This is a genomic window from Streptomyces sp. H39-S7 (assembly GCF_027158205.1).
Lineage (GTDB): Bacteria > Actinomycetota > Actinomycetes > Streptomycetales > Streptomycetaceae > Actinacidiphila.
This window is the reverse complement of sequence record NZ_JAPVLU010000004.1, coordinates 198,399-256,069: the sequence shown is the minus strand read 5'-3', so window position 1 is coordinate 256,069 and position 57,671 is coordinate 198,399. Positions and strand designations below refer to the sequence as shown.

The following is a 57,671-nucleotide window of genomic DNA, read 5'->3' as shown; positions in this document are numbered from 1 at the left end:
AGCTTCGCGGCCAGCTCGCGGTTGCGCGCGACCAGCGAGTCGATGTCGGGCGCGTCCAGCAGCGCGAGGCCCCTGGGCACCGCGTCGTCGATCTCCAGCCGCAGCAGTTCGCCCTCGGCGCCCCCGTCCTCGTCCTCCCGCGTCCCCGGCCGCGTGGACCAGGCCCGCGCCAGGCCCGGCAGGATCCGCGAGTCGGCGAACCAGGCGCGGTCCGCGGGGTGGCACACCAGCACCGGCGTCCGCGTCGTCGGACGCAGCACCCCCGCCTCACTGACCCGCCGTCCCACCAGCGAGTTGACCAGCGTGGACTTCCCGGCCCCCGTCGATCCGCCGACCACCGCCAGCAGCGGCGCTTCAGGGGTCCGCAGCCGGGGCACCAGATAATCGTCGAGCTGCGCGATCAGCTCCTGGCGGGTACGGCGGGCCCGCGCGGCTCCAGGAACGGGGAACGGGAAACGCGCGACGTCGACGCGGTCGCGCAGCGCGGACAGTGCGTCGAGCAGATCAGGCCGTACGTCCAAGATCGCCACACTGGCAGAATGCCCCATTTTGGCGCATTTTTGAAGCGTATACCGCCCAGTTCACACCTTTTCGGCCCGCACACACCCGTTACGGCGCTAAGGGCGCGGCCGAGACCCGGGCATAACGAGTGCACAACAGCCGTCGACTGAGGCGGAAAAAGCGGTGCAGCATTCGTACCCGCCTGCGATTATCGGACCGCTTCACTGAACCTCCACAACGTGTCACGGAGGTGAAGCAACCGGTAGCAGGTCCATCGCGCCCTATCCTTGACCCCGGCCAGGTCACGGAACCACCCAGGGGCGGAGACAGCCGCGGCCACTGTCCGGCCCCCATAGCTCAGTGGATAGAGCAGGTGCCTTCTAAGCACTTGGCCGCAGGTTCGAGTCCTGCTGGGGGCACCACAGCACCACCCGTCCGGCGTACCCGAGAGCGGAAACCTTTCCGCAGGTCAGCGCCCTGTGTGCGGGCCCGAGGCGGCCGAGGGGTGTCGCCAGTCTTGTGGGCGAGCCGCGGGTGGCTCCGGATGCAGGGCGGGGCGGGCTCGCCTAGCGTCAATGCGGGGGCTTACCTGCGATGGACGGAGTTTCCGTGGCGACTGCACGCGACATCATGCACAAGGGTGTGGAGAGCATCTCCGAGCACGAGACGCTGGACGTGGCTGCCAAACGGATGCGGGATGCGGGCATCGGCGCCCTGGCCATCACTGACTCGGACGGCGGACTGCGGGGCGTGCTCACCGACCGGGACATAGTTCTGCGGTGCGTGGCCACGGGGCACGACCCGTCGGCCGTGCGGGCCGCCGAACTGATGAACGGGAAGCCCGTGACGGCCATGGCGGACGACCACACGGACAGCGTCGTGGCCGCGATGGCCGCCAAGCGCGTCCGCCGGATTCCCGTGCTGGACGGCGACGCGCTCGTCGGGATGATCAGCGAGGCCGATATCGCCCGCAAGCTGGGCGCGGCCGAGGCCGGAGCGCTGGCGGCCGCCATCCGCGCGAACTAGCGGGCCGTGACCGTCACGGTCACGTTTCGGCCCGGCGGGGTGGCCGGGAGCAGGATGCCGGCCGTGCCGGGGGTCTGGTGGACGACGGCGCCGCGGGCGCCGGTGACGGTCACCCTGGCGCCGTGCGGGAACTCCGCGGCGGGCAGCTTCAGTTCCGTCCAGGCGCGCCGCGAGACCGCGGTGGTGGTCAGGGCGAGGGTGTAGGAGTGGGTGGCGGCGTCGTAGGACTCCGCGCCGGGCGTCCCGGCTATCGCCGGCGCGTACCCGGCGAAGACGGGTTCCTTGCCGGGCGCGGGCCGGCCGTCGGCGTCATAGGCGCAGTAGCCGCCGCCCTCCGCGGCGTGGCAGTCGTACCACAGGGCCCATCCGGTGGCGAAGCCGCGCATGGACGCGGTCTGGCGGCGTATCAGCTCCGCGTTACCGCTGCCGGTGGCCTTCGCGGGACCCCATTCGCCGACCAGGACCGGCATGCCGTGGGCGGCCGGATAGGCGCGGATGACGGCTTCGTAGGCTTCGATGAAACCGTCGGCTGGGTCCCAGTCGGCTCCGTTCTCCACGGCGGTGTCGTAGTAGTGCGGGGCGTAGCCGATACGGTCGGAGCCGTGTCGTGGGTCGTGGAAACCGGGCAGTTGCGTGGGGACGCCCTGGCCGATGAGGACGGTGGGCTCGACGAACAGCCAGGCGTCCTGGTCGGCCGCGCGGACGGCGGCGATCAGCCGGCGGTAGAGGCCGGCGAGCCGGCCACGCTCCATCGCGGCGGAGTTCTCGACCTGGGTGGCCGGGTCGGTGGGATCGCCGGTGAACGGGCCGAACGGCTCGTTGAACAGGTCGTAGCCCAGGAGCGACCGGTGGCCGCGCAGGGTCGCGGCGACCTTGGTGTACGCCGCGGTCTGGGCGGACCGCAGGTCGGCGTCGTCGTAGAGGTGCCGGAAGGCCGCACCGACCGCCGGCTGGAAGTAGTTGGCGAACCAGTCGTCGCCGGGCAGCGGTTCGTAGGGGATGCCGTCGGTGCGGGTGGCCCAGGCGGGGATGCCGTTGAAGCCGAAGGCGGGCCCGAAGACGTCCTGGTGCCAGTCGACGAGGACCAGGACGCCGTACCGGTCCGCCCAGCCCATGATCCGGTCGAGGTAGCGCAGGTAGGCGGTGTCGTAGTGGCCCCGCTTCGGTTCGACCTTCTGCCACTGGATGTTGAGCCGCACAAGGTTGAAGCCGCTCGCGGTGAGTTCGGCGATACGGGCCTCGGTGACGGTGTCGGTCTTGCCGAGGTTGAGGCCGTGCAACTGCAGGGCGCGGCCCTGCCGGTCGGCGAGATGGGTCCGGCCGTCGGGGGTCGTGACGGTGCCTGTCGCCGCTGTCGGGTGCGCTGCCCGACCGCTGGGGGCGGTCGGAAGATCCGGGTCGGCCTGAGCGGTGGCGGGGAGGCTCCCCGCGCCCAGGAGGGCGGCGCTGACGGCGAGTGCGATGGCGTGATGGCGCAGGCGCATGGCCCACCTCTCGGGCTCGGGCTCCGTACGGATGGCTGCCGATACTGTCCGGCAGCCATCGCAGGAGCAAGTGTTCGAACCGGACTTCCTCGCGGTCAGCCGATGGCTTCGGACGGCCGGACCCGCAGCGCGATCCGGCCCGGCAGGGCGGTGGCGAGCAGGGCGAGTGCTGCCGCCAGGGCAACGATCAGCGCGTATCCGGCGAGGTCGAGGCGCGGAGCCGCCGCTCCCGTCATCCCCAGGCTGAACGCGGTCAGAGTGGCCACGGCTATCGCGGTACCCAGCAGCGCCCCGACGACCACGACGGTCAGCGCCTCCAACCGCAGCATCCGCAGCACCTGTCGGCGGGTGGTGCCCACGAGGCGCAGCAGCGCGAACTCCCGGAACCGGTCGGCGGTGGACATCGCCAGGGTGTTGACGACCGCGATGGCCGTGAAGGCGAGCACGAGGCCCATCGCCAGGTAGTTGACCTCGGCGTTGGACTGCTGGACCGCTGCCTGGACCTGTCCCGCCTGGTCGTGGTCGAGGACCGCGACGCCCGGGAAGTCCCTGACGGCCGCGCCGAGGGCCGCCCGGTCGGTACGACCGTCGGTGGCGACGAGGACCGCCGACGCGAGCGGATTGTCGACATGCCGGGCGACCAGGTCGTGGGACATCGTCAGGTCGCCGAATCCGAGGCCGCGTGCGTAGACGGCCTTCACCCGGAGGGCGGCGGGAGTGCCGTCGCCGAGGGTGAGCCGTACGGTGCTGCCCGGCCGTACTCCCAGCCCGTCGGCGGCGACCTCGCTCAGTGCCATGTCGCCGTCGCCGAAGCCCTGGAGGGTGCCCTGGGTGACGTCGGGGTCCCAGGTGGTCGTCAGTCCGCCGGTGGTGACACCCTGCGCCGAGTACTTCGAGAGGCCGACCCGGACGCTGGTCCGTACGATCTCGGTGACCGCGGTGACGCCCGGGACCCGCCGCACCGCCGCGGCGGCTTCGCCGGGCACGCCGGGTGCGGAAGCACCGAGCACCCACTGGGCGCGGTTGCCCTCGGCGGCCTGCCGCTGGGCGGCGTGGCCCATTGTCGTCTGCACGAAGATCACGGTGCAGGTCATCGCGACGAGCAGCGCGAGGGGGGTGACGGCCGCGGAGACGCGCTGGGAATTGGTGCGGAGGTTGGCGGCGGCCAGATGCCCGCCGATACGGGAGGCGCGGAGCGGAACGGCGGCAGCCGCGGCCGCGACGCGGGCCAGCAGCGGGCCGAGCAGGGACACCGCTACGGCGAGGACCACCACGGTCAGGAAGGTGACCGGCGTGGACGCCGGTTCGGTCCGCAGACCGCTGAGCACGACGAGCAGGACGATGCCGCCCGCGAGGAACAGCCCGCCGGCGAGCAGCCGGCCCCAGGAGAACGTACGGGACTCCATGGCGGCTTCCGACAGCGCTTCGGCCGGCCGGATCCTGGCCGCCCTGCGGGCGGATACCCGGGCCGCGGACCAGCCGCCGAGCAGCGCGGCGCCCAGGGCCGCGAACATCGGGAAGGGGCTCCAGGCGACCTGCAGCGTGTCCGGGACGGCGCCGAGCCGGACGAACTCGGAGTGCAGCCAGCAGGCGACCGGCAGACCGGCCACGGAGCCGAGAACGCCCGCCGCGAGGCCGACCAGCAGCGCCTCCCGGCCGATGAGTTGGCGGATCTGCTTCGGGGTGGCGGCGATGGCGCGCAGCAGGGCCATCTCCCGGTAGCGCTGCTGGATGGTCAGGGCGAAGGTGCCGATGACCACGAGGACCGCGACGAGGAGGGAGGTGCCGCCGATCGCGCCGCCCATGCTGACGAGTTTGATCCGTGCCTTGGCGGCATCGGGGAACTCCACCGGTCCACGGTCGGCCCCGGTGCGCACCTGCGCCTTCGTACCCTGCAGCGCGGAGGTGAGGCTCGTGGTGAGGGCGGCGGTGTCCGCGCCGGGCTCCGGCAGGACGCCGATCGCGGTGATCTGACCGGCGTGGCCGGCCAGCCGTCGGGCCTCGGCCGTGGTGAAGAACAGCGAGGTCTGCTGCCGCAGATCGCCGCCCTGGGGGGCGGCGATGCCGGTGACGCGGTAGCCGCGCGGAGCCCGGGTGGACCGGACGGTGACAGTGCTGCCGGTCTTCAGCCCCATGCGGGCGGCGAGTTCACCGTCGATGACGAGGTCGCCGTCCGCCTGCGGGGCGCGGCCCTCGGTGAGGGTGAAGGGTGTGAGGACGGCGGAGGCCCAGTCGTGTCCGAAGGACGGCTTCCCGCTCGACCCGCCCCCGTTCGTACCCGGGCCGACCGCGTAGGCGGGGAAGGTGACTTCGGGGATGGCGGCCCGCACTCCGGGCACCCGGCCGACGGTCCGCACGGTGGTGTCCGGCAGCCAGACCCGCTCCGCGAGCGGTTTGGCCTTGTGCTTGGCCTTGGTCTTGCCCTTCTTCTCCTTGACGGTGGTCTGGTGCACGTCCTGGTCGGCGGCGACGACGATCGGCGCGGCCGCGTACCGCTCGGTCGCGATCTCACCCCGGAGGCCGGTCTCCAGCAGCACCCCGCACGCGGTGACGAGCGCGGCGGCGCAGAAGAGGGCGAGGAACGCTCCCGCGAAGCCGCCCTTGCGGGCCCGCAGGGTCTGCAGTGCGTACGGCAACATCAGGACCACGCTCCCAGGTGCGTCATGCGCTCGGCCACACGGTCTGCGGTGGGTTCGTCGTCACGGCCCGCGATGCGGCCGTCGGCGAGGTAAAGCACGGTGTCGGCGTACGAGGCGGCGACGGGGTCGTGGGTGACCATGACGACGGTCTGCCCGGTGTCGTCCACGCAGCCGCGCAGGAGTCCGAGGATCTCCTTGGCGGTGACGGTGTCCAGAGCTCCGGTCGGTTCGTCACCGAAGACCACGTCGGGACGGGTGATCAGCGCACGCGCGATGGCCACCCGCTGCTGCTGTCCCCCGGAGAGCTCCGCCGGGCGGTGGTCCGCGCGGCCGGTCAGCCCGACGCGGCGCAGGATCTCCTCCAACCAGGCCGGATCGAGCCGTTGTTTCGCGAGTCTGAGCGGAAGGGCGATGTTCTGCCGGACGGTCAGTGCGGGGACGAGGTTGAACGCCTGGAAGACGAAGCCGACCCGGCTGCGCCGCAGCTGGGTGAGCCGGGTCTCGTTCATCCCGGTCAACTCGGTGCCCCCGAGGTGGGACGTGCCGCTGGTCGGCGTGTCCAGCCCGGCCGCGCAGTGCAGGAAAGTCGACTTGCCCGATCCGGACGGTCCCATCACCGCGGTGAAGGAGCCGCGCGGAATGGTGGCGTCGACCCCGTCCAGGGCGCGTACGGCCCGGGGGCCCCGACCGTAGGTCTTGGTGACGCCCTCCAGCCGTACGGCCGGCGCGACGGCGATGCGGTCGGTGTCCATGGTGGAGGCGTTCATGACGGGTCCCCGTTCACGGTGTCGTCGGTCGTCGTTACGGCCGGGTCGTCGGCCGGCGCCGGGAAGGCGAGGAATCGGGTGAGCACGTTGCGTGCGTCCTCCGGCAGTTCGCCGTCGGCGCGCTTGTACCGGTTGACGAGGGCGATGTACTCCTCGAAGAACGCCCGCAGTTCGGGGAGGGTCACCTGGATGGAGCCACGGGAGTACGGCTGGCCGTCCGCCCACACGCCCTCGATCTCGCGCTGGGACCGCTCGAAGAGCGCGAGGTCGGCGGCGAACGCGAGACGGTTCATCTCGTCGACGACCGGGCGCATCTCGTCGCTCTGCTCGGAGCGTTGCGGGAAGCGCAGGTCCGCGGGCGCCGCCTGCCACCAGCGCTCCCGCCCCCGGCCCGTCCCTTCGGCCGCTTCGACGAATCCGTACCGGCCCAGCTCCCGCAGGTGGTAGCTGGTGGCTCCGGTGTTCAGGTCCAGGGCGCGGGCGAGGGTCGCCGAGGTGGCCGGCCCGTGCAGCGCCAGATGTTCGAGGATCTGCTGGCGGCGGGGGTGGGCGAGCGCCTTGAGCGCCCCGAGATCACCGATCTCCTTGATGTGTCGTTGCTTCGGCATGTGTACACAATGGTTTGTGCACACTCACTTGTGCACTGGCGACGCCCCGCGGATATCTACGGGGGTTAGCCCCACCATGGTCCCGATCGTCACCTGTCTGCGACGTTTGTCACCATTACGCGGGTTCCGTGTCACAGACGATCAACAGGCCCATGCGGCGGTCGGAGCAAGTCGTTCACAGGACAAGGGTTACTGATCAACAGCCACCACCGTAGGGAGGTGCGTGACATGACCGACCGAACCCTGTGGTCGTACGCAGAGATCGCCGCACATATCCGGGTCCAGATCGACACCGTGCGCTCGTACCGCAAGCACGGACACCTGCCCCCTCCGGATGTCGTCGAAAGCGGCAAACCCTTCTGGTATGCCGACACCGTCAGAGCTTGGAGTGCCCGGCGGCCCGGAAACCGGGGCCGCCGAGACCCTGACTGACACCCCCGCAACGGCCGGCCCCCGCCCGGCCATCGGCTACCGGACCGGCTCGGGGTCCCGCTCCCGATCGCGCTGCGGGGCGCGAGCCGACTCCGGCACGACTCCTCCGCCGCCCTCGCTTATGCCGAACCGGTCATGGAACCGGCGCAGCGCGGGCGGCGCCCACCACGTCGCCCTGCCCGTCAGTCGCATGACGGCCGGGACGAGCAGGGTGCGGACCACCATGGCGTCCATCAGCACAGCCAGGGCTATACCGAGACCGAGCATCTTGGTGTTGGCCACCCGCGAGGTGCCGATGGCCACCATGACGACCGCGAGGATCACCGCGGCCGCGGTGATCAGCCCGCCGGTACGCCGCACACCGAACACGATCGCTCCCTCGTGGTCACCGCTGCGGTCGTACTCCTCCTTGACGCGGGACAGCAGGAAGACTCCGTAGTCCATCGACAGTCCGAAGGCCAGGCAGAACATCAGGACCGGGAGGGTGGTCTCGATACTGCCCGTCGCGGTGAACCCCAGCAGTCCCGACAGATGTCCGTCCTGGAACACCCAGACCACCGCTCCGAACATCGCGGTGAGGCTCAGCGCGTTGAGCAGCACCGCCTGGAGCGGTATCACCACGCTTCCGGTCAGCAGGAACACCAGAAGGAGGGTGACGACGACGATCATCCCGACCGCCCAGGGCAAGCGGTCGGCGATGGCCTTCTGCGCATCGACCAGAACAGCGGCCTGGCCGGTGGCCGAGGTCCTGAACGGGGCGTCCACCGCCCGGATCTCGCCCACCAGGTCCTGGGTGGCCGTGTCCACAGCCTCGGTCCGGGGCAGCACGGTGAGGTACGCCGCACCGCCGGAAGGAGCGGTGAAGGGTCCGTCGACCGTGACGACTCCCGGCAGCGCGGCCAGCTTCCCCTTGTATCCGGCGAGCGCGTCCCGGTCGGTGCTGCCCTCGGCGAGCACCGTGATTCCGCCACCCGGCTTGCCGGGGAAATCGTCGCGTATGTGCTGCTGGACGGCGTGCGACTCGGCTCCGGCCGGAAGCTGCCGATCGTCGGCCGTGCCGAACTGGACCTGGAGGAAAGGCAGCCCGAGCAGGAGGAGCCCCGCAGTGGCACCTATGGCGAAGAGCGGGGCGCGCCGCATCACCAGCCGGGCGAGCGCCGCGTATCCAGCTCCGGGCTCGCGCTGCTCCACGGCACGGGCCCGTCGTCTCCACAGCTTGCGCAGGTCCGCTGCGTTGACCCGGTGTCCGAGCAGTGCCAGGGCGGCGGGCAGCACGATCAGCGCGGCGCCGGCCGCCAGCAGCACCACCGCGATACCGGCGTAGGCGAAGGAGCGCAGGAAGTACTGCGGGAAGAGCAGCATCGCCGCGAGCGCGGCGGCGACCGTGAGCGCCGAGAACAGCACCGTTCGACCGGCGGTACGCAGGGTCGCGCCCACCGCCCCCACGGGATCGTCCCGGTCCGCCAGCTCCTCGCGGAAGCGGCGGACGATGAACAGCGCGTAGTCGATCCCCAGACCCAGGCCGAGCACGGTCGTCAGGCTCTGGGCGAAGAGGGACACGTCGGTGAAGGAGGTGATGAGGCGCAGTACCGCGTTCGTTCCCAGGATCGCGATGATGCCCACGCCGAGGGGCAGCAGGGCCGCCACCGCGCTGCCGAAGACCATCACCAGCAGCACGAGCGTGACCGGCAGCGCGATCATCTCGGCGCGCAGCAGGTCCTCCTCGATGGTGCTCTGCAGCTCGTGCCGGACCGCGGCCACCCCGCCGATCCGCACGTCCACCGCGCCCTGAACACCCCGGTAGGCGGGCGCCAGGCGCTCGACGGCGGCCCCCACCGCATCGTCACCGCCCACGATCCGGGCCGCGATCATGGCTTCGCCACGGTCCTTCGCCCGCAACTCGGGCGCTCCCGTCCCCCAGTACGACGTGACACCGGCGATGGCGGGGTCGGCGGCGAGCCTGCGGGCCAGGTCGCGTCCCGCCGCGGCCACCTGGGGGCTGTCGACGCCCGCTCCGCGGCTGTCCACCAGCAGGACGAGGTTGGGCTGCGAGGCGGGGAAGCGCTCCTCGAGGGCCTTGGTCGCGTAGGACGACTCCGAATCCGGAGCCTCCCATCCGCCACCGCTCAGCCGGTCCGCGACACCGCTGCCGGCGACCACGGCGAGGGCGGTGAAGAGCAGCGCGAGCAGCAGCGTCAGCCTGGGCCGGGCGGTGACCGCCCGGGTCCAGCCCCCGACGGCGTGCTCGCGGTTGACATCGGGCATCACTGAGGTGTCCCCTCCCCGTAGAACGAGCTTAGAATGAAAAACACGAGCAGCCACTCGCGTTTTTAACAATGCGAGCGGCCACTCGCGTTTGTCAATCATGATTGGGGCCTACACGTGTCCGAGGTGGAGGAGAAGCCGCGCCGTCGCCAGGCGCGCGGAGAGCGGCGGGTGACGCAGCTGCTGGAAGCGGCCGCGAGCGTGTTCTGCGCGTCCGGCTACCGGGCCGCGAGTACCAACGCCATCGCCCGCGAGGCCGGCGTCTCACCGGGCACGCTCTACCAGTTCTTCCCCAACAAGGAGGCCATCGCGGTCGAGCTGGGCGGCCGGCTCATCCAGCAGATGCAGCAGGCCCACGGTGTGGTCTTCACGCCCGAGAACGCCGCGCTGCCGCTCTCCGAGATGATCGACCGGATCGTCGACCCCTTCATCGACTTCAACTGCGCCAACCCGGCCTTCCTCGCCCTGATCAAGGGCCCCGACACCCCGGGTCAGGTCACCGACGGGCACGATCAGCTGCACGCCTCCCTGCTGGAACGGGTCGACCAGCTGATCGAGTTGCGCGCGCCGCTGCTCACGGCCGCGGACCGCGCCCGCATCGCCGAGATCGCGTTCGCGATGTTCAAGACCGGCCTGGAGCTCGTCCTCGCGCAGGAAGGCGCGGAACAGGAGGCGTACATCAAGGAGTTGAAAGGGCTGCTGTACCGCTACCTGGCCCCGTACGTCGGCACCGAGTCCCGCCCGCCGCTCGGCCACCACTGAGCCGGGTCGGCCACGGCCGCCCTAGGGCTAGTGACCCCGCCCCGCGGATTCGCAGAAATCTTTGTCCACGGCGTCCTGCGGCCGGACGGCCGAGGTCCGGCCCGACGTCCGCACCGGAAGGGACGGCGTCCGGCCGGGGGCCCGAACGAGCGCCGGAGCCGGGAAACCGGCAGGCAGAGCCGCGGGAACGGACCTCGGGACCTGACGGCGCTCCCTGGTCCGGGAGACCCATTGGGCCAGCACGCCCACGCCCGCCACCAGCAGGGAGACACCGAGGCCGAGGCCGACGGCGTACAGGGAGTTCGAGGCCGCGCGGCCGCTGAAGTAGCCGACCCCGACGGAGTAGGTGGCCCACACCGCCTCGGCCACACCCGCTCCGGCCAGGTACCGGCGGGCCGGATAGCGGACGACTCCCGCGGCGAGGCCGCCGATCAGGCGGCCGCTCGGCAGGAAGCGCACGGCGATGACGAAGGGCACCCCCTGCCGCTGTATGCGCAGCGCGGCCCACCGCAGCAGGGCTGCCTGCCGCGGTCTGCGGTGGATGCGGGACACGACACGGCCGCTCACAGCCCGTCCGGTGCGGTGGATCAGCATGTCGCCGACGAGCGCGCTCAGCGCGACGACCAGGAGAACGAGGGTGAGGTCCAACCGGCCCTGGGCCGCCAGAACGCCGCCGGTGACCAGCAGCACGGCGTTGGGCACGAGCGGCGGCAGCGTGGTCGCGGCCAGCAGCACGTACGCCCACACAACGTTTCCACCCCGCAGGTGCTCGACGAGACCGGCGGTGAAGTCGAGTGACGACACAAGCTGTGCAACGTCCATGGGGCTGCCCCTCTTCCCTCCCGTATCCCCAAGCTGGCAGGGGCGACTGGAGCGCTGCAAGAGAGTTTCGTGCTGATAGGGGGATTCCCAGGGGATTGCCAGGATCACGTCATCCCCAGGGACTGCCCCGACTCCACCTCTGGTCGCAGAGCCGGGAATCGGCAGGGCCCAGGGGACTACTGAGGACCGTGACGGCTCTCCCGCCGGACGGGCGCCCTCTACCGGCCGAGCAGCTCGCCGCCGTTGCACTGCAGGATCTCGCCGGTGATGAAGCCCGCCTCGGGAGAGGCCAGGAACACCACGGCGGCCGCCACGTCGGCGGGCTTGCCCACCCGGCCGACGAGGGTACGGCCGGCCCGGCGCGTCAGTTCCGCGTCGTCGAGCCGCGCCCCGAAGAACTCGGTGCCGGCGACCGTTCCCGGGGCGACGATGTTGCACGTGACGCCCTGCGGGCCGAGCTGGGCCGCCAGCGAGTGGTTCCAGGCGTGCAGGGCGGCCTTGGACGCGCCGTACGAGCCGCCGCCGCGCAGCGCCGCGACCGAGGTCACGGTGATCACCCGGCCGCCGTCCGTGGTGAGCCGGTCGCGCAGGGACTCGGTCAGCAGCACCGCGGTCAGCACGTTGCGCTCGAAGTCCCCGCGCCAGCGGGCCCGCACCCCCTGGGGCCCCGACCCGGTCGACAGCTCGCGACTGCCGGCGTTGTTCACGAGCACGTCGACGCGGTCCGGGAGCCGGGGCAGCGCCGCCTCCACCTGGTCGGGATCAGCGAGGTCGCAGTCGACGGGGGTGACATGGAGACCGTGCTCGCCGCGCAGTTCCTCGGTGGTGGCCCGGAGCACCTCCCGGCGGCGGCCGACGATCGTGACCCGGTCCCCCGACCCGGCGAGCCGGGTCGCGATGGACCGGCCGATGCCCGTACCGCCGCCTGTCACGACGATGTTCCGGCCCACTGCCTCGTTCTGTGCCATGCGCTCCGCCCCTCAGGAAGTGACAGCACGCTACGGGATCGGCCGTTTCGGGCCGCGCGTGGGGGCGGGCGTCAAAAAAGAGACGTAGATCACACCGAATGGAACGTAACCATTACCGCCACTCGTGGGTCTATGGAAGGGAACACCACGCTCCCGGGGAGCGTTGGTGAGATGAAAGAGCGGGTCGTCTTGGGGGACGGCCCAATCGCGTCGCCGGGGCGAAAGTGCCCGGAGAGCTTGAGCGGCCCTCTCGGACTTTCTCGTCCCGGCATAGCGCGTCACCCAGCACCCGGTACGGACCCGTGGGGGGATCCGATCCGGGGGACGGGAGCGCCCCGCGCCGGACCCGTGGGGGGATCTAGCGCGGGGCGCTTCTTCATGCCCTGTTCTTCATGCTCCGCGAGCTGTCCGCCGCGGCGTCCGTGCCGGCATACGCCGCCGGAGGACGCGCGGCGGGCCGCTTTCGGTCAGCGGGACTCGACCGGGAGGTAGTCCCGCAGCTCGACGCCCGTGTAGATCTGGCGCGGACGGCCGATACGGGATCCGGGCTCCTTGATCATCTCGTGCCACTGCGCGATCCAGCCGGGGAGCCGGCCGAGCGCGAAGAGCACCGTGAACATGGTGGTCGGGAAGCCCATGGCGCGGTAGATCAGACCCGTGTAGAAGTCCACGTTCGGGTAGAGCTTGCGCGACACGAAGTAGTCGTCGCTGAGCGCGTGCTCCTCGAGCTTGAGCGCGATGTCCAGCAGCTCGTCGGACTTGCCGAGAGCGGAGAGGACGTCGTGCGCCGCCGCCTTGATGATCTTCGCCCGGGGGTCGAAGTTCTTGTAGACGCGGTGCCCGAAGCCCATGAGCTTCACGCCGTCTTCCTTGTTCTTCACCTTGCGGATGAAGGCGTCGACGTCGCCACCGTCGTTCTTGATGCCCTCGAGCATCTCCAGCACCGACTGGTTGGCGCCGCCGTGCAGCGGGCCCCACAGAGCGCTGATGCCGGCCGAGATCGAGGCGAACTGGTTCGCCTGCGAGGAACCGACCAGCCGGACCGTCGAGGTCGAGCAGTTCTGCTCGTGGTCCGCGTGCAGGATCAGGAGCTTGTCGAGCGCACCCACCACGACCGGGTTGAGCTCGTACTCCTCGGCCGGAACCGAGAAGGTCATGCGCAGGAAGTTCTCGACGTAGCCGAGATCGTTGCGCGGGTAGACCACCGGCTGGCCGACGGACTTCTTGAACGCGTAGGCCGCGATGGTCGGCAGCTTGGCGAGCAGCCGGATCGTGGACAGGTGGCGCTGCTGCGGATCGAAGGGGTTGTGGCTGTCCTGGTAGAACGTCGACAGCGCGCTGACCACGGACGACAGCATCGCCATCGGGTGGGCGTCGCGCGGGAAGCCGTCGTAGAACCGTTTGACGTCCTCGTGCAGCAGCGTGTGCTGAGTAATTTCACCCTTGAAGGTGGAAAGTTCATCGACGGTCGGGAGCTCACCGTTGATCAACAGATACGCGGTCTCGATGAAGCTGCCACGTTCGGCGAGCTGCTCGATGGGGTAACCGCGGTAGCGAAGGATGCCCTCTTCACCGTCAAGGAAAGTGATCGCGGACTTGTAGGCCGCGGTGTTGCCGTACCCACTGTCCAGGGTGACCAGACCGGTGTCGGCGCGCAGCTTGCCGATGTCGAAGCCCTTGTCGCCGACAGTGCTGTCGACCACCGGGTAGCTGTGCTCGCTGTCCCCGTACCGCAGTACTACAGAGTTGTCGCTCACGTCATTCCCTCACCGACGGTTTTGCCTCTTCTTCGAGGTGCCCTGACTAGGTCCACTGTCCCCCATTTGGCACTGGCGCGTGCACTCGGGGTCGGCCATAGGGCCGAACCATGGCACGGAGTGCCTATTTCGCGCCCTGGGAGAGCCGGTGATCCAACGCGGTGAAGCGCCGACCGGCCGAGACGGTACGTACCGCCTGGGCTATCGCCTTGCGCGACCCGACCAGAACCACCAGGCGTTTCGCCCTGGTAACAGCCGTATACAGCAGGTTCCGCTGCAACATCATCCATGCCCCGGTCGTGACCGGGATCACCACGGCCGGGTACTCGCTGCCCTGGGAGCGGTGGATCGTCACGGCGTACGCGTGGGACAGCTCGTCCAGCTCGTCGAAGTCGTACGGAATCTCTTCGTCCTCATCGGTGAGCACGGTCAGTTTCTGCTCCACGGTGTCCAGCGCGGTGACGACGCCGACCGTCCCGTTGAAGACGCCGTTCTCCCCCTTCTCGTAGTTGTTGCGGATCTGGGTGACCTTGTCGCCGACGCGGAACGTCCGGCCGCCGAACCTGCGCTCCGGGAGATCCGGGCGGGCCGGAGTGATCGCCTGCTGGAGGAGGCCGTTCAACGCGCCGGCGCCCGCCGGGCCCCGGTGCATGGGCGCGAGCACCTGGATGTCCCGGCGCGGGTCGAGTCCGAACTTCGCGGGGATCCGCCGGGCCGCCACCTCCACCGTCAGCCGCCCCGCCTCCTCGGTGTCCTCCTCCGGGAAGAGGAAGAAGTCGGGCAGCCCCTGGGTGATCGGTGGAACCCCGGAATTGATCCGGTGGGCGTTGGTCACCACCCCCGACTGCTGGGCCTGGCGGAAGATCTGGGTGAGCCGCACGGCCGGGACCGGGCTGCCCGGGGCCAGGAGGTCCCGCAGCACCTCGCCGGCGCCGACGCTCGGCAGCTGGTCCACATCCCCCACGAACAGCAGGTGCGCGCCCGGTGGCACCGCCTTGGCCAGCTTGTTCGCGAGCAGCAGGTCCAGCATCGAGGCCTCGTCCACCACCACCAGGTCCGCGTCCAGCGGCCGGTCCTTGTCGTAGGCCGCGTCGCCGCCGGGTTTGAGCTCCAGCAGCCGGTGCACGGTCGACGCCTCCATGCCGGTCAGCTCGGACAGCCGCTTGGCGGCACGGCCGGTCGGCGCGGCCAGCACCACCTTGGCCTTCTTCGCCTGCGCCAGGGTCACCACCGAACGCACGGTGAACGACTTGCCGCAGCCGGGGCCGCCGGTCAGCACCGCGACCTTCTCCGTCAGCGCCAGCCGCACCGCCTGCTGCTGCTCCGGCGCCAGGTCCGCGCCCGTGCGGCCCGCCAGCCAGGTCAGGGCCTTGTCCCACTGGACGTCCTGGAACAGCGGCAACCGGTCCTCCGGCCCCCGCAGCAGCCTGAGCAGCTGGCCGGCCAGGGAGATCTCCGCCCGGTGGAACGGCACCAGGTACACCGCCCGCACCGGATCGCCGCCCTCCGGATCCGGCACCGATTCCCGCACCACGCCCTCCTCGCCCACCAGCTCCGCGAGGCAGTCGATCACCAGTCCGGCATCCACCTGCAGCAGCTTGACGGAGTCCGAGAGCAACTGTTCCTCGGGCAGGAAGCAGTTCCCGCTGTCGGTGGCCTGCGACAGCGCGTACTGGAGCCCGGCCTTGACCCGCTCCGGGCTGTCGTGGGGTATCCCCACCGCCTGGGCGATCCGGTCGGCGGTCAGGAACCCGATGCCCCACACGTCGGCGGCCAGCCGGTAGGGCTGGTTCTTCACCACGGAGATCGACGCGTCGCCGTAGTTCTTGTAGATGCGCACGGCGATGGACGTGGAGACCCCCACCCCCTGGAGGAAGACCATCACCTCCTTGATCGCCTTCTGCTCCTCCCAGGCGACCGCGATCATTTTGGTCCGCTTGGGACCGAGCCCCGGCACTTCGATCAAGCGCTTCGGCGCACCCTCGATGACCTCCAGGGTGTCGGTGCCGAAGTGCTCCACGATCCGGTCGGCGATCTTGGGCCCGATCCCCTTGATCAGTCCCGAACCGAGGTACCGGCGTATCCCCTGGATCGTCGCGGGCAGGACGGTCGTGTAGTTCTCGACGGTGAACTGCTTGCCGTACTGCGGGTGGGAGCCCCAATGGCCCTCCATCCGCAGTGACTCGCCCGGCTGCGCCCCCAACAGGGCGCCGACCACGGTCAGCAGATCGCCGGCGCCCCGGCCCGTGTCGACCCGTGCGACCGTGTAGCCGTTGTCCTCGTTGGCGTAGGTGATCCGCTCCAGGACGGCTTCGAGCACGGCAAGTCGCGCGTCCCCCATGGCCCGGCCTCCCCTCCCCCAGCAGCGCCCCGCAGCAGTCCAGTGGCCGCTCGCCGGTGATCTGCTCCGAAGGTACCGTCTGCCCCCGACACTCCGGGTCCGCCTGTGGACAACCCGCGGCGCACCGCCGCGGCCCCGCTCTCGGCGGCGGCCGGGCCTCATCGATACCGCCGCCGGATCCGGCGGCCCTGACGCGTTCGGCCGACCATCACGGGCCCGCGGCGGACTTCGCGCGTAGCGTCCGGAGTATGAGCGAGCAACCGCTGCAGAACGAAGTGCTGGCCGAACTCGGCGACGACCAGATCCAGGAGATCGCCGGAGTGCTGGGCACCGACCCGGAATCGGCCCGGAAGCTCGTCGGGACGTCGGTCACCTCCCTGACCGGGGTCCTCACCGACGACGCGGTCACACCGGGCGGCACCGCGGAACTCAGCCAGGCCCTGGAACAGGCGGCCACCGAACCCGAGCCGCCGGCCGGGGCCGTGGGTTTCGCCGGGCTCGGCGGGCCCGCTTCCGCGGCGGGCGGCGGCATGCTGGTCGCCGTACTGCGCAAGGTGACGGCACCGGCCTCCCGGGCCGTGTCGAAGAAGACCGGCCTGCCGGTCGCGGCCGTCGCCGGAGCCCTCGAACTCGTCATCCCCGTGGTGGCGACGGTGCTCGCCAAGCGGGCCCGATCCAAGAGATGAGCCCGGGTGACGGCGACCCGCCACCGAGCAGACGAAAGGGGTCCGGCGTGAGCCGGACCCCTTTGCGTTTCCCCCCTACTACCCCCGAAGCCCCCCTCGGGCGCATATCACTACCTCAGTTCCCCGAACCCCTCCCGGGAACCTTGATGCCTATAAGACCGACCACCCCCCAGAAGGGTTGTACGTCTGACAGAAATATTTTGAAGATTCTTCAGAGCACGTGTTCGCGGTACCTGCGGGCGATCTCCGCGACCACTTCGGCGCCGTCCCGCGCCCATAGAGCGGGGTTGAAGATCTCCACCTCCACGGCGCCCGAATATCCCGCCGCGTCGACCTGCTCCCGGAATCCGCGCAGGTCGACGCAGCCGTCGCCCAGCTGACCCCGGCCCAGCAACACGCCCTCGGGCAACGGGGTGACCCAGTCCGCGAGCTGGAAGGCCGCGATCCTGCCGGCCGCCCCGGCGCGGGCGATCTGTGCCGGGACCCGGTCGTCCCACCACAAGTGGTAGGTGTCCACGACGACCCCGACCTGCTCGGCGGGGAGGCGCTCCGCGATGTCCAGCGCCTGGCCGAGCGTGGAGACGACGCACCGGTCCGACGCGTACATCGGGTGCAGCGGTTCGATCGCCAGCCGGACCGACCGCTCGGCGGCGTACGGAGCCAGCTCGGCCAGCGCGTCGGCGACCCGTTCCCGGGCAGCCGCGATATCGCGCTCTCCTGATGGCAGTCCGCCCGAAACCAGCACCAGGGTGCCGGTTTCCAGAACGGCCGCCTCGTCGATCGCGGCCCGGTTGTCGTCCATCGCCGCCCGCCGGGCGACGGGATCGCTCGCGGTGAAGAAGCCGCCGCGGCACAAGGACGTCACCTGGAGGCCGGTTTCCCGCATCAGCCGAGCCGCCCGCTCGACGCCGTACTCCTGCACCGGCGCCCGCCAGAGGCCCACAGCGGGCACACCGAGTGCGGCGCAACCCGCCGCCAGCTCGGGCAGCGACCACTGTTTGACGGTCTCCTGGTTGATGCTCAGCCGTGCCAGGTCGCCGGCCGGCGCGCCGGAAGCTTTCGTACCGTCGGCGCTCATGCCGGCACCCCGTGGATCACGAGCAGCTGCCGCATCCGGGCCTCGGCCAGCGCCGGGTCCGGGAACAGGCCGAGGCCGTCGGCCAGCTCGTAGGCGCGCGCCAGGTGCGGGAGGGAGCGTGCCGACTGCAGTCCGCCCACCATCGTGAAGTGCGACTGGTGGCCCGCCAGCCAGGCCAGGAACACCACCCCGGTCTTGTAGTAGCGCGTCGGAGCGCCGAACAGGTGCCGCGACAACTCGACGGTCGGGTCGAGAAGCGCGCGGAACCCGGCCGTGTCCCCGGTGTCCAGGGTGCGCACGGCGGCCGCGGCGAGCGGCGCCAGCGGGTCGAAGATGCCGAGCAGCGCGTGGCTGAAGCCCTGCTCGTCGCCCTCGATCAGCTCGGGATAGTTGAAGTCGTCGCCGGTGTAGCAGCGCACGCCCTTGGGCAGCCGGCGCCGCAGTTCCACCTCACGCCGGGCGTCGAGCAGCGACACCTTGATCCCGTCGACCTTGTCGGGGTGGGCGGCGATGACGTCCAGGAACGTCTCCGTGGCCGCGTCGAGGTCCGCGCTGCCCCAGTAGCCGGCCAGGGCGGGATCGAACATCGGGCCGAGCCAGTGCAGAACGACCGGTTCCGCGGACTGGCGCAGCAGATGGCTGTAGACCTCGGCGTAGTCGTCGGGGCCCTTGGCCAGGGCGGCCAGCGCACGGGACGCCATGAGGACGGCCTGCGATCCGGACTCCTCCACGACGGCGAGCTGCTCCTCGTAGGCGGCGGTGACCTCGGAGAGCGTGCTTGCGGGCGGGACGAGCTGGTCCGTGCCGACGCCGCAGGCGATGCGGCCCCCGGCCGCCCGGGCCTCGGCCGAGGAGCGGCGGATCAGTTCGGCCGCGGCGGCCCAGTCCAGACCCATCCCGCGCTGGGCGGTGTCCATCGCCTCGGCGACACCCAGCCCCTGCGACCACAGGTGGCGGCGGAACGCGAGGGTGGCGTCCCAGTCGATGGCCGCCGGCTCGTCGGGGGCGCTGCGCCACGGGTCCGCGACGACGTGCGCGGCCGAGTAGACGACCCGGCTGCGCAGTTCACCGCCCTGGGAGTGGACGACGGGCTCGGTACGCGGCACATAGGTGCGCAGTTCGCCGGTGGCGCCCGGGAGCCCGATGGTCCGGCCGCTCACAGGGAGAGCTCCGGGACGTCGAAGCGCCGGCCCTCGGCGGACGACTTCAGTCCCAGCTCGGCGAGCTGGACACCGCGCGCGCCGGCCAGCAGGTCCCACCGCCAGGGCTCGTCGAGCACCACGTGGCGCAGGAACAGCTCCCACTGGCTCTTGAATCCGTTGGTGAACTCGCCATTGTCCGGGACCGCCTGCCACTGGTCGCGGAAGGGCTCGGTGACCGGGAGGTCCGGGTTCCAGACCGGCTTGGGGGTGGCGGAGCGGTGCTGCACACGGCAGTCCCGCAGACCCGCGACGGCCGAGCCGTGCGTGCCGTCGACCTGGAACTCCACCAGTTCGTCACGGTTGACGCGCACCGTCCAGGAGGAGTTGATCTGGGCGATGGCGCCGCCGTCGAGCTGGAAGATGCCGTACGCGGCGTCGTCGGCGGTCGCGTCGTACGGCTTGCCGTCCTCGTCCCAGCGCCGCGGGATGTGCGTGGCGGTCAGCGCCTGCACGGTTCTGACCTGCCCGAACAGCTCGTGGAGGACGTACTCCCAGTGCGGGAACATGTCGACGACGATGCCGCCGCCGTCCTGGGAACGGTAGTTCCAGGAGGGCCGCTGGGCGCTCTGCCAGTCGCCCTCGAAGACCCAGTAGCCGAACTCGCCGCGGATCGAGAGGATCTGGCCGAAGAAGCCGCCGTCGATGAGCCGCTTGAGCTTGAGCAGGCCGGGGAGGAAGAGCTTGTCCTGGACCACGCCGTGCTTGACGCCGGCGGCGGTGGCGAGCCGGGCCAGCTCCAGCGCACTCTCCAGGGAGGTCGCGGTGGGCTTCTCGCAGTAGATGTGCTTTCCGGCGGCGATGGCCTTGCGCACCGACTCCTCGCGCGCCGAGGTGACCTGGGCGTCGAAGTAGATCTCGATGGTCGGGTCGGCCAGGACGGCGTCGAGGTCGGTGGAGATGTGTTCCAGTCCGTGCCGGTCCGCCATCGCGCGCAGCGCGTGCTCCCGACGGCCGACGAGGACCGGCTCGGGCCACAGCGTCGTCCCGTCCCCGAGGTCGAGTCCGCCCTGCTCGCGCAGGCTCAGGATCGAGCGGACGAGGTGTTGGCGGTAGCCCATGCGGCCCGTGACGCCGTTCATGGCGATCCGCACTGTCCTGCGTGTCACGTTGGGTCCTCCCCTTCGGCCGCTACCGCCCGTCAAGCGATAGCAAGCGCTTTCTTCTCTGGCACGCTAGCCGGAAGCGGGCCGATCCGACAAGGTGAGAACATGTCCGGCAACGGGCGGTGCGGTCCCGGAACGGCCAGCAGGAGGTACGGACGCAGATGGCAGTGACCCTCGCCGATGTCGCGGCGCGCGCCGGGGTGTCGTCCGCGACCGTCTCGCGTGTCCTCAACGGCAACTACCCGGTCGCGGGCAGCACGCGCGAACGCGTGCAGCGAGCCGTCGAAGACCTGGACTATGTGGTGAACGGGCAGGCCAGGGGTCTCGCGGCCGCCACCTCCGACCTGGTCGGCGTACTGGTCAACGATGTCGCGGACCCGTTCTTCGGACTGATCGCCAGCGCGGTCCAGGCCGAGATCAGCGACTCGTCCGCGCCCGGCGGCGGCAAGCTCGCGGTGGTCTGCAACACCGGCGGCTCCCCCGAGGCCGAACTGACCTACCTGACGCTGCTGGAGCGCCAGCGCGCCGCCGGAGTGGTGATCACCGGGGGCGCGGTCGAGGGCGCCGAGCACAGCGCGGCGGTCGCCGCCCGGCTCGCCCGGCTCGCCGGGTCCGGCACGCGGATCGTGCTGTGCGGGCGGCCGCCGCTGGACCATCCGGGCACGGAGATCCCCGTCGCGACCGTCGCGTTCGACAACCACGGTGGCGCGCGGCGGCTCACGGAGCACCTGCTCTCCCTCGGCCACCGCCGGATCGGGTACGTCGCGGGTCCCGCCGACCGCACCACCACCCGGCACCGGCTGGAAGGCCACCGGGCGGCGCTGGCGGACCACGGCCTGCCGTCCGCCGGCCCCGCCGTCGACCGGCTCACGGTGCACGGCTCGTACGACCGCTCCTCCGGCTACGACGCGGCGCTGGAACTCCTCCGCAGGGAGCCTTCGCTGACCGCCGTCCTCGCCGCCAACGACACGGTCGCGCTGGGCGTGTGCGCCGCCGTGCGCGACCAGGGGCTCCGCATTCCGGACGACGTCTCGGTGGCGGGATTCGACGATCTTCCGTTCAGCGTGGACACCGCACCGGCCCTGACAACGGTGCGCATCCCGCTGCAGGAGGCGGGCGCGCGGGCCGGCCGCCTCGTCATGGGACGCCAGGCGCCGCCGCCCGGCGGCCTCGCGACGATCCGCACCGAGCTGATGGTGCGGGCCTCCACGGCGGGACCGCGCGCGGGCTCCGCGTGAGGTCACAGCTCTGGGAGCCGTGAGGCACCCCGGCAGCCGTGGGACATCGCTGGAGCCGTGGGGCGCCCCGGATATGGCGGGGCCGGGGCCATGGGACGCCCTGGACGGGGTGGGACCGGGAGCCGTGGGACGCCGGTGGGACGCCTGCAAGGGCCTGCTGGGACAGAACCGGCATCCGGCGCTTCAGGCCGGATAACGGCGGCGCGCGACGACCGGTGCCGTCGGAGGTTGACCATGCTCCGCGCGGTGCCTAGTGTCCGGCGGATGAAGCTCGCGTTCTCCACACTAGGTGTCCCCGCCCTCCCCATCGAGCAGGTCGTCCGCCTCGCCGCCGAGCATGGTTTCCACGGTGTGGAGATCCGGGCCAACGCCGAGGAACCCGTCCACACCGGCCTGTCGGCGGCGGAACGGGAAGCGGTTGTGGCCGAGTTCGAGAAGTCGGGGGTGGAGATCCTCACGGTGGCGGCCTACGCCAAGGTCGCCGCGCCGGGCGACGACGAACCGGTGCTGGCGGACCTGCGGGCCAACCTGGAACTCGCGGCCGATCTCGGCGCTCCGTTCGTGCGGGTCTTCCCGGGCGGCGGGGATCTTCCCGCGGAGGAGGCGGACCTGTACGCGGCGCGCCGTCTGGCGGCGGTCGCGCCGGACGCCGCCCGCCTCGGGGTGAAGGTGCTGCTCGAGACGCACGACTCGCACGCGACCGGGGCGGCCGCGGCCCGGATCCTGGGGCTGGTCGGGCACGGCAGCGTGGGTGCGATCTGGGACGTGATGCACACCTGGCGCGGTGGTGAACAGCCGTCCGAGACCTACCCCGTACTCGCCCCACACCTGGGATACGTGCAGGTCAAGGACATCGCTTCGGCCGAGGACACCACACCGCTGCCGCTCGGGAAGGGCGTGCTGCCGCTGGCCGAGACCGTGGAGGTGCTGAGCCGGGGGGACTGGGACGGCTGGCTGTGCTGGGAGTACGAGAAGCGCTGGTACCCGCAGGTCGCGGACCTTCCGGAGCTGCTGTCCCCCGCCCGGCAGCACCTGTCCCGGTTGCTCGCCAGCTCGGCGTGACGCGGCGCCGGCAGGGCGGTCCCCACGGGGCGGTTCGGCGGTTCCCCACGGGGGCGGTTCGGGCGGAGTCTCGTGCGCTTTCGGCCAAGCGGCGCGTCGCACACCGCCCGTTGACCTCGGGCGACCCCACGATGGAGCCATGTTCAGCCATCGCACGGAACCGGTCGTGGAATCCGCCCGTCCAAGCCACATGCTGCTGAAGAAGCTCCGTAGAGCCGTGTCGGTCGCGGTGCTGGCCGCGTCACTGACAGTCCTGTCCGCCGCCTGCGGCCAGGACCGTCCCGCCGCCGGCGCGCCGTCCGACAGCGCCGGGGGCGACCACAGCCCCTCCACGTCGGCGACGGGGGTTCCCCCGTCGACCGGTGGTTCGCCAACGGCCGGTCCGTCCTCCGGCCCGTCGACCGGTCCGCCGTCCGGCGGTACCGCGACCGTCCCCGTCCCCTCCGGGACCCATGGGATCGAGTCCCGGGTCGTGTACCTCTCCGCCGGGGTGCACCGACCGCCGGCCGTGCACTCGGTGGTCACCAGTGAACTCGAGCTGTCCCGCTTCCCGAGCTGGTTCGCGGGCTCCGACCCGGCGGCGGCCCGCGAGATCGCCGCGCGGAGCCAGAAGACCGACTTCTCGCGCAATGTGCTCGTGGGCTGGGTGGAGACCACCGGCTGCGGGCAGGCCACCGGGGTCGCGCTGCTCGCCAGCGGCGACCGGCTGACGCTCGGGGTCAGCGGGCCGAAGCCGCCGCCCGAGTGCCTCGTCGCCCACCAGGTCACGGCGGTCTTCGAGGTGCCGCGCGACCGTATGCCGAAGCACCCGGTGTTCGGGGCGGGACGCCAGGCGGCCACCCCGGCCGGCCCCGGCACGACGGTGGCGTTCACGCACCTCGACGCGGTGATCGCGCAGGGCCAGAAGTCCAAGGGTTCGGAAGTGACCCAGGCCGCCCAGCTCAACGCCTACCTGGCGGGTCTGCCCGGCGGCGGCGCCTCCGCCGTACGCGCACAGTTGGCCGCGCACCCGCCCCAGAGCGGCGAGCGGCGCTTCGGATTCCAGCTGTCCGGCTGCCGGCCCACCGGCGCCACGCTCACCATCTCGGCCGAGGGGCGGGTGTCGGCGTCGCCGACCGGGGGCGAGAACATCCGCTGCATCCGGCCCGAGTACTACGCGGCGGTGCTGGCCGTCCCGGTGAATGTGCTGCCGACTCGCGTCACGGCCATTGACTGACGAAAACTTTCCGGCTATCCGTTCTAACTGAAGAAAACTTTCAGCGTGCTCATCTCCTCCAGCCGGAAGGAGTTCGACATGCACCATCAGCCATCCCGCCGAACCGTCCTCGCCACCGCGGCCGCCACCGCCGTCACGGCGGGCGCCTTCGCCGCCGGTGTCCCTGCGGCCCGGGCCGCCGCCCCCGACCGCAGGCTCATCCGCGCGATCATCGCGCGGATGAGCCGCGCGGAGAAGGTCGGCCAGCTCTTCGTCATGCGGGTCTACGGCCACTCCGCCACCGCCCCCGACGCCGCGGACGTCGCGTCCAATCAGAACGAGATGGGCGTCTCCAACGCCGCCGAGCTGATCGCCAAGTACCACCTCGGCGGGATCATCTACTTCGCCTGGGCCCACAACACCCGGGACCCGCACCAGATCGCCGACCTCTCCAACGGCATCCAGCGCGCCGGTCTGGCCCACGGGACCCCGATCCCGCTGCTGATCTCCATCGACCAGGAGCAGGGCGCGGTCGCCAGGATCGGCTCGCCCGCGACGCTCTTCCCCGGCGGGATGGCGCTGGGCGCCGACGGGGATCCGCACGACGCCCGCGCCGCCGCCCGGGTCATCGGTACCGAGCTCGGCGCCATGGGCGTCAACCAGAACTTCTCCCCCGTCGCGGACGTGAACATCAATCCGGCCAACCCCGTGATCGGCGTACGGTCCTTCGGCGGTGATCCGCAGGCCGTCGCCGCTCTGACGGCGGCCCAGGTCAGGGGCTATCAGGGGGCCGGGATCGCCTCCACGGCCAAACACTTCCCCGGCCACGGCGACACCGGCACCGACAGCCACTTCGAGCTGCCGGTCATCACCCACTCGCCCGACGAGTGGCGGCGGATCGACGCACCGCCCTTCCGGGCCGCGATCGCCGCCGGGATCGACTCGATCATGACGGCCCACATCCTGGTCCCCGCACTCGACGACTCGGGGGACCCCGCCACCCTCTCCCACCCCATCCTCACCGGGATCCTCCGCGAAGAACTCGGCTACGACGGAGTCGTGATCACCGATTCGCTCGGCATGGCCGGCGTGCGGCAGAAGTACGGCGACGACCGGGTGCCCGTGCTCGCCCTCAAGGCCGGCGCCGACCAACTGCTGAACCCGCCGCTCCTCGACGTCGCCTGGAACGCGGTACTCGACGCGGTGGCGTCCGGGGAGATCACCGAGGAGCGGATCGACGAGTCTCTCGTCCGGATCCTCGAACTCAAGGCCCGCAACGGCCTGTTCCGCAACCCGTACGTCACCCATCAGGGCGTCGACCGGGCGGTCGGCAGCCGCTCGCACCTCGCGACCGCCGACCGGATCACGGACCGTACCGTCACCCTGCTCTCGAACCCCTCCCGGGCCCTGCCGCTGCCGCGCCGCGCCCACCGGCAACTGCTCGTCGTCGGTGCGGATCCGGCCGCGCCTTCCGGCACCGGCGGACCGCCGACCTCCGTGCTCGCCAGGGCGCTCACCGACCTCGGCCACCCCGCGCAGGCCCTGCCCACCGGCACCTCGCCCGGCCGGGCCGTCATCGACCAGGCCGTCGCCGCCGCCCACGGCAAGGACGGCATCGTCATCGGGACGTACAACGTCACGGGGGCTTCGACCGGTCAGATCGCCCTGGTCGAGGCGCTGGTGGCCACCGGAGTCCCGGTCGTCCAGATCGCCATCCGCAACCCGTACGACATCGCGTGGCTCAGCGGCGTCGCGGCCGGGCTGGCGGTGTACGGCTGGACCGATGTGTCGATGCGCGCGGTGGCGCGGGTCATTGCCGGACGGATGGCTCCGACGGGCCAGCTGCCGGTGGCGGTGCCGCGCGCGGACGATCCGGGACAGGTGCTCTACCCGATCGGACACGGGCTGAAATACCGGTAGACCAGGCACCCGATGAACAGGTCACATCAGGTATCGGTCCCTCCCGAAAGCAAGCGTCCAACTCGAACCCGCCGGGACCTCCCCTCCGCCGGTTCCACCCCCTACCCTGACGTATGGGTGCATCTTGCCCGGCCGATCTCAGGGGGGCCATCATGCGCGCATACGGCCATTTCGAATCGTTTCTGCATACTGCGGTGACATCGGCGGTCGTCCTGCTCGCACTCGCTCTCCTCCCCGCGCTGGGCGCCTGCGCGCCGTTCCAGGGGGCGGCGAGCAGCGGGGCGGAGGGCGGCGGGGCGGAGGTGCCATCCGGCACCCCCTCACCGACGCTGACGTCCGCGGGCACCGCGGGGACGTTCCTCGCGACGGGCGCGTGTGCGCAGAGCGATCCGCTGGGCTCGTACCGGGAGGTGGCGTGCTCGAACCCGAACGCCATCGCCCAGGTCACGATCCGTTTCCACGGTCTGCTGCCGGACGCGTCACCGTCGGCGGACGCGTCATCGCCGGCAGTGGCGTCATCGCCTGCGGCGTTGCCGGACACCCGGGCGACCTCGACGGCAGCGACCGTACGGGCGGGGAACCGCTGTCCGGAGACGACCGACTTCGTCCTGACCGTGTCGTCGGGCCGGGCGCCGGGCTACGCCTGCATGCGCAAGCGCGAGGGCCCGCACCCCGGTGACCCGGGGGCGGGCGGTGGGCCGCGCACCATCGTCGGCGACTGCGTCTACCTGGCGGGTGCCGGTCAGGTGAAGGAGACGGCCTGCGACGGATCCAGCCGGAACGAGCCCGGGTACCGGGTGGACTCGATCGCGCCCGACCGGGCGGGATGCCCGCGGGGGACGGCCCTGTTCGTGGGCGTCGGGCAGGCGGGCATCGGGTGTGCCCGCCGGCTGTGAGCCGCGCCCTCGTCCTCGTGATCGCTCGGCCACGTACCTGATCGTCCGTGATCCCGGGTCCGCTCCGGTCCGCACCGGCCCGCACCGGACCCGTGATCACGTCCGCGTCCGCCCTACAGCGGGTGGCGTTCCAGCACGTCGTCCGGCACGTCGAGCTTCGCGTCGAACGACGGCGTGCGCGTCGTGGCCGGGGTGACGCCCGCCCACTTCAGCACCTCGGCGGTCGCCTTGGCGTTGTCCGCGGGGTTGAGCGCGGCGATGTTCGCGCCGTGGTTGGCGCCGGGCGCCCACATCACGAAGGAGTCCTTCGCGCCCTTCCCGAGGCGGAACGGCTCCGCGCCCCACGGGTCGTTCGTGCCGTAGACGAACAGCATCCGCTGGGCGTGGTGCCGCACCCAGTCGTCCACGTCGGGCATCGCCTGTGGCTTGAACGTCATCGGGATGGAGCGCGGCACGTACGAGCGCGGCTGGTAGATGCCCGGGTAGCGCAGCAGCCCCTTGAGGTGCGGGGTCGCGAAGGTGGGCGCGCCGAGCTGGGTGCCTGCCTGGTAGAAGTACGGCGTGTAGTACTCCAGGCCCTGGTCGGTGTAGAAGTCGAAGCCGGAGATGGTGTCGATGAAGCTGTACAGCTCATCGGTGGTCGCGGCCGGCTTGGGAACGGTCGGGCACTCCGACTCCAGGTGGTACTGCCAGAACGCCCACACCAGGTCCAGCACGACGTTCTCGTACGCCCTGTCGGCGCTGCCCACGGTGGTGAAGGTCAGCGCGTTGTCGTCGGCGTACTTCTGGTAGCGGGCGACGATCTCGTCCCGGCGTACCAGAGCCTCGCGCTGCACGGCGTCGAGCGCGGCGCGGCAGTCGGCGTTGCCGACGGTCCTGAAGAACTCCGTGTAGGCCGAGTCCTCCTTGTTGACAACGTCGTTGGGCGCGACGTAGGCGACCGTTCCGTCCATGTCGTTCGGGTAGAAGCGGCGGAAGTACGTGGCGGTCATGCCGCCCTTGCTGCCGCCGGTGTCGATCCAGTTGCGGTGGTAGATGCGGTCCAGCGCCTGGAAGATCCGGTGCTGGTCGCTGGCCGCCTGCCAGATGTCGAGCTTGGACCAGTCGGCCGGTTCGGCGGGGCGGGACGGCGTGAAGAACCGGTACTCCATGGAGACCTGGTTCCCGTCGATGAGCCGGGTCGGCTCCGACCGGCCCGCGTTCGTGGAGAGCCCGTAGCCGGAGGTGAAGAAGACCGTCGGACGGTCGGTCGCCTTGTGGAGCACCGTCAGCCGCTGCTGGAAGGTGCCCTTCCAGGGGTGGCGGTGGTCGATCGGCTGGGTGTAGTTGAGGACGAAGTACCGGTAGCCAGTGACCGGCTTCTCCTCGATGAGGGTCATCCCGGGTATGGCCAGGATGCGGTCCTTGATATCCGTGCTCGCCGCGGCGGCGTTCGTGCTTGCCGTGGCCGCGCCGTCCGGCCGGCCGGCGGCGGTGGCCGTCCCCGTCGCACCGGCCCCGACCGCACCGGTCGCGCCGACGAGCAGCATCAGTGACAGCAGCCATCTGAGCGCCTTACGCATGCACCCTCCCCTGGGTTCACGGACGTTGCCGCAGAACCTAGGGGAGCGACGGTCTTACCACCAGAGGGCGTTCCGGCAGTGCTTTATCAGGCGGCGGCCCGCACTTCACCGACGAATGTGCGCCACAAGTGGGCGTATCGCCCGTCCGCGGCGAGCAGTTCGTCATGTGTGCCGTCCTCGATGACGCGGCCGTGATCGAGCAGGACGACGCGGTCGGCGCGCGCGGCCGTGGTCAGCCGGTGCGCGACGACGAGCGTGGTGCGCCGGACCGCCAGCCGGTCGGCGGCCTGGTTGACCAGTCCTTCCGTGGCCAGGTCCAGTGCGGCCGTCGCCTCGTCCAGCAGCAGGATGTCGGGATCGACAAGCTCGGCCCTGGCCAGGGCTATCAGTTGCCGCTGGCCCGCCGACAGGTTGCGGCCGCGCTCGGTGACCAGGTGCAGATAGCCGCCGTCGAGCGTCGCGATCATGTCGTGCGCGCCGACGGCACGCGCCGCGGCCTCGACCTCCGCGTCGGTCGCGGCCATCCGCCCGTACGCGATGGAGTCGCGCACCGTTCCGGCGAAGAGGTAGGGCTCCTGCGGCACTACGCCCAGCCGCTGCCGGTAGGCCGTCATGTCCAGTTCGCGGATGTCGGTGCCGTCGACCAGCACGCCGCCGCCGGTCGGGTCGTAGAACCGGGCGACCAGTTTGACCAGCGTGGACTTGCCCGCGCCCGTCTCGCCGACGAAGGCGACCGTCTGCCCGGCCGGGATGCGCAGGTCCACGCCGCTCAGCGCCTCGGCGCCGTCCCCGTAACGGAAGTGCACGTCCTTGAAGGTGATCTCGCCGCGCAGCGACGGGACGGGCAGTGGACGGGCCGCGGCCGGGGTGGTACTCGGCACCCGCAGCAGTTCGCGGATCCGGCCGAGCGACACCGACGCCTGCTGGTATCCGTCGAAGACCTGCGACAACTGCTGCACCGGAGCGAAGAACAGATCGATGTAGAGCAGGTACGCGACGAGCGCGCCCGCGGTCAGCGTGCCCGCGCCGACCCGCTGGGCGCCGACGATCAGTACCAGCGCGGCCGCACCGCTGGACAGCAGTTGGACGAACGGGAAGTACACCGAGATCAGGAACTGTCCGCGCACCCGGGCCTCGCGGTAGGAGCTGCTGCGCTCAGCGAAGCGGACGGCGCCGACGCGTTCGCGCCGGAAGGCCTGCACGATACGGAGCCCGGCGACGTTCTCCTGAAGGTCCGCGTTGACGACGGCGACGCGTTCGCGGGCCAGTTCGTACGCCCGGACCGACTTGCGGCGGAAGACCCAGGTGGCCAGCACGAGCGGCGGGAGGGTCGCGAAGACCAGCAGCGCCAGCTCCATGTCCAGGGCGAGCAGCGCGACGAGGATGCCGAAGAAGGTGAGGACGCTTACCAGGGCGGTGACCAGTCCGGTCTGCAGGAATGTCGACAAAGCGTCGACGTCCGTGGTCATCCGGGTCATGATGCGGCCGGTCAGTTCGCGCTCGTAGTAGTCGAGGCCGAGCCGGTGCAGATGCGAGAAGATCTTCACTCGCAGGGTGTAGAGGACGCGTTCGCCGGTCCTGCCGGTCAGCCGCGCGGAACCCCACTGCGCCGCCCACTGGACGACGACGATCACCAGGCCGGCGGCCGAGGCCGCCCAGACCGCGCCGAGCGCGGCCTCCCGGACGCCGGAGTCGATGCCGTGCCTGATCAGCACGGGCAGCATCAGTCCTGCGATGGCGTCCGCGGCCACCAGCAGGAGGCTGAGCAGCAGCGGGGTGCGGAAGCCGCGCAGCAGGCTGCGCAGGCCGAACTCCTCTTCGACGAGGCGGGCCCGCGCCTCGTTGACCCCCGGGGTGTCGGTGGCGGGCGGCAGCGCCGCCACCTTCGCGAGCAGGTCGGGCGAGGCGGGCATCCCGGCCATGGCGGCGGCCATGCCGCCGGGTCCGCCTCCCGCCGGAGCGGCCGGGGCGGAACCGTTCGCGTGGGTCGTGCCCGGCGCGGGTCCGTCCGCCGGAAGCGGTTTTCCGCGCCACAGCGCGGCCGTCACCCCGTCGGACGGGGCGGACTTGTGCAGGGCGTCGGGTGCGGTGCCGGTGCGTTCCGCCAGCCCGGTCGCGGCACCCTCGCCGGCCCAGGCGGCGGCGAGCACCCCGGCCGGGTCGGCGGTGACGACGTCGGCGCCGAGCGCGTCCGGGTCGGTCAGCAGCTTGCGGAACAGCGCGGAGCGCTCTTCCAGTTCGTCATGGGTGCCGATGTCCGCCAGCCGGCCGTCCTCCAGGACGGCGATGCGGTCGGCGAGCGCCAGCGTCGAGCGGCGGTGCGCGATGAGCAGCGTCGTCCGCCCGGTCACGACCTCGCGCAGCGCGTCGAAGATCTCCGCCTCGACCTGGGCGTCGACCGCCGAGGTCGCGTCGTCCAGGAGCAGCAGCCGCGGGTCGGTCAGGATCGCGCGGGCGAGGGCGACGCGCTGCCGCTGGCCGCCGGACAGGGTCAGGCCCTGTTCACCGACCACGGTGGCGTAGCCCTCGGGAAGCGCCTCTATGAACTCGTGCGCCTGCGCCGCGCGGGTCGCGGCGAACACCTGCTCGTCGGTGGCATCCGGGAATCCGTAGGCGATGTTGGAGCGCACGGTGTCGGAGAACAGGAAGCTGTCCTCGGGCACCATGCCGATGGCGCCGCGCAGCGAGTCGAAGGTGAGGTCGCGGACGTCCTCGCCGCCGATGCGCACCGAGCCGCCGGTCGCGTCGTAGAAGCGCGGCAGCAGCAGCGAGACGGTGGACTTCCCGGAGCCGGACGCGCCGACGACGGCGACGGTCTCACCGGGCTCGACGCGCAGTGAGAAGTCGGCGAGCACCGGCCGCTCGGGGTCGTAGCCGAAGGTGACGTGGTCGAACTCGACGGTGGCCGCGCCGTCGGGCAGCGTGCGGGCGCCCTCCTCCAGCGTCGGCTCGGTGTCGATCAGTTCCAGCACGCGCTCGACGCCGGCCCGCGCCTGCTGTCCGACGGTCAGCATCATGGTCAGCATCCGTACCGGGCCGGTGAGTTGCGCGAGGTACGTGGAGAACGCGACGAACGTGCCGAGGGTGATCTGCCCGCGGGTCGCCATCCATCCGCCGAGCGCCAGCATGCCCACCTGGCCGATCGAGGGGACGGCCTGCAGGGCCGGGCTGTAGCGCGCGTTCAGCCGGATCGTGCGGAGGCGGCCGGCGAAGAGCTTCTTGCTGACGCCCTCCAGCTTGTCCATCTCCTGCTGCTCCTGGCCGAAGCCCTTCACGACGCGGACGCCGGTGACGGACCCGTCGACGATGCCCGCGACGGCCGCCGCCTGTCCCTGGGCGTACCAGGTGGCGGGGAAGAGTTTCTTGCGGCTGCGGTCGGCGATGAACCACAGGGCGGGGGCGACGGCGAGCGCGACGAGGGTGAGGAGTGGGGAGAGGGTGAGCATCACGATCAGGGAGAGCACGAACAACAGCACGTTGCCGATCATCATCGGCAGCATGAAGAGCAGGCCCTGGATGAGCTGCAGGTCGCTGGTGGCCCTGCCGACCACCTGGCCGGTGTCCAGTTCGTCCTGCCGCCGGCCGTCCAGCCGGGTCAGCGAGCGGAACATGTCGCTGCGCAGGTCGTGCTGCACATCGAGGGCGAGCCGACCGCCGTAGAAACGCCGCACGTACGTCAGGAGGTACACGGCGACCGCGGCGACCACCAGCACGATCGCCCACGGCAGCAGCGGACGGTCGTGCGCGACCACCACGTCGTCAATGATCAGCTTCGGCACCAGCGGCACGAGCGCGAGGACCGCCATCCCTCCCAGCGACGCGCCCAACGCCAGCAGTACGTTGCGGCGGTACCGCCAGCAATAGCCGACCAACCGCCGCAACCAGCCCTGCTCCGGCTCAACCTTCGCCGATGTCACCCGGGTCCTCCCACTGATCCATGACTACCCGACCCTGCAACGCGCCGGCGTGCGGATTTCATCCTGCTGCAACAATCCGCAGCTGAAGAGGGGCCAAGGTCGCACGTCTCCCGGGCGATGGACCTAAGCCTTGCTCGAGCCGGGCCGCCCCTGACGGGGCGAGCCCCGCCCGGCAGTGCGGCCGCAGGATTCGACGGCGGGGTCGCTCGCGTCGCGGACGTCACCCGGCGTTTCGACGGGCCTCCGATATCTGCCGGGACATGATCGTGGTCAGCTCGTACGCCGTGTGGGAGGCGGCGACGGAGGTGATCTCCGCGTGGTCGTACGCGGGGGCGACCTCGACGACGTCGGCGGAGACCAGGTGGCAGGAGGAGAGCCCGCGGATGATCTCCAGCAGCTCCCGCGAGGTGAGCCCGCCGGCCTCCGGGGTGCCGGTGCCCGGGGCATGCGCCGGGTCCAGGACGTCGATGTCGATGGAGATGTACAGCGGACGGTCGCCGATGCGCTCACGCAGTTGCTGCGCGACCTCGTCGACACCGCGGCGCATGACGTCCGCCGACGTGACGATGCCGAAGCCCATCTTCTCGTCGTCATCCAGGTCCTTCTTGCCGTACAGCGGGCCGCGGGTGCCGACGTGCGAGAGCGCCTCGGTGTCGAGGATGCCCTCCTCGACGGCGCGGCGGAACGGCGTGCCGTGCGTGTACTCGGCGCCGAAGTACGTGTCCCACGTGTCCAGGTGCGCGTCGAAGTGCAGCAGTGCGACCGGCCCGTGCTTGCGGGCGACCGAGCGCAGCAGCGGCAGCGCGATGGTGTGGTCGCCGCCGAGGGTCATCAGACGGGCGCCGGTGTCGAGCAGATCGTCGGCGGCGGCCTGGATGGATTCGACGGCCTCGTTGATGTTGAACGGGTTGGCGGCGATGTCTCCCGCGTCCGCGACCTGGGCGAGCGCGAACGGCGAGGCGTCCTGCGCCGGGTTGTACGGGCGCAGCAGCCGGGATGCCTCACGGATGGCGTTGCCGCCGAAGCGGGCGCCGGGGCGGTACGAGACCCCGCTGTCGAACGGCACACCGACCACGGCGACGTCCGCGGTGCCGACCTCGTCCAGCCGGGGCAGCCGGGCGAACGTGGCGGGGCCGGCGTACCGCGGAATGCGGGACGAGTCGATCGGTCCGCGCGGTTCGTTGCTGCTCATCGGGGTGCCTTCTTTCGTGTCACTCGTGGTGCTTCGATGTGATTCGAGTGTCCCCCGGCCCGCCGACACGCGAGCTGGGCCTGTGGATAACTTCGGTTCACGGCGATTCCGGAGCCGACCCTAAGTGGCCCGGGGAAAGCACTGAAGTGTACGTTTCCTCCATTAAATGTCTCCACCGTGGATGGATCGCACATGCCGGTACTGGTACCGCCCACTCCCCCGGTTCCGCTCGCCGACCTGCTGGCCCGCCAGGACCTGGGACTTCGCCAGGTCGCGGGTCCGCGCGAGGACATCCCCGTCCACTGGGTGCACGCCAGCGAGATGGCGGACCCGGTGCCGTACCTCCTGGGCGGCGAACTGCTGCTGACCGCCGGAGCGCACTTCCCGTCGGCGAGCGACACGACGGAGTACCTCGACCACTACGTGGTGCGCGCCCTGGAAGCGGGTGCCGCAGCGCTCGGTTTCGGGCTCGCGCCCGTCCATGACGAGACACCCCGCGCCCTCGTGGAGGCGTGCGACCGGTACGGCCTGCCTCTGGTGGAGGTCCCGCCGCAAACCCCGTTCACCGCGGTCGCACGGGCCGTCTGGCAGGCGATGGCCGAGGCCCGCCATCGCGAGCTGCGCCGGGTCACCGAGGCCCAGCGCTCCCTGGCATCCGCCGCCGCCCGCCCCGAGCCGGTCCCCGCCGTGCTGCGCCAGCTCGCCCACCACCTGGGCGGCTGGGCGGCTCTCCTCGGCCCCGGCGGAGGGGAGTTGTACGGGGCGGGCAGCCACCCCGGGCCGCCGGTGCGCGCGGCGCTCAACAAGCTGGCGCAGGTGGTCAGGCCGCTGCCGGGCGACCGGCCGCAGGACATGCCGACTCCGTCGTCCGCCACCGACACCGTCACCGGCACGCATCTGGCGGCCTACGCGCTCGCCGGGAGTGCCCCCGGCGAGGGGCTGGTGCTGGCAGTCGCCGCGGAGCGGCGCGACGCCGCGGACAACGCGCTCACCGGCGTCGCCACCGTGCTGCTCTCGCTGCTCACCGGCCCTTACCAGGGCACGGCCGACACCGACCGTTCGGCCGCCCTCGTGCGGCTGCTGCTCGGCGCGCGCCCGGAGGACGTCGCGCCCCTGCTGACCGGTCCCGCCCGGCCGGCCGCGGAGGCCGGCCAGGGGCCGCGCTGGATCGTGGTGCACGGGCACCGCCGAGGCTCCGGCCCCGCCCGGGACGAGGCGGCGCCCCTGGCCGCCGCCGCTCTGGCCGCCGCCCTCGGCACGGCCCTGGTCGACGCGGACGGGGACGCCGTCCGGGCCCTGCTGCCGGCCGACCGCCAGGTCTCCGCTCAGCCGGGCTGGACCCTCGGGGTCAGCGGTTCCGCGTCCACGGGAGAACTCTCCGCGGCCGACGCCCAGGCGGCGGGGGCGCTGCGCCGGGCCGTCGCGAACCGCTCCGAGCTGGCCCGCCACCGCGGCGGCGCGGGCATGGCGGCGCTCGTGGCGCCCGAGGAGGCGCGGGCGCAGGCCCGCGCGCTGCTGGAACCGCTGCTGGACTCCCCCGCCCTCGTGGAGACGCTCCGTGCCTGGCTGGCGCTGCACGGCAGCTGGGACCGCAGCGCCGTCGCGCTGGAAGTGCACCGCAACACGGTCCGGCAGCGCATCGCGCGGACCGCAGCGCTCCTCGACGCGGATCTGGACGACCCCGACACCCGTATGGACCTCTGGTTCGCCCTGCGCTGGCTGTGAGCAGCGCCGACGTCTGCTCCGCGCCGGCGTCGGGGCGGACACGGAGGACCGGGGAATCCTCGTCGGTGACCGGTGGGGAAGCCCGTCCAGGACGCCTCCGAGGGTCACACATCGGTGTCGATCACCCTCGGCCTCTACGCCCGTGCGGCCAGGCGCGACAATAAGACACATGCCCCATGACACGACGCCGTCCCGCCAGTCCCTCGCCGAGCACCTCATACGCACCCGCATCGCGGGTGACGTGGCCACGAGCCGCGAGAACAACCTCGATCACTACCGTGAGCTCGCCGAGGGGAACCGCTACTACTGGTTGGGTCTGGATCTCGGCGAACGCTGGACGGATCCGCAGGCCGTGCTGGAACTCATGGTGGAACGCTGCGGGGTCGTCGCCAACCCGAAGCACCGCAGGGGGCAGGACACCATCGACGCGGAACTGACGATCGACGCGCTGGACCGGATGGCCGTCGAACTGCGCAAGGCCGCGGAATCCCGGGCCCGCGTGCTGTTCGCCACCGGCCACCCGGCCGGGATGTTCGCCGTGCACCAGGCGCTCGCCGCCGCGCTGCGCGACGCGGGATGCGAGATCCTGCTGCCCGCGGACCGCCTCTACGCCGACAACGGCGAGATCCGGCACATCGGTGGCGTGTCCGTCCTGCACCGCGGCGGGAACCTCATGCACACCCACTCCCCCGACCCGATGCGGGAGGTGCTGGACGCCATGGAGCACGAAGGGCGGGAGCCCGATCTCGTCGTCGCCGACCACGGGTGGGCGGGTTTCGCCGGCAGCCAGGGCATCGACACGGTCGGTTTCGCGGACTGCAACGACCCCGCGCTGTTCGTCGGCGAGGCCGAGGGCGACCTGACAGTGACGGTCCCCCTGGACGACAACGTGCCGCCCCACCTCTACGACCCGCTCACCGCCTACCTGCTGGCCGCCGCGGGCCTCGAAGCACGGAACTGAGCCGGCCGCGGGCACGCGGCCTACCTCCGCGCAGCGGATCCGGACTCTGCGGATCCGGAGTCTCTGGTTACGATCGCAGAGGGGCTCCAGAAGGCAGGCGCAACGTGATCCATGTAGCGATCGTCGATGACGAGGCGCTGGTCAGGGTTGCCCTGCGGCGGATTCTGGAGACCGCGGGAGATATCGCGGTGGTCGTCGACTGCGACGGCCGGGACGCGGTGGCCGCCATCGAGGCGGCCGGCCCCGACCTCGTACTGCTGGACGCCGTCATGCCGGCACCCGACGGGCTGACGGTCCTGCGGGAGCTGCGCGCCCTGCCGCGGCCGCCGGCCGTCGCGATGCTCACGGCGTTCGACACCAGTGCGTACATCAGTGCCGCGATGCGGGAGGGCGCCACCGGCTTCCTCCTCAAGGACACGGCCGTGGGGACGCTGATCGACTCCGTGCGGGTCCTGGCCTCCGGCGGGACGGTCTTCACCCCCACCGTCAGCCGTACCGTCGTCCGCGGCTACCTCGGGTCCGGGTCCGAACCCGACAGCCCGGGCGGCAGGGACGCCGTCGCGCTAGGGCTGCTCACCTCGCGCGAACGCGAAGTGCTCGTCCTCGTGGCGGCGGGTCTGCCGAACTCCGACATCGCGGCGCGGCTGGGCATCACGGTCGCCACCGTCAAGGATCATGTGCGCGCGGTGCTGCGGAAGCTGGACGCGCCCAACCGGGTGGCCGCGGCCGTGCTCGCCCACCGCGCGGGACTCGTCCCGGCGGCGGAGCGGACGTGAGGCCGCGGTCGGCCGTCCCGGAGGCCGTCCTGATCGCCCTCTCCGCGTCCGAGGTGTGGGCGACGCGGTCGCTGGGCGGCTCCCTCTCGCTCGCCGTCGCGTGCACCGCGACGGCCGCGCTCCTGGTGCGCCGCAGGTTTCCGCTGCTGGCCTTCGCGGCGACGCTGCCCGCGCTCTCGCTCGGGTACGTGTGGCTGGCGCCGATGGCCGCGCTCCACCAGGTCGCCTACGGCGGGACGGGCCGCGTGGCGGCGGACGTCGCCGGAGCCCCGTCCGGACCCCGTGTCACGCCCCGCATGTGGGTCATCGGCGGCTGCTCCGCGGCGGTGGCCGTGGTCTCGTTCGTCCCCTGGCCATGGCTCGGCACGATCGACTGGGAGCCCGCGGCCACCATCCTGGCCCTGCTGCTCTCCGCCCTGCTGGCCACCGCCCCGACGGCGCTGGGGCTGCTCGGCGCCTCGCGGCGGGAGCTGGCGGACCGCCTCGCGGAACTGGCCGCGAGCCGGGAACGCGAGGCGCGGCTCGCCGCCGAGCAGGCGGTCGTCCGGGAACGCGCGCGGCTCGCCCGCGAGATGCACGACACCGTCGCCCACCACATCAGCCTCATCGCGGTGCAGTCCGGCGCGCTGGAGGTCACCGCGCGGAGCCAGGAGGCCCGTGACGCGGCGGGAGCGGTGCGCGAGCTGAGCCGGGACGCGCTGGACGAACTACGCCGCATGGTGGGCCTCCTGCGGCTTCCCGTGACGAACGGGGCCGGCCCGTCGGACGCGGTCGACGCGTCGGGCCGGGCGGACGCGGCGGTCCTCATGACGCCCGCCGGCCCCGGGCTGGCCGAGCTGACCGCGCTGCTGGCGACGGCCGGTCCCACGGTGCGGGGCCGGGTCGACGCGGGAAGCTGCCCCGCGCCGGTCGGGCAGGCCGCCTACCGGATCGTGCAGGAGTCGCTGACCAACGTGCGCAAGCACGCGACGGGCGCCGCGACGGAGGTCGACGTGCGGCTGGCCGAGAGCCGGCTCCTCGTCAGCGTCCGCAACGGCCCCGCGAGCGACCCGCCGGGCCCGCTGCTGCCCTCCGGCGGCCACGGCCTCACCGGCCTGCGGGAACGCGCCGCCCAGCTCGGCGGCACCCTCGACGCGGGCGCCCAGCCCGACGGCGGCTTCCTGGTACGGGCCGTTCTCCCCGTCATCTAGGGCCGGTCTTCAAAGTGGCGGCATCCGCCCGGAGGGCGGGCCCGGCGGCGTCTGGTGCGTGCGATCGCAAGGCGGAGGGTCGCCCCTGTACCGGGGTACGTGGATGCGCCCGACAACTGGGGGCACCCCCAGCGGTAGCTGGGGGACAGCGTGCGTGCCAGGCGGCGCCGGGCAGGCGGCAGTTTGAAGACCGGCCCTAGCGGGGGACGCGGACCACGCCCTCCTGGATCACGGACGCCACGAGGCGCCCGTCCTGGGTGTAGATCCGCGCCGTGCCCAGTCCCCGGCCGCCGGACGCCGACGGGCTCTGCTGGTCGTACAGCAGCCATTCGTCGGCCCGGAAGGGCCGGTGGAACCACATGGCGTGGTCCAGGCTGGCGCCCACGACGTCGCCGACCGCCCAGCCGCCGCGCCCGTGGGCAAGGAGTACCGAGTCCAGCAGCGTCATGTCCGAGACGTACGTGGCCAGGCAGACGTGCAGCAGCGGGTCGTCCGCGAGCTTGCCGCGGGTGCGGAACCACACCTGGGAGCGCGGTTCGCGCGGGCCCTGCCCGGCGGCGAGGAACGGGGGGTCCTCGGCGTACCGCAGGTCGACGGCGGCCCGCGCCTCCAGGAGGCGGTCGACGACCTTGGGGTCGGGGAACCTGTCCGCGTGCGCGGGGAGCAGTTCCTCGGCGGTGGGCAGCGACTCGGGGTCCGGCGCCGGCGGCATGGGCTCCTGGTGCTCGAGCCCTTCCTCGTGCTCCTGGAAGGACGCCGACAGATGGAAGATCGGCAGCCCGTGCTGAACGGCCACCACCCTTCGGGTGGCGAAGGAGCGGCCGTCCCGGATCCGGTCCACCTGGTAGACGATCGGCGCACCGGGATCGCCGGGCCGCAGGAAGTACGCGTGCAGGGAGTGCGCGGCCCGGTCGCCGGGGACGGTGCGGCCCGCCGCGACCAGGGCCTGGGCGGCCACCTGGCCGCCGAAGACCCGGGGCACGACCGCCGACCTGCTGATGCCGCGGAAGATGTCCTGCTCGATCCGCTCCAGGTCGAGCAGATCGAGCAGGGACGTCAGTGCCGTGTTCACAGGGAAGCGCTCACAGGCCCATCGACTTGGCGATGATGGAGCGCATGACCTCGCTGGTGCCGCCGTAGATGCGGTTCACGCGGTTGTCCGCGTACAGGCGGGCGATGGGGTACTCCAGCATGTAGCCGTAGCCGCCGTGCAGCTGCAGGCACTTGTCGATGACGCGGGCCGCGACCTCGGTGCAGAAGAGCTTGGCGGAGGCGGCGTCGGCGCCGGTCAGCTCACCGGCGTCGTGCGCGTCCAGGGCACGGTCGACGACGGCCTGGGCCGCGTCCACCTCGGCCTTGCAGTCGGCGAGCACGAACTTGGTGTTCTGGAACGCGGCGACGGACTGACCGAAGACGGTGCGGTCCTGCACGTACGCCTTGGCGAAGGCGATGGCGGCGGAGGCCTGCGCGTACGCGCCCATGGCGATGGCGAGGCGCTCCTGCGGCAGGTTCTGGCCGAGGTAGGAGAAGCCCTTGCCCTCCTCTCCGAGCAGGTCCTCGACGGGCACCTTCACGTCGGTGAAGGACAGCTCGGCGGTGTCGGAGGTCCTGAGGCCGAGCTTCTCGAGCTTGCGGCCGACGGCGTAGCCCTCGGACTTCGTGTCCACGACCAGCAGGGAGATACCCGCGCGGCGGTCCTCGGGGGTGGCCGGGGCGGTCCTGGCGCAGACGATGACGCGGTCGGCGTGGACACCGCCCGTGATGAAGGTCTTGGCGCCGTTGAGGACGTAGTGCGTGCCGTCCTCGGAGAGCTTGGCGGTGGTCTTCATGCCGGCCAGGTCGGAGCCGGTACCCGGCTCGGTCATGGCGATGGCGGTCATCAGGTCGCCGGAGACGAAGTCCGGGAGCCAGCGCTTCTTCTGCTCGTCGTTGCAGTAGGCCAGCAGGTACGGGAGGCAGAGGCCGGTGTGGACGCCGCTGCCGCCGAAGCTGACGCCCGCGCGGGCGCACTCCTCGGTGATGACGGCCTGGAACTTGAAGCTGGTCTCGCCGGCGCCGCCGAACTCCTCGGGCACTTCGATACCGAAGACGCCCAGCTCGCCGAGTTTGCGGTAGAAGTCGCGGGGGGCCTGACCGGCCTCCAGCCACTGATCGTAGACGGGGACGACCTCGGCGGCTATGAAGTCCCGGATCGTCTCGCGGAACGCTTCGTGGTCCTCGTTGAACACCGTACGACGCACTTCGCGCCTCCTTGGGGCCTGAGACATGGGGTCCGGGACGGAGATCCGGAAATTAAGCAAGCGCTCAGTAAGTTACTCGCCGGTCGTCCATGCTGTCCAGAGCCGTCAGTGCGCCGAGCGCCAGCCGGCGCAGCAGCGCCGCCGTGTCGTTCCGGTCCGGGAGCCCGCTGTGCGCCCCCAGGTGCGGAGTGGAGTTGAGCAGTCCGAAGACCGCGTGCACGGCGGCCCGCACCTGCGGTTCGGGGGCGGCGGGCCGCACCTGCCGGACGACCTCCACCCACTGCTCGACGTACTGCCGCTGGAGCTGGCGCACCAGTTTGCGGTCGGAGTCGCGCAGCCGGTCCAGCTCGCGGTCGTGCAGGGTGATCAGCGGGCGGTCGTCGAGCGCGAAGTCGATATGGCCGCGTACCAGCGCGTCCAGCGCCCCGGCCGGGTCAGAGGCCCCGGCGACCCGGGCCTTCCCGGCCGTGAGCAGCCGGCCGCTGATGCCGACGAGCAGCTCGGCGAGCATCGCGTCCTTGCCCGCGAAGTGCCGGTACAGACCGGGTCCGCTGATGCCGACCGCGGCCCCTATCTCGTCCACACCGACACCGTGGAATCCGCGTTCGGCGAAGAGCCGGGCGGCCTCCCGGAGGATCTGGTCGCGGCGGTTCTCCGTCGCCTTCGTGGGGTGCATACAGCGAGTCTAGACAATCCCGTTAGCGAGCGTTAACGTGAAGCCCACCACGTTAACGCTCGCTAACTTCCGGGGGCCCGACACATGGCAGCACCCGTCCTCTCCAGCGCCGCCGATCCGGCGTCGGAGACCTACCGCGCCAATGCGGCGGCGCACGCCGAACTGAGTGCCCGGCTGCGCGACAAGCTCGCCGCCGCCCGGCTCGGCGGCGGTGAGAAGGCCCGTGCCCGGCACACCGCGCGCGGCAAGCTCCTGCCCCGCGACCGGGTGGACGGGCTGCTCGACCCCGGGTCGCCCTTCCTGGAGCTCGCCCCGCTGGCCGCCGACGGGATGTACGACGGCCAGGCCCCGGCCGCCGGCGTCGTCGCCGGTATCGGCAGGGTCTCCGGCCGCGAGGTCGTGATCGTCGCCAACGACGCCACGGTCAAGGGCGGCACGTACTACCCCATGACGGTGAAGAAGCACCTGCGGGCGCAGGAGATCGCGCTCGACAACCGGCTGCCGTGCGTCTATCTCGTCGACTCGGGCGGCGCCTTCCTTCCCAAGCAGGACGAGGTGTTCCCGGACCGCGACCACTTCGGCCGGATCTTCTACAACCAGGCGACGATGTCGGCCCGCGGCATCCCGCAGATCGCCGCGGTGCTGGGCTCGTGCACGGCCGGCGGCGCGTACGTCCCGGCCATGAGCGACGAAGCGGTGATCGTCCGCAACCAGGGCACGATCTTCCTGGGCGGGCCGCCGCTGGTGAAGGCCGCGACCGGCGAGGTCGTCACCGCCGAGGAGCTCGGCGGCGGCGAGGTGCACTCGAGGACCTCCGGCGTCACCGACCACCTGGCCGAGGACGACGCGCACGCGCTGCTCATCGTGCGGAACATCGTGTCCACGCTCGGCCCCCGGGTTCCGCGCCCGTGGGATCTCGACCCGGTCGAGGAGCCCGCCGTGGACCCGGCGGGGCTCACCGGGGCGGTGCCCGTCGACTCGCGCACCCCGTACGACGTGCGCGAGGTCATCGCCAGGATCGTCGACGGCAGCCGGTTCGCGGAGTTCAAGTCGGAGTACGGCACCACGCTCGTCACCGGCTTCGCCCATGTCCACGGCCACCCGGTGGGCATCATCGCCAACAACGGCATCCTCTTCGCCGAATCCGCCATGAAGGGCGCCCACTTCATCGAACTGTGCGACCAGCGCGGCATCCCGCTGCTCTTCCTGCAGAACATCTCCGGGTTCATGGTGGGCCGCCAGTACGAGGCGGGCGGCATCGCCAAGCACGGCGCGAAGATGGTCACCGCGGTGGCCTGCGCGCGGGTGCCCAAGCTGACGGTCGTCATCGGCGGCTCGTACGGCGCGGGCAACTACTCGATGTGCGGACGGGCCTATTCACCGCGCTTCCTGTGGATGTGGCCCAACGCCAAGATCTCCGTGATGGGCGGCGAACAGGCCGCGTCCGTCCTCGCCACCGTCAAGCGCGACCAGATCGAGGCGGCGGGCGGCGAGTGGGAGCCCGATGAGGAGACCGCGTTCAAGGACCCCATCAGGGCCCAGTACGACACCCAGGGCAACGCCTACTACGCGACCGCCCGGCTCTGGGACGACGGCGTGATCGACCCGCTGGAGACGCGCCAGGTCCTGGGCCTCGCGCTGACCGCCTGCGCCAACGCGCCGCTGGGTGAGCCCGGCTACGGCGTCTTCCGGATGTGAGGGCAGAGATGACCATGTTCGACACCGTCCTCATCGCCAACCGCGGCGAGATCGCCGTCCGGGTGATCCGCACCCTGCGGCGCCTCGGCGTGCGCTCGGCCGCCGTGTTCAGCGACGCCGACGCCGACGCCCGGCACGTCCGCGAGGCCGACACGGCGGTCCGCGTCGAGAACTACCTGTCCATCGACGAGCAGTTGCGCGCCGCCGCCAGGACCGGGGCGCAGGCCGTCCACCCGGGCTACGGCTTCCTCGCGGAGAACGCCGCCTTCGCCCAGGCCTGCACCGACGCGGGGCTCGTCTTCATCGGACCGCCGGCCTCGGCGATCCAGCTGATGGGCGACAAGATCCGCGCCAAGGCGACCGTCCTGGAAGCCGGCGTCCCGGTCGTTCCGGGATCGTCCGGCAGCGGTCTCACCGACTCCCAGCTGATCGGCGAATCGCTGAAGATCGGCATGCCGGTGCTGCTCAAGCCCTCCGCGGGCGGCGGCGGCAAGGGCATGCGGCTGGTGCGGGACGAGGCGCTGCTCGGCGACGAGATCGCCGCCGCCCGGCGCGAGGCCCGCGGCTCCTTCGGCGACGACACCCTGCTCGTCGAGCGCTGGATCGACAGACCGCGCCACATCGAGATCCAGGTGCTGGCCGACGCCCACGGCAACGTCGTCCACCTGGGCGAGCGGGAGTGCTCGCTGCAGCGCAGGCACCAGAAGGTCATCGAGGAGGCGCCCAGCGTGCTCCTGGACGAGGCCACCCGCGCGGCGATGGGAGAGGCCGCCGTGCAGGCCGCCCGCTCCTGCGGCTATGTCGGGGCGGGCACCGTCGAGTTCATCGTCCCGGGAGCGGATCCCTCCGCGTACTGCTTCATGGAGATGAACACCCGCCTCCAGGTGGAGCACCCCGTCACCGAACTGGTCACCGGGCTGGACCTCGTCGAGTGGCAGTTGCGCGTCGCGTCCGGCGAGCGGCTGCCGTTCGGGCAGGAGGGCGTCACCCTGACCGGCCACGCCGTCGAGGCCCGGATCTGCGCCGAGGACCCGGCCCGCGGCTTCCTGCCCTCCGGCGGGACCGTGCTGTCGCTCCACGAACCGCAGGGCGACGGGGTCCGCACCGACTCCGGACTCGCCGAGGGCACCGAGATCGGCAGTCTGTACGACCCGATGCTGTCCAAGGTCATCGCGTACGGGCCCGACCGCGCCACCGCGCTGCGCAAGCTGCGCGCGGCGCTGGCCGGCACCGTCACCCTGGGGGTCGCCACCAACGCCGGCTTCCTGCGGCGGCTGCTGGCCCACCCCGAGGTGGTGTCCGGTGTCCTCGACACCGGGCTGGTGGAGCGCGAGGTCGCCTCTCTGACCTCGTCGGACGTGCCGCCCGAGGTCTACGCCGCAGCAGCTCTGCTGCGCCAGGCCGCTCTGCGACCCCCGTCGGACGCCACCACCTGGACGGATCCGTTCTCGGCCGCCGACGGCTGGCGGCTGGGCGGCGAGCCGGCCTGGACCACCCACCACCTGCGGGTGCCCGGCCACGAGCCGCTGGCCGTCCGGGTCCGGGGCGACGAGGTCCGGGTGGGCGACGCGCCGGCGGTCCCCGCGCGCCTGGTCACCGACGGGAGACGCGGCGTCCTGCACTGGGACGGAGCCACCCACTCCTTCCACCACGCGGACGCCTGGCTGGGCCGTGACGGGGACAGCTGGCACGTCGCGGACCACGACCCCGTCGCGGCCGCCCTGAGCGGCAGCGCGGGCGCCGGTGGCACCGACGCGCTCACCGCGCCGATGCCCGGCACCGTGACCGTCGTCAAGGTCGCGGTCGGGGACGAGGTGACGGCGGGCCAGAGCCTGCTCGTCGTCGAGGCGATGAAGATGGAGCACGTCATCACCGCTCCCCACGACGGCACGGTCACCGAGATCGACGTCACCGCCGGCAGCACCGTCGCCATGGACCAGGTGCTCGCCGTCGTCGCTCCCCGGGAGGAGTCATGACCGACGGACTGCCCATGTCCGTACCGGCGTCCGGTCTGCCCGCGCGGGTCAGGATCCACGAGGTCGGCGCGCGCGACGGGCTGCAGAACGAGAAGGCGACCGTCCCGACGGCGGTGAAGGCCGAGTTCATCCACCGGCTGGCCGCCGCCGGCCTCGGCACGATCGAGGCGACCAGCTTCGTGCACCCCAAGTGGGTGCCCCAACTGGCCGACGCCGCCGAACTGATGCCGCTGCTGGCGGACGTCGACGCGCACCTGCCGGTGCTGGTCCCCAACGAACGGGGGCTGGAGCGCGCACTGGCGCTCGGCGTCCGGGAGATCGCCGTCTTCGGCAGCGCGACCGAGTCGTTCGCCAAGGCCAATCTGAACCGGACCGTCGACGAGTCCCTCGCCATGTTCGAGCCGGTCGTCGCCAGGGCCCGGGAGGCCGGAGCCACCGTCCGCGGCTACCTCTCCATGTGCTTCGGAGACCCGTGGGAGGGCCCGGTCCCGGTGGACCGGGTGGCCGCCGTCGCCCGCCGGCTCCATGACCTGGGATGCACCGAGCTGAGCCTCGGCGACACGATCGGGGTCGCCACCCCCGGCCACGTCACCGCACTGCTCGCCGCCCTGGGGGAGCAGGGAATCCCGACGGACCGGCTCGCCGTGCACTTCCACGACACGTACGGCCAGGCACTGTCCAACACGCTGGCCGCCCTCCAGCAGGGTGTGACCGTCGTCGACGCCTCCGCGGGCGGCCTCGGCGGCTGCCCGTACGCGAAGAGCGCCACCGGAAACCTCGCCACAGAAGACCTCGTCTGGATGCTGAACGGCCTCGGTATCGACACCGGGGTCGACCTCGACCGCCTCACCGCCACAAGCGTGTGGATGGCGGAGCAGCTCGGGAGGCCAAGCCCCTCCCGCACCGTCCGCGCCCTCTCCCACCAGGAGCCGTAGTCATGTCGATCGACCACCGCCTCGCCCCCGAGCACGAGGAACTGCGCCGCACCGTCGAGGCGTTCGCGCACGACGTGATCGCGCCGAAGATCGGGGAGTTCTACGAGAACCACGAGTTCCCGTACGAGATCATCCGTGAGATGGGCCGGATGGGCCTGTTCGGCCTGCCCTTCCCCGAGGAGTACGGCGGCATGGGCGGCGACTACCTCGCCCTCGGCATCGTCCTCGAGGAGCTCGCGCGGGTGGATTCGTCCGTCGCCATCACCCTCGAGGCGGGCGTCTCGCTGGGCGCGATGCCGATCTTCCGCTTCGGCACCGAGGAGCAGAAGCGCGAGTGGCTGCCGCGGATGTGCTCGGGGGAGATCCTGGGCGCGTTCGGGCTGACCGAGCCCGAGTGCGGTTCGGACGCAGGGGGCACGCGCACCACCGCCCGGCTGGACGAGGCGACGAACGAATGGGTGATCAACGGCAGCAAGTGCTTCATCACCAACTCCGGTACGGACATCACCGGCCTGGTCACGGTCACCGCCGTCACCGGCCGCAAGGACGACGGACGGCCGCTGATCTCGTCGATCATCGTGCCCTCCGGCACCCCGGGCTTCGGTGTCGCGGCCCCGTACTCCAAGGTCGGCTGGAACGCCTCGGACACCCGTGAGCTGTCCTTCTCCGACTGCCGGGTCCCGGCCGCGAACCTGCTCGGCGAGAAGGGCCGCGGCTACGCGCAGTTCCTGCGGATCCTCGACGAGGGCCGGATCGCCATCTCGGCGCTGGCCACCGGGCTCGCCCAGGGCTGTGTCGACGAGTCGCTGGCGTACGCGAAGAGCCGGGAGGCGTTCGGCCGGCCGATCGGCGCCAACCAGGCGATCCAGTTCAAGCTCGCCGACATGGAGATGCGCGCCCACACCGCCCGGCTAGCCTGGCGTGACGCCGCGTCCCGGCTGCTCGCCGGTGAGCCGTTCAAGAAGGAGGCGGCGCTCGCGAAGCTGTACTCCTCGGAGATCGCGGTCACCAACGCGCGGGAGGCCACGCAGATCCACGGCGGCTACGGCTTCATGAACGAGTACCCGGTGGCCCGCATGTGGCGGGACTCGAAGATCCTGGAGATCGGCGAGGGCACCAGCGAGGTGCAGCGGATGCTGATCGCCCGCGAGCTGGGGCTCACGGGCTGACCGGAGCGGGCGGCATTCAGCCGGAGCGGCATTCGTCCGGCGCGGCAGGCATTCGTCCGGCGCGGCGGGCCGTCCCGGCCGGATGCCGGCGACCCGCCTCCCGACGGCTGCCGGCGGGCGGTCCTGGTGACCGGCCGCCCGCGGCCGCCGTCAGCTGCTCGGCCAGGGCACCTGGGGCGAGCGGTAGAAACCGATGCCCAGCGCCGTCCAGCGCGGGCCCTGGGCGGCGAGCCGCACCTTGTAGGCATCCCACTGGTGGGTGGCCGCCGGGGACCAGCCGATCTCGGCGATTCCGGGCAGCCGCGGGAACGCCATGTAGTCGAGGTTCGCGCTGGTCACGAGGGTCTCCGTCCACATCGGAGCCTCGACGCCGAGGACGGCGGAGGCGGGCGCGTTCTTGATGAAGGTGGCGGGGTCCCAGTTGTAGGAGTCCTTCACCTCGACGAGGCCGGCCCAGTCCAGGCCCAGCGGCGTGGAGGCGTTGTACTTCATGTCCAGGTAGGCCCGGTTGGCGGGCGAGAGAATCAGCCGCAGACCGGCCTTGGCCGCGTCCGCGACCTCCTTCTCGCTGCCGTTCGTGCCCCAGTACTGGCCGACGGCCCCGGGGACCGGGTGCGCGCCCGCCAGCTGGTGCCAGGCGATCACGGTCTTGCCGTACTTGGCGACGAGCGGCTGGACCTTGTCCATGAAGGTCACGTAATCGGCGTGGGTCGTGGAGTGCGCCTCGTCGCCGCCGATGTGCAGGTACGGCCCGGGTGTGAGGGCGGCCAGCTCCCCCAGCACCTGGTCCGCGAACCGGTAGGTGACGTCCTTGGACACGCACAGCGAGCTGAATCCCACCTTGATACCCGTGTAGAGCGGCGGGGCGGTGCCGGAGCAGTTCAGCTCCGCGTAGGAGGCGAGGGCCGCGTTGGTGTGCCCCGGCATGTCGATCTCCGGCACCACCGTCAGGTAGCGGCTCGCGGCGTAGCGGACGATCTCGCTGTAGTCGGCCTTCGAGTACGAGCCGCCGGGCCCGCCTCCGACCTGGGTGCTGCCGCCGTAGGTGGCCAGCCGCGGCCAGGAGTCGATGGCGATCCGCCACCCCTGGTCGTCCGACAGGTGCAGATGAAGCTGGTTGATCTTGTAGAGGGCGAGCTGGTCGATGTACCGCTCGACCTGCGCGACGGAGAAGAAGTGCCGGGAGACGTCGAGCATGCCGCCGCGGTAGGCGTAGCGGGGCGCGTCGGTGATGGTGGCGCCCGGCACCGTCCAGGGGCCGCTCTGCACGGAGCGCTTCTCGATCGCGGCGGGGAGCAGCTGGCGCAGCGTCTGCACGCCGTGGAACAGCCCGGCGGCCTGCTCGGCTCCGAGGGTCACCGACTCCCCGGAGACGGCGAGCCGGTATCCCTCCGCGCCGAGTGCCACGGCAGTGTCGCGAGGAGCCCCGGCGCCTGCCGCTCCGACGCCTGCCGCCCCGGTGTCCACCGCTCCGGCAGGGGTCGACGTGCGGCGGGCCGCACTGCTGACCGTCGCCCCCAGCTTCAGCACGATGCCGTCGCGGTCCCCGCCGTCCGCGACGACGGGCAGCGGGTAGCCGGTGGACGGCCGCAGCACCGCGGCGAGGTAGTCGCCGATCTTCCTGGCCTCGGCGGAGTCGCCGGGCACGTGGATGCGGGTTCCGGCGCCGATGGCGTAGGAAGCGCCGCCGGGCTGTACGGAGGCCGGGGCGGGGACGACCCGCGCCAGGACGGCCGCCGAGGCGTCGGCCGCGGCGGCCGGCGCGGCCGGCGGCGCCGAGGCCCAGGCAACGGCGCCGATCATCAGCAGCGAGCACAGGATCTGTGGCAGGTCGTTCCGAACGCTGGGTCGTCTCACCGGGGGAATCCCTTCAGCGGGAGGCGGAGGTAACGCTGTCCCTTGGGTACCGCGCGCACCCGGAGTGGTCAAGGTGTAGACCAATTTCCCCACGCTTTTGGCTCACCGAGATCCGCCTTCTGCCCGGAATCGGGCAGGATTCTTGCAAACGGGCGATGATCACACCAGTATCTACGGATGCCCGACCGCCAGACGTCCCACGAGGACCTTGTCGACCACCTGGTCCGCACCACACCGCTGCACCGCGGTGAGGCGACCCGGGTGATCCAGGACGTGCTGGCGTACTTCGACGAGACGACGGAGCTGTTCGTCCGCCGCCGGCACCGCGAGCTCCAGGCCAAAGGCCTGGTCAACGCGGTGATCTTCGAGCGGATCACCGAGGAGCTGCCGCATCGCGCGGTGGCTCCGCCGGAGCTCTCCCTGCGGCAACTGCGCCGCATCGTCTACGGCTGACGCACGGCTGACACACCACAGCTGTACCTGCATCTGCATCCACCGGTGCCCCCCGCGTGCGGGCGGGGCGCCACCACCAACTGACACACGACGGAGAGGGACGACCATATGTGCGGGATCGTCGGATACATCGGTAAGCGCGACGTGGCTCCGCTGCTGCTGGAAGGCCTGCAGCGGCTGGAGTACCGGGGCTACGACTCGGCGGGCGTCGTCATCACCGGAAAATCCGGGGTCCTCAAGACCGTCAAGGCCAAGGGCCGGGTCCGCGAGCTGGAGGCCCGCATCCCCAAGCGTTTCACCGGCACCACCGGTATCGCGCACACCCGATGGGCCACGCACGGCGCTCCGAACGACGAGAACGCGCACCCCCACCTCGACGCGGACGGCAAAGTCGCCCTGGTCCACAACGGCATCATCGACAACGCCGACGACCTGCGCGCCAAACTGATCGCCGACGGCGTGGAGTTCACATCCGAGACCGACTCCGAGGTCGTCGTGCACCTCATCGGCCGCTCACAGGCCGACACCCTGGAGGCCAAGGTCCAGGAGGCGCTGCGCCGCATCGAGGGCACCTACGGCATCGCCGTCATGCACCAGGACTTCCCCGACCGCATCGTCGTCGCCCGCAACGGCTCGCCGGTCGTGCTCGGCATCGGTGACAAGGAGATGTTCGTCGCCTCGGACGTCGCCGCGCTGGTCAGCCACACCCGCCAGGTCGTCACCCTCGACGACGGCGAGATGGCCACCCTGAAGGCCGACGACTTCCGCACGTACACCACCGAGGGTTCCACCACCTCGGCCACGCCGACCACCGTGGAGTGGGAGGCCGAGTCGTACGACATGGGCGGCCACGACACGTACATGCACAAGGAGATCTCCGAGCAGCCCGACGCGGTCGACCGCGTGCTGCGCGGCCGTATCGACGACCGCTTCTCCACCGTGCACCTGGGCGGCCTGAACCTCGACCCGCGCGAGGCGCGGAGCGTCCGCCGGATCAAGATCCTCGGCTGCGGCACGTCCTACCACGCCGGTCAGATCGGCGCGCAGATGATCGAGGAGCTGGCGCGCATCCCCTCGGACGCCGAGCCGGCCTCCGAGTTCCGCTACCGCAACCCGGTCGTCGACCCCGACACCCTCTACATCGCGGTGTCCCAGTCCGGCGAGACCTACGACGTGCTCGCCGCCGTCCAGGAGCTCAAGCGCAAGGGCGCGCGGGTGCTGGGCGTGGTGAACGTCGTCGGCTCGGCGATCGCCCGCGAGACGGACGGCGGGGTGTACGTGCACGCGGGCCCCGAGGTCTGCGTCGTCTCCACCAAGTGCTTCACCAACACCGTGGTCGCCTTCGGGCTGCTCGCGCTGCACCTCGGCCGGATCCGGGACCTGTCGGTCGCGGACGGCAAGCGGATCATCGCGGGACTGCGGAAGCTGCCCGCGCAGATCGCCGAGATGCTGGAGGGCGAGGCGGAGATCGAGAAGCTGGCCGCGGAGTACGCGGGGGCGAAGTCGATGATGTTCATCGGGCGCGTGCGGGGCTATCCGGTGGCCCGCGAGGCCTCGTTGAAGCTCAAGGAGATCAGCTACATCCACGCGGAGGCGTACCCGGCCTCCGAGTTGAAGCACGGTCCGCTGGCGCTGATCGAGCCGGCGCTGCCGACGGTGGCGATCGTGCCCGACGACGAACTGCTGGAGAAGAACCGGGCGGCGCTGGAGGAGATCAAGGCGCGGAGCGGGCGGATCCTGGCGGTGGCGCACCAGGTGCAGGAGAAGGCGGACCACACCATCGTGGTGCCGAAGAACGAGGTCGAGCTGGACCCGATCCTGATGGGGATCCCGCTGCAGCTGTTCGCCTACCACACGGCGAAGGCGATGGGGCGTGACATCGACAAGCCGCGCAACCTGGCGAAGTCGGTCACGGTGGAGTAGATCCCGCGAACGGCCGGACGGCCTGGGCCGCCGGACAACCTGACGGCCTGACGACGTGACGGCCTGAGCGCAAAAGGCGGGGCCCGGAGGATCCGGGCCCCGCCTTCCGGCGTCAGCGCGCCTTACGGGATCACGATGACCGGGCGTTGGGCTCTGCGGGCCAGGCGGCCGGCCACTGAACCGAAGATGCGGCCGATGAGGCCTTGGGTACCGCCGACGACGATGGCGTCGGCCTCGTACTCGCGGCCGACCTCCTCGAGTTCGTGGCAGATGTCGCCGCCGCGTTCGACCAGGATCCAGGGGACCTCGGCGAGGTGGTCGGCGCAGGCGAGTTCCAGGCCCAGGACCTCGGTCCTGTGGTCCGGTACGTCGACGAAGACCGGGGGTTCGCAACCGGCCCAGACCGTGGCCGGAAGGCGGTTGGCGACGTGGACGATGATCAGGGCCGAGCCCAGGCGGCGGGCCATGCCGATCGAGTACGCGAGCGCCCGCTCGCTGGAGACCGAGCCGTCGAAACCGACGACGACGCCGTGCCGGAAGGCCGGGTCACAGGACGAGCGCAGCTCGGGGGCCGCTTCGGGGAGCGCCGCCGATTCGGCGAGCGGCTTGCCTTCAGCGGGCTCAGGAAGCTCATAACCGGCCATGATGCGGTTTCTCGACGAGGGCGGCGCGGGGACGCCGACCGGCGGACAACGGCGGTCACAGCGGGCTTCGCTGCGTGTTCGGTAATACCCTGACGGGGGCCACGAGGCTGACCGGTTTCGGCCAGTTCGAGGGCTTCCGACCCTGATGACTCCAGAGTACGGCGGAGACGTATCCCTGCACAGCCTCGTCGAGCCTCCGCAGGCATTACATACGCGGAGTTTCCAGGAGGATGCCGGAGCCCGGCCCCGAGCGCAACGTCGCGCCGTCGTCCGGCGGGCCGATTCCGCGCGGCGGGAGGGCGGGCCGGCTCCAGAAGGGCTCCAGAGCGGCTCCAGGGCGGCTCGGCGGCGGCTCCGCGGCGGATCGGGGCCCCCGCAGTGACCCCGGCGCCGCACGTGGAGCACCCCAGACCTGCCCGGAGCGCCGCAGGGCATGAATCCCATCCGCCGCGCAAACCAGATTTCCCGCGGCACCGGCGTGAACAGGACACCCGCCCCCCTCGCGGGCGGCGAATGGCCCGATAGCACCCCGATGACGCCACTGGTCGCGCGGGGCGCCCCGGGGCGGTTGGCTGGCCAGGGGGCGCACAACGGGGCGCCGTTGGGAGGTGCATGCGGGCGGGCCTATGATTTTCGGCCAACTTCTGGCCGTACTGCCCCTGTTGGTAGAAGCCCTTGCTGACATGCCTGTCACCTGCAATGAAACGGCTCCAGGGGGCGTGGAGGGCGGCGTAGGCCACCGCGGGAGCCGGAGGCGTACTTCACAGCGGGCTCGGTGAGTGGAACGCTTCGTGATCGAATGCTTCACGCCACGTGGTCAAGTCGACTTAGCGCCAGGTGGTGAAGTATTCGCAACTGCCTCACCAGGCACACCAAACACAGTAGATTCGATCTTGGGAAATACGGCGGGGGAAACGTGCAGGACCGAGGGGCCGCGTCGATCGAGGGGGGCTTGAGCTCCATGATGAGCCAGGAGTCCAGGACCGGTACGGCGATGGAGAACCTGTCGCCATCCGCCGGATCCTCAGCACCGTCAGCGTCGTCCCGCGCCACTCGCAAACTGTCCGCGCGGCGGCGTGCCGAAGTCGTCGCCGTGCTGCTGTTCAGCGGCGGGCCGATCTTCGAAAGTTCCATCCCGCTCTCCGTGTTCGGCATCGACCGGCAGGACGCGGGCGTGCCCCGCTACCGGCTGCTGGTCTGCGCCGGCGAGGACGGGCCACTTCGCACCACCGGGGGTTTGGAACTCAGCGCCCCCTACGGACTCGAGGCGCTCTCACGGGCCGGCACCGTCGTGGTGCCCGCCTGGCGCTCGATCTCCCAGCCACCGCCTCCCGAGGCCCTCGACGCGCTGCGCCGGGCCCATGAGGAAGGCGCCCGGATCATCGGCCTGTGCACAGGGGCGTTCGTACTGGCCGCCGCGGGGCTTCTGGACGGCCGCCCCGCGACCACCCACTGGATGTACGCGCCCACCTTGGCCAAGCGCTATCCCTCCGTACATGTGGACCCCCGGGAGCTGTTCGTGGACGACGGAGACGTACTGACCTCGGCCGGCACCGCGGCCGGAATCGACCTCTGCCTGCATGTCGTGCGCACCGACCACGGCGCCGAGGCGGCGAACGCGCTCGCCCGGCGGCTCGTGGTGCCGCCGCGCCGCAGCGACTGGCCCTCCAGCCAGCGTCACCTCGACAGGTCATTACCAGAAGAGATCGGTGGCGACCCGCTGGCCGAGGTCGTCGCCTGGGCGCTGGAGCACCTGCACGAGCAGTTCGACGTGGAGGCCCTGGCGGCGCGCGCCTACATGAGCCGCAGGACCTTCGACCGGCGCTTCCGGTCGCTGACCGGCAGCGCCCCGCTGCAGTGGCTGATCACGCAGCGGGTGCTGCAGGCGCAGCGGCTGCTGGAGACGTCCGACTTCTCGGTGGACGAGGTGGCGGGCCGCTGCGGCTTCCGCTCCCCCGTCGCGCTGCGCGGGCACTTCCGGCGCCAGCTGGGGTCGTCGCCCGCCTCCTACCGTGCCGCGTACCGGGCCCGGCGCCCGCAGGACGACCCGGAGCGGCCACCAGCACCGGCCGAGCACCTGCCGCCGCGCCGGGGCACGCCGCCGCAGCTCCTGACGGTGCCGGGCAAGCCCGACTCCGACGTGTACGCCCCGCGAGTGCCGGAGCAGAGCCGCATGGACGGCACCGACGGTGTCATCAGGGGACGGCTGCGCGCGGAGCGCATCGCACGCGGCCGCAACCCGGCTATGCCTGGTCCACGCGATCGCCCCTTAGGGTGAGACCCATGAACGACCGCATGGTGTGGATCGACTGCGAGATGACCGGGCTGTCGCTGGCCCACGACGCGCTCGTAGAGGTGGCCGCGCTGGTCACCGACTCGGAGCTGAACATTCTCGGTGAGGGGGTGGAGATCATCATCCGCCCGCCCGCCGAGTCCTTGACGACCATGCCCGACGTCGTACGCGAGATGCACACCGCCTCCGGGCTCCTGGAGGAGCTCGAAGGCGGTGTGACGCTCGAGGAGGCCGAGAAGCTGGTGCTCGACTACGTGCGCGAGCACGTCTCCGAGCCGCGCAAGGCCCCGCTGTGCGGGAACTCGGTCAGCACGGACCGCGGCTTCCTCGCACGGGACATGCCGGCCCTCGAACAGCACCTCCACTACCGGATCGTGGACGTCTCCTCCATCAAGGAGCTCTCCCGCCGGTGGTACCCCCGGGCGTACTTCAACAGCCCGGAAAAGAACGGCAACCACCGCGCCCTGGCGGACATCCGCGAGTCCATCGCGGAGCTGCGGTACTACCGCGAAGCCGTCTTCGTGGCGCAGCCCGGCCCGGACACCGACACCGCCCGGGCCATCGCGGCGAAGCACGTCCTGGCCGCCGAATAGCCTGAGGCGAGCACCCTCCCGGACCCTGTATGCTTCTTCAGGTCGGCGCCGAGAAGCGCCGGACATGGTGGGTGTAGCTCAGTTGGTAGAGCACCTGGTTGTGGTCCAGGTGGCCGCGGGTTCAAGTCCCGTCACTCACCCTGAACGATCAAGCCCCGATCTGCGAACGCAGGTCGGGGCTTCTTCGTGTTCGGATCCCGGGGGCTCCGCGGGGCGGGGAGCCCGGACATGTGGCCGACGTCACACTGTCCGGTGAACGGCCCCCCGGCCTCCGGCCCCTATGCCGAGTCCCGCCGCACCAGTTCCGTGGCGAGCACCACGTGCCGCCGCACCGACGTGCGTTCCGCGATCTCCTCCAGGAGGACGCGGGCCATGGTGCGGCCCATCTCCTCGATGGGCTGCCGCACGCTCGTGAGGGCCGGGTCCATGTGGCGGGCGATGACGGAGTCGTCGAAGCCGACGAGGGCCACGTCGTCGGGGACCCGCCGGCCGGCTTCGCGCAGCACCTGGAGCGCGCCGGAGGCCATGACGTCGGAGGCGGCGAAGACGGCGTCCACGTCGGGCCGACGGGCGAGCAGTTCCCGCATCGCGCGCCGGCCGCCCTCCTCGGTGAAGTCGCCGCGGACGACGAGCGACGCGTCGTCGCCCAGGCCCGCCGCGTCAACGGCCTGGCGGTACCCGTCGAGGCGGCAGCGGGCGACGTACATGTCGACGGGGCCGGCGATGGTGGCCACGACGCGGCGGCCGCGGCCGAGCAGGTAGCCGACGGCGGACCGGGCGCCGCCGACGTTGTCGGAGTCCACGTAGGAGACGGACTCCAGGTCGGAGCGCCGGCCGTTCAGGACGGCGGGCATGTCCAGCTGCTCCAGCAGGTCGGGCAGCGGGTCGTCCTCGTGGACGGAGACGAGCAGGACGCCGTCGACCCGGTGGGCGCTGAGGTACTGGGCGAAGCGGGAGCGCTCCTTGGGTGTTCGGATCAGCGTCAGCAGCAGCTGCATGTCGGTGTCGGCGAGCTCGGCACCGACCCCGCGGATGATGTCGGAGAAGTACGGCTCGGCGAAGAGCCGGGTCTCGGGCTCCGGGATGACGAGCGCGATGGCGTCCGTCCGGTTGCCGGCGAGCGCGCGGGCGGCCCGGTTGGGGACGTACCCCAGCTCGGCGATGGCGACCTCGACCGCGGCCTTGGCCCGGTCGCTCACCCGTGGGGACCCGTTGATGACCCGCGAGACCGTGCCGCGGCCCACTCCGGCGCGCGCGGCGACCTCCTCGAGCGTGGGCCGTCCGCTGTGCCGACCGTTCACGGTCACTTCCGCCTCCCGACATGACTGACGCGCCATCCTAGGCGCTCCGACGCACTGCCCGTGAGAGCGCTCCCACGATTCCTCACGATAGCGGCCATACCGCGCCCCTTTCGTTCAAGAAGTGATCGAAGGTCCGGCCCGGACACGTTCCGGCAACGAAATGGACTTCATCTCTTGACACTTCACCCCCTGAGGCACGAATGTTCCGGCAAGCCCACGTGGGAGCGCTCCCACAATCTCGTCGTCACACGAACGTCAGATCGAACGCCAGAACCACCCTGGACAAGGAGAGTGGAATGCGCACTTCCAGCGGCACTCGTGCCCGCAGAACCGCCCTGATCGCGGTCGCGGGGCTCGCGGCCTGCGCGACCCTGATCACCGGTTGCAGCAGCGACTCGGACTCGGGCAAGAAGGAGAACGCGGGCACCGAGAACATCACGCTGCACGTCGGCGACTTCGGCTCGTTCGGCTACGACGACAAGACGGGCGCGGCCCTGTTCTCGGAGTACCACAAGCTGCACCCGAACATCACGATCGTCGAGGACAACGTCGCCGACGGCCAGAAGTACTGGGACGCGCTCAAGCTGCACCTGTCCCAGGGCAGCGGCCTGGCCGACATCCAGGCGATCGAGGTCGGCTTCATCGCCGAGGCGACCGCCACGCTGGGCGACAAGTTCATCGACCTCGGCAAGGCCAACGGGGTCGACACCACCAAGTGGCTGGACTGGAAGGAGAAGCAGGCCACCACGAAGAGCGGTCAGGTGATCGGGCTCGGCACCGACGTCGGCCCGATGGCGGTCTGCTACCGCAAGGACCTGTTTCAGCAGGCCGGTCTGCCGGCCGACCGCGAGGCCGTCGCCGCGCTGTGGGCGGGCGACTGGACCAAGTACATAGCGGTCGGGAAGCAGTTCAAGGCCAAGGCCCCGGCCGGGGTGTCCTTCACCGACTCCGCCAGCGGTGTCTTCAACGCCGTGGTCTCCAGCCAGGCGCAGCAGTACTCCGACGATCAGGGCAAGCTGATCTACGACAGCAGCCCGGGTGTGAAGAAGGCCTGGGACCTGGCCGTGGAAGCGGCGCAGCAGGGCCTGAGCGGCAAGCTGCGGCAGTTCGACGACAAGGGCACCTGGAACGCGGCGTTCAAGAACTCCAAGTTCGCCACGATCGCCTGCCCGAGCTGGATGACCGGCATCATCAAGGAGCAGGGCGGCCCGGCCAACGCGGCCAAGTGGGACATCGCCGCCGCGCCCGAGGCCGGTAACTGGGGCGGTGCCTTCCTGTCCGTTCCCAAGGCGGGCAAGCACACCGCCGAGGCGACCGCGCTGGCCGCCTGGCTGACCGCGGCCGAGCAGCAGGCGAAGGTGTTCGCCAAGAACGGCAACATCCCGTCCACCAAGGCAGGCCTCGACTCGCCGACCGTGACGGGCGCGACCAACCCGTACTTCGGCACCGCGCCGGTCGGCAAGGTGTACACGGCGACCGCCAAGGGCGTCACCCCGGCCCCGATCGGCCGCTACGACGGCCAGGTGAAGACCTACATCACCGACAACGGGATCCTCGACATCGAGCAGCACGGCACGTCCAAGGACAAGGCGTGGTCCAACGTGCAGGCGTTGGTCAAGGACAAGATCGACCAGTAGCCGGCCGGGCCGCCCGGCAGTGACCACTCCTGCCGGGCGGCCCGCCTTCACGACGCTGATCCGGTCGTGGCCGACGGTCCCGACCGGGACCGGCCCCGATCCACCGAGACCGACCGATCGACCCGACCGGGAAGGACGCCACTCGTGGCCACCTCCGTCAGGGCGTCGGCCGACGGCAGTCCGCCGCCGGCCCGGCCCGTC

The 57,671-nt window shown here is 71.3% G+C and carries 45 protein-coding genes and 2 tRNA genes (2 of these 47 cut by a window edge); 25 read left to right on the top strand and 22 right to left on the bottom strand.

Annotated elements, in window-relative coordinates; genetic code table 11:
- A protein-coding gene (locus O3X23_RS06065) for a dynamin family protein (RefSeq protein WP_269270105.1) crosses the window boundary here: on the bottom strand, positions 1 to 521 show its beginning. It extends 1,078 nt beyond the left edge of the window; only the first 521 of its 1,599 coding nucleotides appear in the window; the start codon lies at positions 519 to 521; its stop codon lies beyond the left edge, outside the window.
- A gap of 326 nt (positions 522 to 847) precedes the next feature.
- Here O3X23_RS06065 and O3X23_RS06060 point away from each other — a divergent pair.
- Both O3X23_RS06060 and O3X23_RS06055 read left to right on the top strand, forming a co-directional pair.
- Positions 848 to 923: transfer RNA gene (locus O3X23_RS06060), tRNA-Arg, on the top strand.
- A gap of 187 nt (positions 924 to 1,110) precedes the next feature.
- Positions 1,111 to 1,527, top strand: coding sequence for a CBS domain-containing protein (locus O3X23_RS06055; protein ID WP_269270083.1), 417 nt, complete (start codon positions 1,111 to 1,113; stop codon positions 1,525 to 1,527).
- On the opposite strand, the gene O3X23_RS06050 is transcribed toward O3X23_RS06055, so the two are convergent.
- The 4 genes from O3X23_RS06050 to O3X23_RS06035 all read right to left on the bottom strand — a co-directional run bounded on the left by O3X23_RS06050 (position 1,524) and on the right by O3X23_RS06035 (position 7,025).
- Positions 1,524 to 3,011 (bottom strand): cellulase family glycosylhydrolase, encoded by a 1,488-nt coding sequence (locus tag O3X23_RS06050; RefSeq protein ID WP_269270082.1) that lies wholly within the window; start codon positions 3,009 to 3,011, stop codon positions 1,524 to 1,526. The genes O3X23_RS06055 and O3X23_RS06050 overlap by 4 nt on opposite strands.
- 95 nt (positions 3,012 to 3,106) lie before the next feature.
- Positions 3,107 to 5,650 (bottom strand): FtsX-like permease family protein, encoded by a 2,544-nt coding sequence (locus O3X23_RS06045; RefSeq protein WP_269270081.1) that lies wholly within the window; start codon positions 5,648 to 5,650, stop codon positions 3,107 to 3,109.
- The gene (locus O3X23_RS06040) at positions 5,650 to 6,417 is read right to left on the bottom strand and encodes an ABC transporter ATP-binding protein (protein ID WP_269270080.1); all 768 of its coding nucleotides are present in this window, start codon (positions 6,415 to 6,417) and stop codon (positions 5,650 to 5,652) included. Before O3X23_RS06040 ends, O3X23_RS06045 begins: the two co-directional genes overlap by 1 nt.
- Positions 6,414 to 7,025, bottom strand: a complete 612-nt coding sequence (locus O3X23_RS06035; RefSeq protein ID WP_269270079.1) for an ArsR/SmtB family transcription factor — start codon at positions 7,023 to 7,025, stop codon at positions 6,414 to 6,416. The genes O3X23_RS06040 and O3X23_RS06035 overlap by 4 nt, the downstream gene beginning before the upstream one ends.
- Before the next feature lie 228 nt (positions 7,026 to 7,253).
- Here O3X23_RS06035 and O3X23_RS06030 point away from each other — a divergent pair, with 228 nt between their 5' ends.
- Positions 7,254 to 7,457 carry a MarR family transcriptional regulator gene (locus tag O3X23_RS06030; RefSeq protein ID WP_269270078.1) on the top strand — a complete coding sequence of 68 codons (204 nt, stop codon included), beginning with the start codon at positions 7,254 to 7,256 and terminating at the stop codon, positions 7,455 to 7,457.
- A gap of 36 nt (positions 7,458 to 7,493) precedes the next feature.
- Here the strand turns inward: O3X23_RS06030 and O3X23_RS06025 are convergent, their stop codons facing one another.
- Positions 7,494 to 9,722 (bottom strand): MMPL family transporter, encoded by a 2,229-nt coding sequence (locus tag O3X23_RS06025; RefSeq protein ID WP_269270077.1) that lies wholly within the window; start codon positions 9,720 to 9,722, stop codon positions 7,494 to 7,496.
- A 117-nt stretch (positions 9,723 to 9,839) separates the two neighbouring features.
- On the opposite strand from O3X23_RS06025, the gene O3X23_RS06020 reads away from it, so the two are divergent.
- A complete protein-coding gene (locus O3X23_RS06020; RefSeq protein ID WP_269270076.1) occupies positions 9,840 to 10,484 on the top strand; it encodes a TetR/AcrR family transcriptional regulator in 645 nt (214 codons plus the stop codon).
- Positions 10,485 to 10,511: 27 nt separating this feature from the next.
- Here O3X23_RS06020 and O3X23_RS06015 read toward each other — a convergent pair whose 3' ends face one another.
- The 4 genes from O3X23_RS06015 to recD2 all read right to left on the bottom strand — a co-directional run bounded on the left by O3X23_RS06015 (position 10,512) and on the right by recD2 (position 16,372).
- Positions 10,512 to 11,306, bottom strand: coding sequence for a DedA family protein (locus O3X23_RS06015; protein ID WP_269270074.1), 795 nt, complete (start codon positions 11,304 to 11,306; stop codon positions 10,512 to 10,514).
- 218 nt (positions 11,307 to 11,524) lie between these two features.
- On the bottom strand, positions 11,525 to 12,274 hold the full coding sequence (locus tag O3X23_RS06010; protein ID WP_269270073.1) for an SDR family NAD(P)-dependent oxidoreductase: 750 nt from the start codon (positions 12,272 to 12,274) through the stop codon (positions 11,525 to 11,527).
- A 467-nt stretch (positions 12,275 to 12,741) separates the two neighbouring features.
- Positions 12,742 to 14,031: a citrate synthase gene (locus tag O3X23_RS06005; protein WP_269270072.1), complete on the bottom strand. Its 1,290-nt coding sequence runs from the start codon at positions 14,029 to 14,031 to the stop codon at positions 12,742 to 12,744.
- 124 nt (positions 14,032 to 14,155) lie between these two features.
- Entirely contained in the window at positions 14,156 to 16,372 is a 2,217-nt protein-coding gene (recD2, locus tag O3X23_RS06000) for an SF1B family DNA helicase RecD2 (protein WP_269270071.1), read from the bottom strand.
- Between the two features lie 248 nt (positions 16,373 to 16,620).
- Between recD2 and O3X23_RS05995 the strand changes: the two genes are divergently transcribed.
- Entirely contained in the window at positions 16,621 to 17,058 is a 438-nt protein-coding gene (locus tag O3X23_RS05995; protein WP_269270069.1) for a DUF937 domain-containing protein, read from the top strand.
- A gap of 211 nt (positions 17,059 to 17,269) precedes the next feature.
- On the opposite strand, the gene O3X23_RS05990 is transcribed toward O3X23_RS05995, so the two are convergent.
- From O3X23_RS05990 to O3X23_RS05980, 3 genes are read right to left on the bottom strand one after another with little or no spacing between them, the layout of a single operon-like run.
- On the bottom strand, positions 17,270 to 18,136 hold the full coding sequence (locus tag O3X23_RS05990) for a sugar phosphate isomerase/epimerase family protein (protein ID WP_269270068.1): 867 nt from the start codon (positions 18,134 to 18,136) through the stop codon (positions 17,270 to 17,272).
- Positions 18,133 to 19,296: a dihydrodipicolinate synthase family protein gene (locus tag O3X23_RS05985; protein ID WP_269270067.1), complete on the bottom strand. Its 1,164-nt coding sequence runs from the start codon at positions 19,294 to 19,296 to the stop codon at positions 18,133 to 18,135. Before O3X23_RS05985 ends, O3X23_RS05990 begins: the two co-directional genes overlap by 4 nt.
- Positions 19,293 to 20,444 carry a Gfo/Idh/MocA family protein gene (locus O3X23_RS05980; protein ID WP_269270066.1) on the bottom strand — a complete coding sequence of 384 codons (1,152 nt, stop codon included), beginning with the start codon at positions 20,442 to 20,444 and terminating at the stop codon, positions 19,293 to 19,295. Before O3X23_RS05980 ends, O3X23_RS05985 begins: the two co-directional genes overlap by 4 nt.
- 158 nt (positions 20,445 to 20,602) lie before the next feature.
- Here O3X23_RS05980 and O3X23_RS05975 point away from each other — a divergent pair, with 158 nt between their 5' ends.
- From O3X23_RS05975 to O3X23_RS05955, 5 genes are all read left to right on the top strand, one after another.
- The gene (locus O3X23_RS05975; RefSeq protein WP_269270065.1) at positions 20,603 to 21,679 is read left to right on the top strand and encodes a LacI family DNA-binding transcriptional regulator; all 1,077 of its coding nucleotides are present in this window, start codon (positions 20,603 to 20,605) and stop codon (positions 21,677 to 21,679) included.
- Between the two features lie 264 nt (positions 21,680 to 21,943).
- Complete coding sequence (locus O3X23_RS05970) at positions 21,944 to 22,741, top strand: sugar phosphate isomerase/epimerase family protein (RefSeq protein WP_269270064.1); 798 nt, start codon at positions 21,944 to 21,946, stop codon at positions 22,739 to 22,741.
- 139 nt (positions 22,742 to 22,880) lie between these two features.
- Complete coding sequence (locus O3X23_RS05965) at positions 22,881 to 23,957, top strand: hypothetical protein (protein WP_269270063.1); 1,077 nt, start codon at positions 22,881 to 22,883, stop codon at positions 23,955 to 23,957.
- A gap of 78 nt (positions 23,958 to 24,035) precedes the next feature.
- The gene (locus O3X23_RS05960) at positions 24,036 to 25,856 is read left to right on the top strand and encodes a glycoside hydrolase family 3 protein (protein ID WP_269270062.1); all 1,821 of its coding nucleotides are present in this window, start codon (positions 24,036 to 24,038) and stop codon (positions 25,854 to 25,856) included.
- Between the two features lie 194 nt (positions 25,857 to 26,050).
- A complete protein-coding gene (locus O3X23_RS05955; protein WP_269270061.1) occupies positions 26,051 to 26,752 on the top strand; it encodes a hypothetical protein in 702 nt (233 codons plus the stop codon).
- A gap of 113 nt (positions 26,753 to 26,865) precedes the next feature.
- Here O3X23_RS05955 and O3X23_RS05950 read toward each other — a convergent pair whose 3' ends face one another.
- From O3X23_RS05950 to speB, 3 genes are all read right to left on the bottom strand, one after another.
- Complete coding sequence (locus O3X23_RS05950; RefSeq protein ID WP_269270060.1) at positions 26,866 to 28,314, bottom strand: S28 family serine protease; 1,449 nt, start codon at positions 28,312 to 28,314, stop codon at positions 26,866 to 26,868.
- Positions 28,315 to 28,400: 86 nt separating this feature from the next.
- Positions 28,401 to 32,231, bottom strand: coding sequence for an ABC transporter ATP-binding protein (locus O3X23_RS05945; protein WP_269270059.1), 3,831 nt, complete (start codon positions 32,229 to 32,231; stop codon positions 28,401 to 28,403).
- A 220-nt stretch (positions 32,232 to 32,451) separates the two neighbouring features.
- On the bottom strand, positions 32,452 to 33,423 hold the full coding sequence (gene speB / locus O3X23_RS05940) for an agmatinase (protein WP_269270058.1): 972 nt from the start codon (positions 33,421 to 33,423) through the stop codon (positions 32,452 to 32,454).
- Positions 33,424 to 33,615: 192 nt separating this feature from the next.
- On the opposite strand from speB, the gene O3X23_RS05935 reads away from it, so the two are divergent.
- The 4 genes from O3X23_RS05935 (at position 33,616) to O3X23_RS05920 (ending at position 38,075) form a co-directional block, all read left to right on the top strand.
- On the top strand, positions 33,616 to 35,148 hold the full coding sequence (locus O3X23_RS05935; RefSeq protein WP_269270057.1) for a PucR family transcriptional regulator: 1,533 nt from the start codon (positions 33,616 to 33,618) through the stop codon (positions 35,146 to 35,148).
- A 169-nt stretch (positions 35,149 to 35,317) separates the two neighbouring features.
- Positions 35,318 to 36,109 (top strand): phosphatase, encoded by a 792-nt coding sequence (locus tag O3X23_RS05930; protein WP_269270056.1) that lies wholly within the window; start codon positions 35,318 to 35,320, stop codon positions 36,107 to 36,109.
- A 104-nt stretch (positions 36,110 to 36,213) separates the two neighbouring features.
- On the top strand, positions 36,214 to 36,885 hold the full coding sequence (locus O3X23_RS05925) for a response regulator (protein ID WP_269270055.1): 672 nt from the start codon (positions 36,214 to 36,216) through the stop codon (positions 36,883 to 36,885).
- The gene (locus tag O3X23_RS05920) at positions 36,882 to 38,075 is read left to right on the top strand and encodes a sensor histidine kinase (RefSeq protein ID WP_269270053.1); all 1,194 of its coding nucleotides are present in this window, start codon (positions 36,882 to 36,884) and stop codon (positions 38,073 to 38,075) included. Before O3X23_RS05925 ends, O3X23_RS05920 begins: the two co-directional genes overlap by 4 nt.
- 196 nt (positions 38,076 to 38,271) lie before the next feature.
- Here the strand turns inward: O3X23_RS05920 and tesB are convergent, their stop codons facing one another.
- The 3 genes from tesB to O3X23_RS05905 form a co-directional block, all read right to left on the bottom strand.
- Positions 38,272 to 39,147: an acyl-CoA thioesterase II gene (tesB, locus tag O3X23_RS05915; RefSeq protein WP_269270052.1), complete on the bottom strand. Its 876-nt coding sequence runs from the start codon at positions 39,145 to 39,147 to the stop codon at positions 38,272 to 38,274.
- Between the two features lie 10 nt (positions 39,148 to 39,157).
- Positions 39,158 to 40,315, bottom strand: a complete 1,158-nt coding sequence (locus O3X23_RS05910) for an acyl-CoA dehydrogenase family protein (RefSeq protein ID WP_269270051.1) — start codon at positions 40,313 to 40,315, stop codon at positions 39,158 to 39,160.
- A gap of 64 nt (positions 40,316 to 40,379) precedes the next feature.
- Positions 40,380 to 40,991, bottom strand: coding sequence for an SACE_7040 family transcriptional regulator (locus tag O3X23_RS05905; protein ID WP_269270050.1), 612 nt, complete (start codon positions 40,989 to 40,991; stop codon positions 40,380 to 40,382).
- A gap of 84 nt (positions 40,992 to 41,075) precedes the next feature.
- Here O3X23_RS05905 and O3X23_RS05900 point away from each other — a divergent pair, with 84 nt between their 5' ends.
- The 4 genes from O3X23_RS05900 to O3X23_RS05885 are packed head-to-tail and all read left to right on the top strand — an operon-like array spanning position 41,076 to position 46,769.
- Positions 41,076 to 42,689: a carboxyl transferase domain-containing protein gene (locus tag O3X23_RS05900; RefSeq protein ID WP_269270048.1), complete on the top strand. Its 1,614-nt coding sequence runs from the start codon at positions 41,076 to 41,078 to the stop codon at positions 42,687 to 42,689.
- Positions 42,690 to 42,703: 14 nt separating this feature from the next.
- The gene (locus tag O3X23_RS05895; protein WP_269270104.1) at positions 42,704 to 44,665 is read left to right on the top strand and encodes an acetyl/propionyl/methylcrotonyl-CoA carboxylase subunit alpha; all 1,962 of its coding nucleotides are present in this window, start codon (positions 42,704 to 42,706) and stop codon (positions 44,663 to 44,665) included.
- Complete coding sequence (locus O3X23_RS05890) at positions 44,662 to 45,600, top strand: hydroxymethylglutaryl-CoA lyase (RefSeq protein WP_269270047.1); 939 nt, start codon at positions 44,662 to 44,664, stop codon at positions 45,598 to 45,600. The genes O3X23_RS05895 and O3X23_RS05890 overlap by 4 nt, the downstream gene beginning before the upstream one ends.
- A 2-nt stretch (positions 45,601 to 45,602) precedes the next feature.
- Positions 45,603 to 46,769, top strand: coding sequence for an acyl-CoA dehydrogenase family protein (locus O3X23_RS05885; protein WP_269270046.1), 1,167 nt, complete (start codon positions 45,603 to 45,605; stop codon positions 46,767 to 46,769).
- A gap of 150 nt (positions 46,770 to 46,919) precedes the next feature.
- Here O3X23_RS05885 and O3X23_RS05880 read toward each other — a convergent pair whose 3' ends face one another.
- A complete protein-coding gene (locus O3X23_RS05880; protein WP_269270103.1) occupies positions 46,920 to 48,572 on the bottom strand; it encodes a beta-N-acetylhexosaminidase in 1,653 nt (550 codons plus the stop codon).
- Positions 48,573 to 48,803: 231 nt separating this feature from the next.
- Between O3X23_RS05880 and O3X23_RS05875 the strand changes: the two genes are divergently transcribed.
- Entirely contained in the window at positions 48,804 to 49,079 is a 276-nt protein-coding gene (locus tag O3X23_RS05875; RefSeq protein ID WP_269270045.1) for a hypothetical protein, read from the top strand.
- A 108-nt stretch (positions 49,080 to 49,187) separates the two neighbouring features.
- A complete protein-coding gene (glmS, locus tag O3X23_RS05870) occupies positions 49,188 to 51,002 on the top strand; it encodes a glutamine--fructose-6-phosphate transaminase (isomerizing) (RefSeq protein ID WP_269270044.1) in 1,815 nt (604 codons plus the stop codon).
- A 122-nt stretch (positions 51,003 to 51,124) separates the two neighbouring features.
- Here glmS and O3X23_RS05865 read toward each other — a convergent pair whose 3' ends face one another.
- A complete protein-coding gene (locus O3X23_RS05865; RefSeq protein ID WP_269270043.1) occupies positions 51,125 to 51,646 on the bottom strand; it encodes a universal stress protein in 522 nt (173 codons plus the stop codon).
- A 994-nt stretch (positions 51,647 to 52,640) separates the two neighbouring features.
- Between O3X23_RS05865 and O3X23_RS05860 the strand changes: the two genes are divergently transcribed.
- From O3X23_RS05860 to O3X23_RS05850, 3 genes are all read left to right on the top strand, one after another.
- A complete protein-coding gene (locus O3X23_RS05860) occupies positions 52,641 to 53,924 on the top strand; it encodes a helix-turn-helix domain-containing protein (RefSeq protein ID WP_269270102.1) in 1,284 nt (427 codons plus the stop codon).
- Positions 53,925 to 53,929: 5 nt separating this feature from the next.
- Positions 53,930 to 54,532, top strand: a complete 603-nt coding sequence (orn, locus tag O3X23_RS05855; RefSeq protein WP_269270042.1) for an oligoribonuclease — start codon at positions 53,930 to 53,932, stop codon at positions 54,530 to 54,532.
- A 67-nt stretch (positions 54,533 to 54,599) separates the two neighbouring features.
- Positions 54,600 to 54,672, top strand: a tRNA-His gene (locus tag O3X23_RS05850).
- A gap of 138 nt (positions 54,673 to 54,810) precedes the next feature.
- Here O3X23_RS05850 and O3X23_RS05845 read toward each other — a convergent pair.
- Positions 54,811 to 55,869 (bottom strand): LacI family DNA-binding transcriptional regulator, encoded by a 1,059-nt coding sequence (locus tag O3X23_RS05845; protein ID WP_269270041.1) that lies wholly within the window; start codon positions 55,867 to 55,869, stop codon positions 54,811 to 54,813.
- Positions 55,870 to 56,129: 260 nt separating this feature from the next.
- On the opposite strand from O3X23_RS05845, the gene O3X23_RS05840 reads away from it, so the two are divergent.
- Positions 56,130 to 57,470 carry an ABC transporter substrate-binding protein gene (locus tag O3X23_RS05840; RefSeq protein WP_269270040.1) on the top strand — a complete coding sequence of 447 codons (1,341 nt, stop codon included), beginning with the start codon at positions 56,130 to 56,132 and terminating at the stop codon, positions 57,468 to 57,470.
- Positions 57,471 to 57,614: 144 nt separating this feature from the next.
- A protein-coding gene (locus O3X23_RS05835) for a carbohydrate ABC transporter permease (RefSeq protein ID WP_269270039.1) crosses the window boundary here: on the top strand, positions 57,615 to 57,671 show its 5' end (the start). 954 nt of this gene lie beyond the right edge of the window; the window shows 57 of its 1,011 coding nt (coding positions 1-57); it begins with the start codon at positions 57,615 to 57,617; its stop codon lies off the right edge, out of view.

Bases quoted from the DNA above. Each gene is read 5' to 3' on its own strand.
- O3X23_RS05900 (WP_269270048.1), top strand. From the start codon at position 41,076: ATGGCAGCACCCGTCCTCTCCAGCGCCGCCGATCCGGCGTCGGAGACC.
- O3X23_RS05995 (WP_269270069.1), top strand. From the start codon at position 16,621: ATGAGCGAGCAACCGCTGCAGAACGAAGTGCTGGCCGAACTCGGCGAC.
- O3X23_RS05875 (WP_269270045.1), top strand. From the start codon at position 48,804: ATGCCCGACCGCCAGACGTCCCACGAGGACCTTGTCGACCACCTGGTC.
- O3X23_RS05965 (WP_269270063.1), top strand. From the start codon at position 22,881: ATGTTCAGCCATCGCACGGAACCGGTCGTGGAATCCGCCCGTCCAAGC.
- O3X23_RS05930 (WP_269270056.1), top strand. From the start codon at position 35,318: ATGCCCCATGACACGACGCCGTCCCGCCAGTCCCTCGCCGAGCACCTC.
- O3X23_RS05975 (WP_269270065.1), top strand. From the start codon at position 20,603: ATGGCAGTGACCCTCGCCGATGTCGCGGCGCGCGCCGGGGTGTCGTCC.
- O3X23_RS06045 (WP_269270081.1), bottom strand. From the start codon at position 5,650: ATGTTGCCGTACGCACTGCAGACCCTGCGGGCCCGCAAGGGCGGCTTC.
- O3X23_RS06025 (WP_269270077.1), bottom strand. From the start codon at position 9,722: ATGCCCGATGTCAACCGCGAGCACGCCGTCGGGGGCTGGACCCGGGCG.
- glmS (WP_269270044.1), top strand. From the start codon at position 49,188: ATGTGCGGGATCGTCGGATACATCGGTAAGCGCGACGTGGCTCCGCTG.
- O3X23_RS05895 (WP_269270104.1), top strand. From the start codon at position 42,704: ATGTTCGACACCGTCCTCATCGCCAACCGCGGCGAGATCGCCGTCCGG.
- O3X23_RS05960 (WP_269270062.1), top strand. From the start codon at position 24,036: ATGCACCATCAGCCATCCCGCCGAACCGTCCTCGCCACCGCGGCCGCC.
- O3X23_RS05845 (WP_269270041.1), bottom strand. From the start codon at position 55,869: ATGGCGCGTCAGTCATGTCGGGAGGCGGAAGTGACCGTGAACGGTCGG.
- recD2 (WP_269270071.1), bottom strand. From the start codon at position 16,372: ATGGGGGACGCGCGACTTGCCGTGCTCGAAGCCGTCCTGGAGCGGATC.
- O3X23_RS05880 (WP_269270103.1), bottom strand. From the start codon at position 48,572: ATGATCGGCGCCGTTGCCTGGGCCTCGGCGCCGCCGGCCGCGCCGGCC.
- O3X23_RS05885 (WP_269270046.1), top strand. From the start codon at position 45,603: ATGTCGATCGACCACCGCCTCGCCCCCGAGCACGAGGAACTGCGCCGC.
- O3X23_RS05860 (WP_269270102.1), top strand. From the start codon at position 52,641: ATGGAGAACCTGTCGCCATCCGCCGGATCCTCAGCACCGTCAGCGTCG.
- O3X23_RS06015 (WP_269270074.1), bottom strand. From the start codon at position 11,306: ATGGACGTTGCACAGCTTGTGTCGTCACTCGACTTCACCGCCGGTCTC.
- O3X23_RS05905 (WP_269270050.1), bottom strand. From the start codon at position 40,991: ATGCACCCCACGAAGGCGACGGAGAACCGCCGCGACCAGATCCTCCGG.
- orn (WP_269270042.1), top strand. From the start codon at position 53,930: ATGAACGACCGCATGGTGTGGATCGACTGCGAGATGACCGGGCTGTCG.
- O3X23_RS06040 (WP_269270080.1), bottom strand. From the start codon at position 6,417: ATGAACGCCTCCACCATGGACACCGACCGCATCGCCGTCGCGCCGGCC.
- O3X23_RS05865 (WP_269270043.1), bottom strand. From the start codon at position 51,646: ATGGCCGGTTATGAGCTTCCTGAGCCCGCTGAAGGCAAGCCGCTCGCC.
- speB (WP_269270058.1), bottom strand. From the start codon at position 33,423: ATGAGCAGCAACGAACCGCGCGGACCGATCGACTCGTCCCGCATTCCG.
- O3X23_RS05990 (WP_269270068.1), bottom strand. From the start codon at position 18,136: ATGAGCGCCGACGGTACGAAAGCTTCCGGCGCGCCGGCCGGCGACCTG.
- O3X23_RS05840 (WP_269270040.1), top strand. From the start codon at position 56,130: ATGCGCACTTCCAGCGGCACTCGTGCCCGCAGAACCGCCCTGATCGCG.
- O3X23_RS06035 (WP_269270079.1), bottom strand. From the start codon at position 7,025: ATGCCGAAGCAACGACACATCAAGGAGATCGGTGATCTCGGGGCGCTC.
- O3X23_RS05935 (WP_269270057.1), top strand. From the start codon at position 33,616: ATGCCGGTACTGGTACCGCCCACTCCCCCGGTTCCGCTCGCCGACCTG.
- O3X23_RS05950 (WP_269270060.1), bottom strand. From the start codon at position 28,314: ATGCGTAAGGCGCTCAGATGGCTGCTGTCACTGATGCTGCTCGTCGGC.
- O3X23_RS06050 (WP_269270082.1), bottom strand. From the start codon at position 3,011: ATGCGCCTGCGCCATCACGCCATCGCACTCGCCGTCAGCGCCGCCCTC.
- O3X23_RS06030 (WP_269270078.1), top strand. From the start codon at position 7,254: ATGACCGACCGAACCCTGTGGTCGTACGCAGAGATCGCCGCACATATC.
- O3X23_RS05970 (WP_269270064.1), top strand. From the start codon at position 21,944: ATGAAGCTCGCGTTCTCCACACTAGGTGTCCCCGCCCTCCCCATCGAG.
- O3X23_RS05890 (WP_269270047.1), top strand. From the start codon at position 44,662: ATGACCGACGGACTGCCCATGTCCGTACCGGCGTCCGGTCTGCCCGCG.
- O3X23_RS06010 (WP_269270073.1), bottom strand. From the start codon at position 12,274: ATGGCACAGAACGAGGCAGTGGGCCGGAACATCGTCGTGACAGGCGGC.